35 protein-coding genes and 3 pseudogenes (2 of these 38 cut by a window edge) are annotated in these 57,671 nt (G+C 65.8%); 12 read left to right on the top strand and 26 right to left on the bottom strand.

Translation table 11 applies throughout. The features are described 5' to 3' along the window. Together hutH and ABIE53_RS08480 are read right to left on the bottom strand one after the other, a co-directional pair. On the bottom strand, positions 1–921 hold the 5' portion of the coding sequence (gene hutH / locus ABIE53_RS08485) for a histidine ammonia-lyase (RefSeq protein WP_006051132.1). It extends 603 nt beyond the left edge of the window; the window shows 921 of its 1,524 coding nt (coding positions 1–921); the start codon lies at positions 919–921; its stop codon lies off the left edge, out of view. A gap of 301 nt (positions 922–1,222) precedes the next feature. Next, positions 1,223–2,170, bottom strand: coding sequence for a LysR family transcriptional regulator (locus ABIE53_RS08480; RefSeq protein ID WP_107708452.1), 948 nt, complete (start codon positions 2,168–2,170; stop codon positions 1,223–1,225). Positions 2,171–2,240: 70 nt separating this feature from the next. On the opposite strand from ABIE53_RS08480, the gene ABIE53_RS08475 reads away from it, so the two are divergent. Together ABIE53_RS08475 and ABIE53_RS08470 are read left to right on the top strand one after the other, a co-directional pair. Continuing rightward, the gene (locus ABIE53_RS08475; protein ID WP_376914989.1) at positions 2,241–3,206 is read left to right on the top strand and encodes an NAD-dependent epimerase/dehydratase family protein; all 966 of its coding nucleotides are present in this window, start codon (positions 2,241–2,243) and stop codon (positions 3,204–3,206) included. Between the two features lie 166 nt (positions 3,207–3,372). Then, positions 3,373–3,555: a hypothetical protein gene (locus tag ABIE53_RS08470; protein WP_006051135.1), complete on the top strand. Its 183-nt coding sequence runs from the start codon at positions 3,373–3,375 to the stop codon at positions 3,553–3,555. Between the two features lie 72 nt (positions 3,556–3,627). On the opposite strand, the gene ABIE53_RS08465 is transcribed toward ABIE53_RS08470, so the two are convergent. Further along, a complete protein-coding gene (locus ABIE53_RS08465) occupies positions 3,628–5,010 on the bottom strand; it encodes an NCS2 family permease (RefSeq protein ID WP_006051136.1) in 1,383 nt (460 codons plus the stop codon). A 564-nt stretch (positions 5,011–5,574) separates the two neighbouring features. Here ABIE53_RS08465 and ABIE53_RS08460 point away from each other — a divergent pair. Beyond that, a complete protein-coding gene (locus tag ABIE53_RS08460) occupies positions 5,575–6,585 on the top strand; it encodes a PRC-barrel domain-containing protein (protein WP_107708456.1) in 1,011 nt (336 codons plus the stop codon). Next, a complete protein-coding gene (locus tag ABIE53_RS08455; protein ID WP_029969112.1) occupies positions 6,582–7,838 on the top strand; it encodes an MFS transporter in 1,257 nt (418 codons plus the stop codon). The genes ABIE53_RS08460 and ABIE53_RS08455 overlap by 4 nt, the downstream gene beginning before the upstream one ends. A 90-nt stretch (positions 7,839–7,928) precedes the next feature. Here ABIE53_RS08455 and ABIE53_RS08450 read toward each other — a convergent pair whose 3' ends face one another. Together ABIE53_RS08450 and ABIE53_RS08445 are read right to left on the bottom strand one after the other, a co-directional pair. Beyond that, complete coding sequence (locus ABIE53_RS08450; protein WP_107708458.1) at positions 7,929–9,275, bottom strand: MFS transporter; 1,347 nt, start codon at positions 9,273–9,275, stop codon at positions 7,929–7,931. 91 nt (positions 9,276–9,366) lie between these two features. Continuing rightward, positions 9,367–10,539, bottom strand: coding sequence for a M20 aminoacylase family protein (locus ABIE53_RS08445; RefSeq protein WP_107708460.1), 1,173 nt, complete (start codon positions 10,537–10,539; stop codon positions 9,367–9,369). Between the two features lie 116 nt (positions 10,540–10,655). Between ABIE53_RS08445 and ABIE53_RS08440 the strand changes: the two genes are divergently transcribed. Continuing rightward, complete coding sequence (locus ABIE53_RS08440; protein ID WP_006051141.1) at positions 10,656–11,606, top strand: LysR family transcriptional regulator; 951 nt, start codon at positions 10,656–10,658, stop codon at positions 11,604–11,606. A 14-nt stretch (positions 11,607–11,620) separates the two neighbouring features. Here ABIE53_RS08440 and ABIE53_RS08435 read toward each other — a convergent pair whose 3' ends face one another. After that, the gene (locus ABIE53_RS08435; protein ID WP_107708462.1) at positions 11,621–12,514 is read right to left on the bottom strand and encodes a LysR family transcriptional regulator ArgP; all 894 of its coding nucleotides are present in this window, start codon (positions 12,512–12,514) and stop codon (positions 11,621–11,623) included. A 97-nt stretch (positions 12,515–12,611) separates the two neighbouring features. Here ABIE53_RS08435 and ABIE53_RS08430 point away from each other — a divergent pair, with 97 nt between their 5' ends. Continuing rightward, positions 12,612–13,232, top strand: coding sequence for a LysE/ArgO family amino acid transporter (locus ABIE53_RS08430; protein WP_107708464.1), 621 nt, complete (start codon positions 12,612–12,614; stop codon positions 13,230–13,232). Positions 13,233–13,309: 77 nt separating this feature from the next. Here ABIE53_RS08430 and ABIE53_RS08425 read toward each other — a convergent pair whose 3' ends face one another. Genes ABIE53_RS08425 through ABIE53_RS08410 form a run of 4 tightly spaced genes read right to left on the bottom strand, consistent with a single transcriptional unit; the run spans position 13,310 to position 20,821 of the window. Then, positions 13,310–14,245: an alpha-amylase family protein gene (locus tag ABIE53_RS08425; RefSeq protein WP_107708466.1), complete on the bottom strand. Its 936-nt coding sequence runs from the start codon at positions 14,243–14,245 to the stop codon at positions 13,310–13,312. Positions 14,246–14,280: 35 nt separating this feature from the next. Next, the gene (locus ABIE53_RS08420; RefSeq protein ID WP_114156061.1) at positions 14,281–16,941 is read right to left on the bottom strand and encodes an NfrA family protein; all 2,661 of its coding nucleotides are present in this window, start codon (positions 16,939–16,941) and stop codon (positions 14,281–14,283) included. Continuing rightward, the gene (locus tag ABIE53_RS08415) at positions 16,938–19,103 is read right to left on the bottom strand and encodes a glycosyl transferase family protein (RefSeq protein WP_107708470.1); all 2,166 of its coding nucleotides are present in this window, start codon (positions 19,101–19,103) and stop codon (positions 16,938–16,940) included. The genes ABIE53_RS08420 and ABIE53_RS08415 overlap by 4 nt, the downstream gene beginning before the upstream one ends. After that, positions 19,100–20,821 carry a cellulose biosynthesis cyclic di-GMP-binding regulatory protein BcsB gene (locus tag ABIE53_RS08410; RefSeq protein WP_376914983.1) on the bottom strand — a complete coding sequence of 574 codons (1,722 nt, stop codon included), beginning with the start codon at positions 20,819–20,821 and terminating at the stop codon, positions 19,100–19,102. Before ABIE53_RS08410 ends, ABIE53_RS08415 begins: the two co-directional genes overlap by 4 nt. Before the next feature lie 13 nt (positions 20,822–20,834). On the opposite strand from ABIE53_RS08410, the gene ABIE53_RS08405 reads away from it, so the two are divergent. Further along, entirely contained in the window at positions 20,835–21,404 is a 570-nt protein-coding gene (locus tag ABIE53_RS08405) for a hypothetical protein (protein WP_376914981.1), read from the top strand. Positions 21,405–21,620: 216 nt separating this feature from the next. Here ABIE53_RS08405 and wecB read toward each other — a convergent pair. Further along, positions 21,621–22,848, bottom strand: a pseudogene (wecB, locus tag ABIE53_RS08400) (non-hydrolyzing UDP-N-acetylglucosamine 2-epimerase). A 734-nt stretch (positions 22,849–23,582) separates the two neighbouring features. Here wecB and ABIE53_RS08395 point away from each other — a divergent pair. Beyond that, positions 23,583–23,744 (top strand): DUF1328 domain-containing protein, encoded by a 162-nt coding sequence (locus ABIE53_RS08395; RefSeq protein ID WP_006051149.1) that lies wholly within the window; start codon positions 23,583–23,585, stop codon positions 23,742–23,744. A gap of 178 nt (positions 23,745–23,922) precedes the next feature. Here the strand turns inward: ABIE53_RS08395 and ABIE53_RS08390 are convergent, their stop codons facing one another. Beyond that, positions 23,923–24,837: a LysR substrate-binding domain-containing protein gene (locus ABIE53_RS08390; protein ID WP_107708476.1), complete on the bottom strand. Its 915-nt coding sequence runs from the start codon at positions 24,835–24,837 to the stop codon at positions 23,923–23,925. A 98-nt stretch (positions 24,838–24,935) separates the two neighbouring features. Between ABIE53_RS08390 and ABIE53_RS08385 the strand changes: the two genes are divergently transcribed. Further along, positions 24,936–25,826 carry an EamA family transporter gene (locus tag ABIE53_RS08385; protein ID WP_053857858.1) on the top strand — a complete coding sequence of 297 codons (891 nt, stop codon included), beginning with the start codon at positions 24,936–24,938 and terminating at the stop codon, positions 25,824–25,826. Positions 25,827–25,876: 50 nt separating this feature from the next. On the opposite strand, the gene rfbC is transcribed toward ABIE53_RS08385, so the two are convergent. The 4 genes from rfbC to ABIE53_RS08365 form a co-directional block, all read right to left on the bottom strand. Continuing rightward, on the bottom strand, positions 25,877–26,428 hold the full coding sequence (gene rfbC / locus ABIE53_RS08380) for a dTDP-4-dehydrorhamnose 3,5-epimerase (RefSeq protein ID WP_006051152.1): 552 nt from the start codon (positions 26,426–26,428) through the stop codon (positions 25,877–25,879). 106 nt (positions 26,429–26,534) lie between these two features. Continuing rightward, complete coding sequence (locus tag ABIE53_RS08375; protein ID WP_006051153.1) at positions 26,535–27,530, bottom strand: GlxA family transcriptional regulator; 996 nt, start codon at positions 27,528–27,530, stop codon at positions 26,535–26,537. 730 nt (positions 27,531–28,260) lie between these two features. After that, complete coding sequence (uvrA, locus tag ABIE53_RS08370) at positions 28,261–34,206, bottom strand: excinuclease ABC subunit UvrA (RefSeq protein ID WP_376914977.1); 5,946 nt, start codon at positions 34,204–34,206, stop codon at positions 28,261–28,263. A 191-nt stretch (positions 34,207–34,397) separates the two neighbouring features. Beyond that, positions 34,398–35,294, bottom strand: coding sequence for a LysR family transcriptional regulator (locus tag ABIE53_RS08365; RefSeq protein WP_006051155.1), 897 nt, complete (start codon positions 35,292–35,294; stop codon positions 34,398–34,400). A gap of 129 nt (positions 35,295–35,423) precedes the next feature. Here ABIE53_RS08365 and ABIE53_RS08360 point away from each other — a divergent pair. Further along, positions 35,424–36,168: pseudogene (locus tag ABIE53_RS08360) on the top strand (SDR family oxidoreductase). A gap of 126 nt (positions 36,169–36,294) precedes the next feature. On the opposite strand, the gene ABIE53_RS08355 reads toward ABIE53_RS08360, so the two are convergent. Together ABIE53_RS08355 and ABIE53_RS08350 are read right to left on the bottom strand one after the other, a co-directional pair. Further along, positions 36,295–37,320, bottom strand: coding sequence for an aldo/keto reductase (locus tag ABIE53_RS08355; RefSeq protein WP_006051157.1), 1,026 nt, complete (start codon positions 37,318–37,320; stop codon positions 36,295–36,297). Positions 37,321–37,415: 95 nt separating this feature from the next. Continuing rightward, positions 37,416–37,985 carry a DUF4142 domain-containing protein gene (locus ABIE53_RS08350; RefSeq protein ID WP_107708478.1) on the bottom strand — a complete coding sequence of 190 codons (570 nt, stop codon included), beginning with the start codon at positions 37,983–37,985 and terminating at the stop codon, positions 37,416–37,418. 369 nt (positions 37,986–38,354) lie between these two features. Between ABIE53_RS08350 and ABIE53_RS08345 the strand changes: the two genes are divergently transcribed. Next, positions 38,355–39,329, top strand: a complete 975-nt coding sequence (locus tag ABIE53_RS08345; RefSeq protein ID WP_006051159.1) for a chemotaxis protein — start codon at positions 38,355–38,357, stop codon at positions 39,327–39,329. A gap of 61 nt (positions 39,330–39,390) precedes the next feature. Here ABIE53_RS08345 and ABIE53_RS08340 read toward each other — a convergent pair whose 3' ends face one another. From ABIE53_RS08340 to ABIE53_RS08330, 3 genes are all read right to left on the bottom strand, one after another. After that, positions 39,391–40,485 carry an asparaginase gene (locus tag ABIE53_RS08340; protein ID WP_107708531.1) on the bottom strand — a complete coding sequence of 365 codons (1,095 nt, stop codon included), beginning with the start codon at positions 40,483–40,485 and terminating at the stop codon, positions 39,391–39,393. Between the two features lie 99 nt (positions 40,486–40,584). Next, positions 40,585–41,229 carry a pyridoxamine 5'-phosphate oxidase family protein gene (locus tag ABIE53_RS08335; RefSeq protein WP_006051161.1) on the bottom strand — a complete coding sequence of 215 codons (645 nt, stop codon included), beginning with the start codon at positions 41,227–41,229 and terminating at the stop codon, positions 40,585–40,587. A gap of 138 nt (positions 41,230–41,367) precedes the next feature. Beyond that, positions 41,368–42,639, bottom strand: coding sequence for an MFS transporter (locus ABIE53_RS08330; protein ID WP_107708479.1), 1,272 nt, complete (start codon positions 42,637–42,639; stop codon positions 41,368–41,370). A 242-nt stretch (positions 42,640–42,881) separates the two neighbouring features. On the opposite strand from ABIE53_RS08330, the gene ABIE53_RS08325 reads away from it, so the two are divergent. Then, the gene (locus ABIE53_RS08325; RefSeq protein ID WP_374710188.1) at positions 42,882–45,059 is read left to right on the top strand and encodes a TonB-dependent siderophore receptor; all 2,178 of its coding nucleotides are present in this window, start codon (positions 42,882–42,884) and stop codon (positions 45,057–45,059) included. Positions 45,060–45,125: 66 nt separating this feature from the next. Here the strand turns inward: ABIE53_RS08325 and fhuB are convergent, their stop codons facing one another. From fhuB to ABIE53_RS31980, 5 genes and pseudogenes are all read right to left on the bottom strand, one after another. Beyond that, entirely contained in the window at positions 45,126–47,117 is a 1,992-nt protein-coding gene (gene fhuB, locus ABIE53_RS08320) for a Fe(3+)-hydroxamate ABC transporter permease FhuB (RefSeq protein ID WP_107708481.1), read from the bottom strand. Then, a complete protein-coding gene (locus tag ABIE53_RS08315) occupies positions 47,114–48,082 on the bottom strand; it encodes an ABC transporter substrate-binding protein (RefSeq protein WP_107708482.1) in 969 nt (322 codons plus the stop codon). Before ABIE53_RS08315 ends, fhuB begins: the two co-directional genes overlap by 4 nt. Positions 48,083–48,128: 46 nt before the next feature. Next, a complete protein-coding gene (locus tag ABIE53_RS08310) occupies positions 48,129–50,321 on the bottom strand; it encodes a TonB-dependent siderophore receptor (RefSeq protein ID WP_107708484.1) in 2,193 nt (730 codons plus the stop codon). A 206-nt stretch (positions 50,322–50,527) separates the two neighbouring features. Continuing rightward, entirely contained in the window at positions 50,528–56,314 is a 5,787-nt protein-coding gene (locus tag ABIE53_RS08305) for a non-ribosomal peptide synthetase (RefSeq protein ID WP_376914971.1), read from the bottom strand. Between the two features lie 550 nt (positions 56,315–56,864). After that, positions 56,865–57,671 (bottom strand): annotated as a pseudogene (locus ABIE53_RS31980) (amino acid adenylation domain-containing protein) (it continues 16,086 nt past the right edge of the window).

Below are 57,671 nucleotides of genomic sequence, written 5' to 3'. Positions count from 1 at the left end.
GGCGTTCGCTTCGAGCAGCAGCACGTCGGCGGCATGACGCATCTGATCGAGACAGGCGCCCATGACTTGCGGCTGGCAGCGCAGGCTATACGGGTCCTGCACCTTGTCGCAATCGGCGTGCGATACGTTGATGCCCGAGCCTTGCAGCAGCGAGCGATACGCCGCGGCGGCGTCGATCTGTCCTTGATGGCCGCGCAGGTCGTGAATGCGCGCGTCGAACGGCTTCACCGAGCCGGCTGCTGCATCCACCGACAACGCGCCCGCCACGAGCGCGGTGCGGTACAGGTCTTCGATCGCGAACATGTTGTAGAGCGCGAGCGCCGTGGATGCCTGCGTGCCGTTCAGCAGCGCGAGACCTTCCTTCGCTTGCAGCGTGAGCGGCTTGAGGCCGACGAGCGCGAGGCCTTCGGTGGCCGGCAGGCGTTCGCCCTTCGCGAACACTTCGCCGACGCCCAGCAGCACCGCCGACATATGCGCGAGCGGCGCGAGGTCGCCCGATGCGCCGACCGAACCCTTGACCGGAATCACCGGCAGCACGTCGGCGTTGTACAGCGTGATCAGCGCTTCCATGACTTCGCGGCGAATGCCCGAATGACCGCGGCCGAGGCTCGACAGCTTCAGCGCGATCAACAGACGCACGACGGGACGCGACATCGGCTCACCCACGCCGACCGCGTGCGACAACACGAGATTGCGTTGCAGCAGTTCGAGCTGATCGTGCGGAATGTGCGTGCTCGCGAGACGCCCGAAACCCGTGTTGATGCCGTAGGCCGGCTCGCCTTTCGCGGCGATGTCCGCGACGGCTTTCGCGCAGGCGTCGATGGCGGCGTGGCTGGCGGGATCGAGCTTCAGCGGCACATGGGCACGCGCGATCTGGCGCAGTTGCGGGAGGGTCAGGTGGCCGGGCTTCAGAGTCATCATGGTTGTTGTCCTGTCTATACAATTTCAGAAAGTCTAGCGGCCGCGGCTTGTATATACAACTTGTTTTTAAGATTCGAGGCCCAGGGCTTTCCACTAAGGCAATGCTGGTAGTTGATGTAGGCGTGCAGGCCCGCCGTACCGCGGGCGAAGCGACTAAGAGCGCAGCGCGCTCAATCGCGCATAGCTTGTATATACACCTTCATAATTTACGCCGCCACATGGACAAAACACCCACGTAAAAAAGCCCGCGCGCTCGTCAGAGCCGCAGGCTTTGTTTAGGGCGGTGGCGTCGAACGCGCCGCTACAGGCGCACGCGCGCCGCGATGAAATCCAGAAAACACTGCACGCGCCCGGCAAGCGACGCGCTCTGGTAATAGACGGCGCTGACCGGCTGACGCTCGTCGAGCAGCACATGGCCGAGGATCGGCACGAGCCGTCCATCGCGGATGTCGGCGGCGGTCATGAAATCGGCGAGACAGGCGATGCCCCAGCCGGAGAGCGCGAGTTGGCGCAGCGTCTCGCCGCTCGACGCCGTTATCGACGGCTGGATTTTCAGCGGCTCGGGCTTGCCGCCGGCACGATCAGTACGACTCGTGCTTTTGCTCGTGCCTTTGCCCGCCCGCTTGCCGCGCTCGCGCAACGGCCAGCGGTTCAGATGCTCGGGCGCGGTAAATCCGATCAGCCGATGTTCGCGCAACGCGTCGACCGTTTTCGGCTCGCCGTGCTCGGCGAGATACGCGGGACTCGCGACCACACGCAGCTTGCTGCTGCCGAGCGCGCGCGCATGCAGCGTCGAATCCTGCAACGCGCCGATGCGGATCGCGATGTCCACCTTCTGCTCGAGCAAATCGACGATGCGCTCGCTACTGGTCAACTCCAGCCGGATCTCCGGGTACAGCGCGGAAAACGCCGTCATATGCGGCGCGATGCAGTGGAGCATGAAGGGCGACGCGGCATCGACACGCAGACGCCCCGACGGCCGCCGACGCTTGCGCGCGACCGATTCCTCGGCTTCTTCCATCGCGTCGAGAATCGCGCGGGCGCGCTGCAGAAAGCCTTCGCCCTCCTCTGTCAATTGCAGACGGCGCGTGGTGCGCCGCACGAGCGCGGTGTCGAGCTTCTTTTCGAGGCGCGTGAGCGCGCGGCTCACGCCGGAAACCGTCTGCCCGAGTTTCTCGGCGGCCGCCGTGATCGAGCCGCTGTCGATCACGCTGACGAACACCAGCAACTCGTCCGTGGAAGTTTTCATTATTGATTTCAAGTCAAGATTGATTTGAGACTAAGACGCTTTTTGCGAGAATCAAGACGGCGGATACTGCATGCCTGTCATCGTGTTTCCACTCAGGCACTCAGGAGAACGTCTTGAAGATTTTCATATTACAGGCGCAAGCGGTTTTATCGGCGGTTCGATTGCGGCGCATCTGGTGCGCGCCGGTCATCAGGTGCGCGGTCTGATCCGCAAGCCCGAACATCGCGACGAGTTGAAGCGGCTCGGCATCGAACCGGTTATCGGCACGCTCGACGACCGCGCGTTGCTGATCGCCGAAGCGCAAGCCGCCGACGCCGTCATCAATGCCGCCAGCAGCGATCACGAAGGCGCGGTGAGCGCGCTGATCGAAGGACTCGCCGGCTCCGGCAAACCGTTTCTGCATACGAGCGGCTCGAGCATCGTCGGCGATGCGTCCGGCGGCGAAGCGGCGCAGGCGCGCATCTATCACGAAGACGCGCTGCCCGAGCCGACCGCGGACAAAGCGGCACGCGTCGCGATCGACCGTCAGGTGCTCGAAGCGGCACAGCGCAATATCCGCTCGGCGGTGCTTTGCAATACGCTGATCTACGGACACGGCGCGGTGGCGGGCAGCGCGAGCGTGCAGTTGCCGCGCCTCGTGCGGCAGGCGCAAAAGAGCGGCGTGGTGCGCCATGTCGGCAGCGGCGGCAACACGTGGTCGAACGTGCATATCGACGACGTCGCGGAACTCTATCGGCTCGCGTTGGAGAAAAGCCCTGCCGGCATGTTCTATTTCGTCGAAAGCGGTGAAGCGTCGTTCCGCGAGATGAGCGCCGCGATTGCCCGCGCGATGAACCTCGGCGAGCCGCAAGACTGGCCGCTCGACGAAGCGCAAAAAGAATGGGGCTACGAAATGGCGTCGTACGGGCTCGGTTCAAACAGCCGCGTGCGCGGCGAGCGCGCGCGCGAACTGCTGGGTTGGCAGCCGAAGCGCACGTCGGTGATCGAGTGGATCGAGCGCGACATGATGGCCGGGCTCGCGGCTCAAGCGGCTTAAGCGGCTTAAGCGGTGTATTAAGCGATGTAAGTTGTGTAAGCGCCGGCGTTGCTAATCCGTAAGCTCAACTCGATAGAATCGCGCTCAGCTAAACCACGCAGTTTTGCGCGTGAAGCTGAGCCCCGCGGTTCGACATTCGAGCCGCCCATGAGCCCGGATTGGATCGATGACTTTGGCGCTGAATTTCGACTGGCTGACGAATCTGCTGGCGATTCTGTTCGTCGTCGCGTGCCTTTACGATGCACGCTACGACGAGTACGGCACGTTGACCTTGTCGGCGGCCCTGATGAGTCTCGCCGTGATGGCGATCGAACTGTTTCTCAAGCCTGCATTCGACATGGCGTTGTGAGCGCGGCGCGCGGCATTCGTTAGCACGGGCCGCACGCGCGCGCTGCATCAACTATCACATCATGCGATCAGATCAGATCGCCCAGCCGCCCAGATAAAACCCCACCAGCACGAGCGCAATCGCCACTGTTCCCACGTTCAGCTTGCGATATTCGCCGCTCACCACGCGACCGATCACGAGCGTCGCGAAGCCGAGCATGATGCCGGTCACGATGTTCGCCGTGAGCACGATAAAGACCGCGCACATGAGACCCGACATCGCGTCGACCATATCGTCCATATGCAGCTTGCTCACGTTCGAGAGCATCAGGAGTCCGACATACATGAGCGCGGGCGCCGTCGCGTACGAAGGCACGAGGCCCGCGAGCGGCGAGAAGAACATCACGCCGAGAAACAGCAGGCCGACCACCGCCGCCGCCATGCCGGTCTTCGCGCCGGCCGCCACGCCGACCGTCGATTCGATGTACGCCGCAGCCGGCGCGCCGCCGAGCAGGCCCGAGAAAATCGAACTGACCGAATCCGCCGTCAGCGCGCGGCCGCCGTTGATGATGCGGCCGTTTTCATCGAGTTGACCCGCTTGTCCGGCGACCGCGCGGATCGTGCCGGTCGCGTCGAACACCGCGGTCATCACGAGCGCGAGGACGCTCGGCAGCACCGCCATCGAGAGCGCGCCCTTGATGTCCATTGCGCCGATCAGCGACTCGTGTCCCGGCGCGCTCAGCGACGGCACCGCGAACACGCCATGAAACGACACGGCCGGATCGACGAGCAGCGCGATCGCCGAAATGGCGACGATGACGATCAGGATCGAGCCCGGCACGCGACGGCGCACCAGCCCGAAAATCGCCGCGAGTCCCGCGACCGACATCAGCGCCGGCAACGCAGTGATGTTGCCGAGCGCGACCGGCAAACCGGCGCCCGGATTCTTGACGACGAGACCGACTTCGTTGGCGGCGATCAGCAGCAGAAAAAGACCGATGCCGATGCCCGTGCCGTGCGCGATGCCCGTCGGCAGATTGCGAAGAATCCACGAACGCACGCCGGTCACGGAAATGCCCGTGAACACGACGCCCATCAGAAACACCGCGCCGAGCGCGACCGTCGGATGCAAACCTTTGCCGAGCACGAGGCCGAACGCCGTGAACGCGGTCAGCGAAATGGCGCAGCCGATCGCGATCGGCAGACGCGCCCACACGCCCATCAGCAGCGAGCCGAACGCGGTCGTGAGGCACACGGCGACGAACACCGCGCTCGTGTCGAAGCCCGCCTTGCCGAACATGCCCGGCACCACGAACACGGAATAGACCATCGCGAGAAAAGTCGTAATTCCCGCGACGATTTCCTGGCGCTGCGAACTGCCGCGCGCGGAAATCTGGAAGTAGCGGTCGAGAAAGCCCTTGGTGTCGAATGACTCGGCGCCGGCTTCGGAAAGCGGCTGGGCGTGGGGTTCCATCATGATGAGTGCCTCCTTTATCAGCATGCTGAAACGGCCGTCGAAGTGGCCGTCATCAGGTTCGTCTCGTTGCGTTGGTTTAATTGATGTGTGCGTGCGATGAAGCGCGTTGTCCGCGTTTGTCTGCGTCGGCCCGCTTTGTGTTTTTTTGTGTCTCGTTTTGTGTCTCGAAATGTAGGCCAATGCAGATATATCTCCCATCGCATGGATGGCATGCCCGGCATGTCGCGATGCTTATATCGTTTAAGCGACGGCGAAGGTCGTCGTGGATCCGCGTGTTTACACCTACCGCCTGGCTGTCTGTCTTCGCAGCTGAGATAGGACAGATGAAAGCCTTTTGAGAGCTTTGGACTCTGCAATGTCCGCAAAGCAGGAACGCGTGGGCGAACATTCAGCCTTGCATTCAGCCGCGTACCTTTGCAGCGCGCTGCGGCACGAAGCGTGCTTGCCGCGGCGCGCTCGCCACGCCCCGAAAACGGGCCCCGCCGACGTCGCGGGTTAAACTCTTGGCCGTACTGTCCAACCGCGGCCCCTCGAAAGCCGCACCGGTCCATGGAGTTTTCCCCGATGAGTGGCGGCTTTTCGCTTCCCGCATGGCGTCAAACCCTTCTCGCCGCGTTCGCGCTGCTGGCGCTGCTTGCGCTGTCCGGTTGCAGCAGCCTGCTGTGGGGCACGCAGCAGGCGCCGATCGTCGAAGCCACGGTGATGCCGGTCGAAGCCGCGAGCGCGCCGGTGGCCGCATCGGCGCCGGAGCCCGTCGAAACCGAAGCCGCCGAGCCCGAGCAGCCGAAGAAGCCGAAGAAGCCGGTCGTCAAGCCGCACAAGGTCGAGCCGCCGCCGCCCGTCGTTGCGCCGCCTCCCCCGCCGCCGCCTCCTCCGCCGCTGATCCTCGTGCGCACGATCGAGCGCAACGACGCGCATACGCTGCTCGACAGCCAGGTGCAGAAGCCGGACGGCAAGGTCGTCGGACGGGCGGTCGACATGATCGCGGACGCGAGCGGCAAGCCGCGTGAAGTCGTCGTGAATCTGCAAGGCTTCTTGGGTGTCGGCGACCGCAAGGTCAATTTCGCGTGGAACGCGTTCCGCTTCACGCCGGCCGCGAAGACCGCGCCGATCACGCTGAATCCGTCGGCGGTGCCGGTGAATCCGGCGAAGTCGAATGCGGCGATGCAGTTGCCGCTGATCGACGCGACCGTCGAGCGTTCGAACGGCGCCAAGGTGGGCCGCGTGATCGACGTGCTGATCGACGCCAGCGCGCAGCCGCAGGCGGTCGTGCTCGACGTCAACGGCATGGTCAGCACCGAGCGGCGCACGATTGCCGCGAACTGGTCGGCGCTGCGCTTCGTCACGAAAGACAAGGAGCTGCATCCGCTAATCGATTTGAGCGATGCGCAGATCAACGCGGCGCCACCCTACGCGAGCGATAAGCCGATCCGCGCGGTGTCGCCCGCGCCGCCCGCCGCTGCTGCTGCGCCTGCGTCCACAGCGACCGCGCCTGCGGCTGCTGCGGCGCCCACTTCCGCTCCTGCTTCCGCGGCAACCTCCGCGGCCGGTTCAAACGCACGGGCGGTCCGATGACAGGCCGCACTATGGTTACCGCGCGAAGTCTGCGCGCACTCGACTGGCTGAACTTCTTCGTTGCAAACGTGCAGACGGGCTTCGGTCCGTTCATCGCGTCGTATCTCGCGTCGCATAAGTGGACCCAGGGCGAGATCGGCATGGCGCTTTCCGTGGGCACGATCAGCGCGATGGTGAGCCAGGTGCCGGGCGGCGCCGCCGTCGACGCGTTGCGCAACAAGAAAGGCGCGGCCGCCTGGGCGATCTTCGCGATCATCGTGAGCGCGGTGCTGCTCGCCACGAGTCCGACGGTGCTGCCGGTGATCGCCGCCGAAGTCTTCCACGGATTCGCGAGCTGCATGCTGACGCCGGCGCTCGCCGCGATTTCGTTCGCGCTCGTCGGGCGCGCGAATCTCGGCGACCGGCTCGGACGCAACGCGCGCTGGGCGTCGATCGGCAGCGCGGTCGCGGCCGGCCTGATGGGCGTGTTCGGCGAGTACTACTCGCCGCGCGCGGTGTTCTGGCTGACCGCGGGGCTCGCCGTGCCCGCGCTGGTCGCGCTCTCGATGATCCAGCGCACCGACACAATCCAGTTGCCGAAAGCCGCGCCGACGCCGGAGCAGATTGAGCGCCGCGAAAGTCTGCGCGAGCTGCTGCGCGACAGGCGCATGCTGCTGTTCGCGGCCTGCATCGTGCTGTTTCACTTGTCCAACGCGGCGATGCTCAATCTCGCCGCCGGCGAAGTCACTGCGGGCATGGGCGACAACGTGCAGCTCGTGATCGCGGCGTGCATCATCGTGCCGCAAGCGATCGTCGCGATGATGTCGCCGTGGGTCGGCCGTTCGGCGGAACGCTGGGGACGCCGGCCAATCCTGCTGCTGGGCTTTTCCGCGTTGCCGATCCGCGCGCTGCTGTTCGCTGGAATCAGCAGCCCGTATCTGCTCGTACCGGTGCAACTGCTCGACGGTCTGAGCGCTGCGGTGTTCGGCGTGATGCTGCCTCTGATTGCCGCCGACGTCGCCGGCGGCAAGGGGCGCTACAACCTGTGCATTGGCCTCTTCGGGCTGGCGGCGGGCATCGGCGCGACGTTGAGCACGACGGCGGCCGGTTTCATCGCCGATCATTTCGGCAATGCGGTCGCGTTCTTCGGACTCGCGGCCGCGGGCGCGCTGGCCGTGCTGCTGGTGTGGGCGGCGATGCCCGAGACGCGCGATGCCGCCGCGGAGGAAGATGGCGAAGCGGTAGCGGGCGGCGGCGGCTCGGCGGTCAGATAAAGCGAAGCCGCGAACGAACGCGGCTGAACGCGGCTGAAGAAAACCACCCGGTCTGCGGCGCGCGATGCGCCGCAGACATCACGCTCAACATCAATCTATCGCCCGCCCCGCCGTTTCGCGCATGAACGGCAGCGGCACCAACGACACCAGTCCGCAGCCAATCAGATACCACGCGGGCGCAAGGTTGCTGCCGGAAAGCTGAATCAGCCACGTCGCGAAAAACTGCGCGAATCCGCCGAAAATCGACACGCCGAGACAATAGACAATCGACATCCCCGTCGCGCGGATTTCGCGTGGAAACAGCTCCGGCAGCATCACGATATTGGGCACCGCCGTGAACGCGACCAGCACGGCCAGCGCGGCGACCACGGCGAGCAGCACCGGCACTGTCGGCGACGCGTTGATCGCGATGAACGCCGGATAGACGGCTGCAATCAGCAACACGCGCGAGACCAACAGAACGGGTTTGCGTCCGACGCGGTCCGACAACGCGCCCGCGAACGGCGAGCACACCACCGTCACCGCCGCGGCGGTCCATGCCGCCCACAGCGCCGACGACATCGGCAAATGCAGAATGCGGATCGCGTAGGTGGACAGATAGAAGAGCACGATGTAATTCGCCGCGGTCCCGCCGATGGTCGTGACGACGCCCGCGGCGATCGAGCGCGAATGGTCGCGAAACAGCTTGCGCACCGGCTGCGTGGCCGCGTCAGCGTTCACGGGCGCGTTGCCGTCTTCGACGCCGGGCAGCGTCTCGTTCAGATGACGCCGGATATAGATGCCGATCGGCCCCATCGCCATGCCGATCACGAACGGCACGCGCCAGCCCCAGCTTTCGAGCGCCGCGGTCGACAGGGCGGCGGCGAGCGCAACGCCCAGCAGCGAACCGCAGACCGTGTTCATGCCCTGGCTCACGAACTGCCAGCTTCCGTAGAAGCCGCGCGTTTTATCGCTGCCGTACTCCATCAGCAGCGACGTCGAGGCGCCGACCTCACCGCCCAACGCAAAGCCCTGAACCAGACGCGCGACGATCACCAGCACCGGCGCGGCCACGCCGATCGCCGCATAGGTCGGCGCGAACGCGATGATCGCCGAGCCGAGCGTCATCAGCCACAGCGTGAGGCTCATCGCCGCCTTGCGGCCGGCGCGGTCCGCGTAAGCGCCCAGCACCACGCCGCCCACCGGACGCATGATGAAGCCCACGCCGAACGTGCCCACCGCGAGCATCAACTGCGCGAGCTGTCCTTCGACCGGAAAATACAGCTTGCCGATGATCGTCGCGAAGAAGCTGTAAATCGTGAAGTCGAAAAACTCGAGCCCGTTGCCGAGCGTGATCGCGGCAATCGCCTTCGCGCGGCTCGCGCGCTGCGTGTCGTGGGCAGGTTCGTCGCTGGACGCGTCGTGCGCGGCGGGGTGCTGTGCGGCTGAATAGTCCATCCGTGTCTCCATGATTTCTTTACGTCGATGCCGATGCGCGGCAAGCTGGCCTCAGCGCCTCAGCGCCTCAGCGCCTCAGCGCCTCAGCGCGTCAGGCGAGGAACGTCTGCGCAAGCCGAACCCAATAAGCCGCGCCTGTCGCGAGGCATGCGTCGTTGAAGTCGTAGCCCGGGTTATGGACCATGCAACCGCCCTCGCCGTCGCCATTGCCGATGATCAGATAGCTGCCCGCACAGCGCTCGAGCAGGAACGCGAAGTCCTCGCTGCCGGTGAGCGGCTGCATGCCGTCGATCAACCCTTCTTCGCCCAGCCAGTCGAGCGCGACCTGGCGCGCGAGATGCGTCATTTCCGTATCGTTGACGAGCACCGGATAGCGGCGCTGATAGTCGACCCGCGCCCGCGCGCCGTAGACGGCCGCCTGTCCGCAGGCCACCGCCGTGATCCGCTCCTGCAGATGGTCGCGGACCTCGGGCCTGAGCGCGCGCACCGACAGGCGCATCTCCGCGGTTTCGGGAATCACGTTCGGCGCGTCGCCGGCGTGAATCGCGCCGACGGTGATGATCGCCATATCGAGCGGCGCGATGTTGCGCGACACGATGGACTGCAACGCCAGCACGATCTGCGCGCAGACGACGACCGGATCGACCGCCTTGTGCGGCATCGCGCCGTGCCCGCCGCGCCCGGTCACGGTAATGATCACCGTATCCGATGAAGCCATGAATGAACCCGGCAGGAATCCGAACTTTCCGGTCGGAAAACCCGGCATGTTGTGCATCGCGAAGACGCCGTCGCAGGGAAATTTCTCAAAGAGACCGTCTTCGAGCATTTTGCGTGCGCCGGCGAGGCCCTCTTCGGCCGGCTGAAAAATCAGATTCAACGTACCGTCGAAGCACTTCTCGCGCGCCAGATGCTTCGCGGCGGCGAGCAGCATGGCCGTGTGGCCGTCGTGACCGCATGCGTGCATCTTGCCCGGCACCTTGCTCGCGTACGGCAGACCCGTCGTTTCGTGGATAGGCAGCGCGTCCATGTCGGCGCGCAGACCCAGCCGGCGCGTCCCGTTGCCGACTTTCAACTGGCCGACAACGCCGGTCTGTCCCAGTCCGCGATGCACGGTGTAGCCCCACTCCTGCAAGCGTTCGGCGACGAGATCGCCGGTCGCGAATTCCTCGTACGCAAGCTCCGGCTGCGCGTGGATGCGATGCCGCAGCGCGATCATCTCGTCTTCGAGTTCGGCAATGCCCGCTGGAATGGCCATGGTGTTCACGGTGCGTCTCCTTTATCAATGCGTGAACCCAGCATAGCGACGCGCTTTTTTGACAGGCAGGCGTAGAATCGTTGCGGCGGCAACTTCCGGTTGCCGCCTCACTCGACGTCTCTTAGATGAAACTCCATCAGCTCAGCACCTTGGCGGCAATCGCGGATACCGGAAGTATCCGGGCGGCCGCGCGTTCACTCGGACTGTCGCCGGCCGCGGTGACCAAGGCGATGCGCGAACTGGAAGCGGATCTGCACGCGCCGCTCGTCGTGCGCAGCGCGAGCGGCGTCGCCTTCACCGAGTTCGGCCGCGCGCTCGTCGTACACGCGCGCGTCGTGCTCGGGCAATTGCAGCGGGCGGAGGCGGAAATCGAAGCGATGCGCGGCGCGGCGGCCGGCAAGCTGTCGATCGGCGTCACGCCGTGGGTCGCGTTGACGTTCCTGCCGCCCGCCGTGCAGCGCTTCCGCCAACGCATGCCTGAAGTGCAACTTGAGTTCTTCGAAGGCTTGCTCGCGGTCGTGCAACCACGGCTGCGCGACGGCAGCCTCGATTTCTCGATCGGCCGTCCGCCGCCCGCGTCGCCGGTATCGGAATTTCACAACACGCCGCTGTTCTCGACGCATTCGGCGGTGGTCGCGCGGCGCGATCATCCGAAAGCCGGTTGCCGCAGCCTGCTCGAACTCGAGGACGCCGAATGGGTGCTGAACTGGGACCCGGCGAGCCGCGAGTCGATCTCCGATAACCTGTTCCGCAAGCGCGGCATGCGCGTGCCGCACACGATCCATCTCGCGCATTCGCTCGCGGTCGTGCTGGGGCTGCTCGCGCATACCGACATGCTGAGCATCTTTCCGTGGCCGCTCGTCGAAGTGACGCTCGCGAAAGAAAATCTGTGGGCGCTGCCGCTGCGCGAAACGGTCGATGAAACGATGGTCAGCATCACCGCGCGCCGCGGTGCGCCGGAAAGTCCGGCGGCGACCTGTTTCCTGGGCTGCCTGCGTGAAGTCATCGACGAGGGCGCGCGCTCGCAAGATCCCGAGCAGCGCCGTCTCTTTCACTCGATCGAGTTGCTGCTGTAACGCGGCCTGCGCAACTAATCGAGAAACTCGGCGGCGCGCTTGCGCAACACTGCGCTGAAATCGTCGAGCCAGCCAATCGACAGACGCCAGCTCTGCCAATAAAGATCGACGTCGATATGCTTGCCGGGCGCCATCTCCACAAGTTCGCCGCTCGCGAGATGCGCGGCGATCATGCGCTCGGGACACATGCCCCAGCCGAGCCCGGTCACGCAGGCACGCAAAAATCCCGCGACGTGCGGAATCCAGTGCAACGGCGGGTCCACTTCCGCCCGCGTGATACGGCGCATGAAGCGCTTTTGCAACTGGTCCTTCGGATTGAAATCGACGCACGGCGCGCGGCGCAGACTGTCGCGCGTGACGCCGTCCGCGAAATGACGCGCGAAAAGCGCGGGCGAGCAGACCGCGAGATAACGCATGCGCCCAAGACGCGTGGAACGGCAGCCTTGCACCGGCTCGGCTTGCGTGGTCACCGCGCCCTGCACGCTGCCGTCGCGGATGCGCTGCGCGGTGTGATCCTGATCGTCGATCACGAGGTCGAGCAGCATTTGACGCTCGGCGCAAAACGGCGCGACGGCATCGATGAACCAGGTGCCGACGCTGTCGTCGTTGACCGCGACGCGCAGTGTCGGCCATGCTTCGACGAGACCGCCCGGCAACGCGGGCACGCGGCCGGTCAGTTCGGCTTCGAGCAATTGCACGCGCTCGGTATGACGGCACAGCAACGCGCCGGAGGTCGTCGCGACACACGGCTGGCCGCGCTTGACGAGCACGCTGCCCACGCGCTCCTCGAGCAGCTTGACGCGCTGCGAGACCGCCGAGGGCGTGACGTTCAACGCGCTCGCCGCGCGGTCGAACGAACCGTGCCGCACCACGGCGGCGAGCGCATCGAGCAGCGCATAGTCGAGCATTAGCATTCCTTAATCGGCGTTAGTTAAATTAGCTTCTCTTATCGGATCGGAATCCGCAGACTAGCCACATTCGCTTCTCCCGTCTACTGGATCGACTATGAACTGGCTGTCTTTTTCTCATGGCGCGGCGTTATGCGCGTCGCTGATCGTGACCATCGGCGCACAGAACGCCTTCGTGCTGCGGCAAGGCATCATGCGCTCGCATGTCGGCAAGATCGTCGCGCTGTGCGCGCTGTCGGACTGCATTCTGATTAGCGCGGGCGTCGGTGGCGCGTCGGTGCTCGTCGAGCGCTATCCAGTCTTCGTGCACGTCATGCTGTATGTCGGGCTCGCCTATCTCGTGTGGTTCGGCATTAACGCGCTGCGCCGCGCGGTGCGGCCCGGGCATGCGGTCATGGACGCCGGCACCGGCGACGGCGCGCCGCCCGCGCAACGCGCACTGCCGATCGTGCTGATGACGCTCGCCTTTACGTGGCTCAATCCGCACGTGTATCTCGACACGTTCCTGCTGATCGGCACCGCGGGCGCGCGCGAACCGGACGGCGCACGCGTGGCGTTCGCGGTCGGCGCGATGGCGGTGAGCTGCGTGTGGTTCATCGGACTGGGCTGGGGCGCGCGTGCGCTCGCGCCGCTGTTTCGCCGCGCCACTGCGTGGCGCGTGCTGGACGGCGCGATCGGCAGCATGATTTTGTTGCTGGCGGTTACGCAGTTCCGTTGAATCAGGTGCGTTGAATCAGTTGCGTGAAGCCATCGCGTCGAAGCGGTCACAGCCTGGCGCAACGCGCACCAGCGCCGTTAACTCCGCGGACGCTCGACAGCCAGCAACTCTTGCACAAGCTGAGCGGACACATAATGCGGACCGTCGAACAGATAGACCCGATGGCCGCGATACGCAAACAGTTGCGGCGCGAGTTCCGCCGCGCTCGCCGGGCGGAACTCGCCGCCCGTGCCCGGACGAAACGCCTCGGCGATGATCCTCACGCGGCGCTCGCCTAGCCGCGTCGCCAGCGCGTCCGCATAAGCGCGCGCGGCGGCCGGGCCGCGCGTATAGACGCCGCAACCGTCCTGGAAAAACACGCCGACGTCGTGCGGCAGCCAGCCGTCGAGCCACGCGGCAAGCGCTTCGCCGCCGCGGTTCGAATTGTCGTAGACGCTGATCCACAAAGGCCGGGGCAACCGGTCGAGCAAAGGCCCGAGCGCCCTCGCGCCTTCCCACGTCGGATCGACTTCGACCGGAAAGTAATAGCCCGCGACGCGAACCGGCGGCCGCGCCGCGAGCAGCCTGCGCGATTGCTCGATCAACTGCGCCGCTTGCGCGCGCGCGGACGTCTCGTCAAAGCGGCCCGCAAGACCGACGATCACATTGCGCGCCCAGGGCTCGTCGGCGATGCGCGTCCAGTCGGGCAAACGGCGGGCGGCTTTCAGGCCGTCCGACGCATCCACGCCTGACAGATAAGCGGTGCCGTCCACCGCCGTCCACTGCACGAGCAACTCGCTTACGCCAAGACGCTGCCAGTCTCCACGCGGATCGAGATGGTCCGAGTCCGGCTGCCACACCACCCCTTGCGCGAGGCTGTCCGCACCGCCGGGACGGTTCGTTGCACAGCCGCCGAACACCGCCGTCAACGCACCCGCGGCGAGCAGCGTGCGACGGCGCGGCGAGCGCGGACCCGCGGCCCGCGCACTGCCCTCGCGTGAATCGGATGCGTGTTTGTCGTCAGCCTTCGACATGCAACTCCATGACACTGGAACGGAACTGTGCTGGTTCAATACGCGAACACAGCCCCAAAGAACACGCCGCGAGCGCGATCGTCGCCGGAAATTTTCAGCCGGTACTGCACCGATAGATCGACATACGAGCGCGGCGCGTCGTACTGACTGTCGCGGAACCAGTAGCGCGTCGAGATGCCGACCCCGGCGCCGAGCGGAATGCTGTGATCGACGCTCGAATCGTAGTCGGCCCCCACCACCAGATACGGGAACACGGTCCACTTCGGACTATAGCGGTCCATCCGGAACGTGCGGCCCACTTGCACGTTGGTGGTTGCATACACGGAGCCGGCGTTCAGATACGCGCCCGTTTCCGCGTAAATGCGCGTGGTCCACCACGCAGGCACGTCCACGCGACGCTCGGTGCCGAAGCCGCCCGAATATGCGAGCCGCGCGAGCCAGTCCGGATTCACGCGCGAGCCGATCGGAATGATGCGCTCGAACGCGACGATCGCGTCGATCTGCGTGAACGGTTTGGCGCGCGCGCCGACCGTCGCCTGCAACGTATCGACGCCGCTCGCGCCGCCGTTCTTCACGCCGAAGCTTTCATAGCCGCGCGCATAGACTTCGAACATCCGCTCGCCGAGACTGCCGAACGGCCGCCAGTACGCTTCGACACCGCCTTGCCAGTTGTTCGACGTACCCGGCGTCGGCGACGATGCATAGCCGGGCTGCATGCCCGCGCCGCGATAATTGAGCGACGCGTTAAAGCCCCAGTTGCGCGTGACGTCCGCGTGTGCGCTGCGTATGTCGTTCAGTTGCGCGGGCGTCGAAGTGGACGTCAGCGTGGGCGTCGGCGTCGCGACGCTTTCCGTGTCCGGCGACGGCGCCGCACTCGCGTCGACGGCCCGCTCGAAGTACCGCGCGGCCTCGCGATTTTGATGCGCGTGCATCGCCGCGTAGCCGGCATCCGCGGCCGCGCCTGGCGGCAATGCGCCGGCCTTGTCGGCCATCGTAAAGCGCTCGTACGCAACGCGCCCATTGCCCGCGCGTTGCGCGACGTAGGCAGCCGTCATGTCGGGCAGCGCGTCGAGCATGCCCGCGTTCACCATGTAACGGGCTTGGTCGTTTGCCTCGCGCGCATCGCCCTTGTCGCCCGTGGCGGCCAGCGCGTTGATCAATCGCACGCGATGCTGCGGATCGTCCGGCGCGGCTTGCACTGCGTCGCGGGCATCGCGCAGCGCGGCGGCTTTATCGTTCGCCGCCGATGCTTTCTGCGCTGCGCGCGCCGCGGCAAAGCCCGGATCGGCAGCATAGACATAGCAACTGGAGCCGTACTCATCGAGCAGACATTCGATGATCGGCCGCCGCAGCGGATCGAGCGAACTCGCGACCGGATGGCTCAACGAAGCTCGCGCCCGCGCGCGACGCAGCGCGATCGCGGCATCGGTATCGTCGCTTTTCGTCAGCAACGGCGCGAGCAGATCGAGCGCGCGTTGCGGCTCGGCGGCGGCGATCCATACATCGGCGATGATCGTGCGCGCCACGCGCCGGTCTCGCTCGCTTGCGTGGTTGGCCTTCAACGCAAGGGCGAAGTCTGTGTCGGCATCCGACGCGCGGCCTTGCGCGGCGAGTGCGTAGCCGCGCAACGTGAGCGGCATGAGCGACGCGGCATCGGCCGGAAAATCGGCAATTGCAGCGCTTGCGGCGGCCTCGACAGCCGGCAGATCGTTCGCGGCAAAGAGCGCGTCGATCAACTGCATCCGGTAGCCGAGGCGATCCGGCGCATACGACACCGCGTCGCGTGCGAGCAACGCGGCGCGTGCGTCATCGTGCTGCCGGCGCGCTTCATACGAGGCGGCCGCGGACTTCGGCGCGAGCCTGCTGCCGATAAAGCCACGACGCAAGCGCAACTCGTCGTTATCGCCGAAACGCTTCATCGCATCGAGGTCGGCGGCCCACGCATTCGCATCGTCGCCGGCCGCGCTGGACGCGTCGATCAGCAGCAAGTGCAGACGCAGCAGATCGGGACGCAGCGCGAGCGCGTCGTTGGCATACCTGACCGTGGCCGCGAAGTCCTTCGACGCATACGCCTTGTACGCATGCTGAGCGGCGTTCAGCGCCGCGCCGCTCAACGCATTCGGATCGCCCGCCTGCTGACGGCTGCCGTGTGCGACCGCGCGGGTCGACACACTCAAAGCGTCGATCTGCTTGCGCCGCGAGGTCAATGCGGGGTCGGCGCCGAGTTGCGCGATCGCGTCGCCGAGCGAGCGGCTCGCTTCGCCATAACGACGCTGCGCGGCGAGCGAATTGGCCAACAGCACGCGCAGCGAAACGAGATCGGGCCGCTGGCGAATGGCCTCGCGAGTTCGCGCGACGGCGCCCGCATAATCGCCGCGAGCGTAAGCGGCATAGGCTTCCTGCGCGACACGATAGGCGGCGCCGCTTAGCGGCAGCGCGTTCGGTGCGTTCTGCGCGCTTTGCGCGTTCGGTGCCGAAGCGGCTCCGCTCTGCGCATACGCATTCGACGCCGCGCCTGATGCACCGACAAGCACCACCGCAGCAATCGCGTGCAACACGAATGGCGTGGCGCATGCGCTGAGCCGACGCTCGCGCACATCGCGCGTTGCCGCAAAAAGTCCCCGAAAACGCAGCGAAACAGCAGCCGCGTCCACGCACAGCGCGTCTGCGCGCCGCATAAAAATCGAGTCGATCATTGTGTTGCCGCCAACGCGGCCTGCAGGCGGCGCTGTTCCTGGATGACGTTATCGAGTGCGGCAAGCGAGATCACCTCGCGCGCCACCATATAGTCGCCGATACGGCCGTGGCGGTCCGGACGATAGTGCTGCATCGCGGCTTCGAAAGCCTCGCGGCGCACGTGTCCATGTTCGATCAGCAGATCGCCGATCAGCGGCACGCTGCGCGCGGGCGGCGCGCCCGCGCCCGCGTCCACGTCTGCCAAAGCGGCCACATCGACGCCGCGCAGCAGGCGCAAACCCGCCGCAACCTCGCCCTCGCGAACGATTTCCTGAACCATCGGCCCATCGATCAGCGCGCCCAACTCGGCGAGCACATCGTCGGCGAGCGGACTCGCGCTCAGCAGCTTCGTGCGTCCCTGTGCCGCGTCGATCTGCGGCAGCACGCGATGCCGCACGATCGTCTCGAGCGGCAGACACGCGGCATCGTCGTGAAGCTGGACGGGGTTCAGTCGACCGCGCGGCAGATCCGTCTGAAACGCGATCGCCTCGGCAAGCGTCTCCTCGTCGAGCCAGCCCTTCGCCATCAGCACGCGGCCAAGCGGCGCCTCGCGCGCATGACTCTCGCCGAGCGCCTGCTCGAGCCGGTCGGGATCGATCGCCTGCCACGACAGCAGCAGCTCGCCAAGACGTTGACGGCGATTGTTAAAACCATCCGCCGACGGAAAATCGTGCATGGTCTTGTCCCATGCGAGCCGCTTGCCCGTCACGAGATGCACGATGAACATCTTCCACGCCCGCGCAACGGCCATGAAATTGATGAAGTTGCCGACCACCATGCGCGGCACCGCCAGCACGCCGTGCTCCCAGCCATACAGACGCGTGACGAAGTAGATGCGCTGCACGACGCGCAACACGAGCGCCACCGCGTTGGCCCACAGCAACGCGCGCAGCCACGGCGAGTCGGCGAACGGCGAGGCGATCAGGCCGGGCATCAGGCCGAGCAGATCGGCGCCCGCGAACAGCAGGAACTGGATCACGAGCCCATACGCGATCATGCCGACGAACGCGGTGACGATTCCCTTGCGGTCGCGAAACAGCAGATAGCGATTCGCGAGCGACCCGCTCCAGCCCGTCTGCTTCCACCCTTGCAAGCCGATGCCGAGCGTCCAGCGCGCGCGTTGCCGATAAGCGGTGCGAAACGTATCGGGGAAAAACTCGCGCACACATAAAGGCATCGTTACAGTGATGTCGCGTTCGCGGCCAAAGCCGAACCATGCCTTGCGGCGTGCCGCGAACTGCACGGGAAAGCGCGCGAAGATGGATTGCATGCCCATCTTCGCGAGACGCGCGCCGACGTCGTAGTCTTCGGTGAGACTCTCGGTGTTGAAGGGCTGGTTGTCGGTCTCGGCAATCAGCGACAGCAGCGCGCGCCGCGAAAAGCAGGTGCCCACGCCGGCCGACGGCACCGAGCCCACCAGGCTCTCGCGCACCACAAGGTCTTTGGCGTGCCACTCGGCGAATTCATCCATATAAGTGCCGGCCACGAGCTCGAACCAGTTGCGTTCGAGCGATGCGACCGGCAACTGGATCATGTCCTTGCGCGGCAACAGGTAATTGAAAAAGCGCAGCTCGACCGGATGCAGCACGTCTTCGCTATCGTGCAACACGACGCCCGCGAATTCGATGTCCGCTTCCTGCTCGTAAGCGAAGATCGCCTGAATCACCCAGTTCAGGCAATCGGCCTTGCACGTCGGCCCGTCATGCGGCACTTCCACGCGGCGCAACTGCTTGTAGCGGCGGCGCATGCGCTCGACTTCGGCGATGGTCTGCGGATCGTTCTGATACGTGCCCACGAACACGACATAGTTGCGGTAGTCCATCACGCGCACGAGATCTTCGATCATCGCCGCGACCACGTCGTACTCGTGCCACGCGGGCACCATGATCGCGAGCGGCTGCTCTTCGCGCTGGTAGAGTTGCGCGGCGGTCAGCGGCTTATAGGTGCGCTCCACCGTCACGCGGCGGTAGATCATGCGGCTCCAGTACCAGAGATCGATGAAGAGATCGTCGATGCTCGAGAGCACGATCAGGAACGCCACCAGCGCCGCGAAGTATTCCAGGCCGTGGTAGTAGTGAGCGACCGCGTAGCCCGCATACCATTTGATTAGCGCGATGCTCACGGCTTGTTCCGCGAGTTGTCGCGGCTTCTGCGGCGCGCGCCGTTGGCGATCAGCACGAGCAAGATCAGCAATCCGATCAGCGCGGCGGGCAAGCCCCAGCGCACCCAGCCTCGCATGAACCACGGACCTTCGATGTCGCTCGCGTCGACCACCTGCCCCGGATGACGCGCATCGAACTGGCGCAGCGTGCCGCTGCCGTCGACGATCGCCACGTCGCCGCGCGACAGTTGCAGCGAAGCCGGCAGCACGGCCGGCGCGTCGCCGACGCTCCGGTAGGACACGCCCTGCACGCTGCCCGAACTCACCACCTCGATCACGCCGACGCGGTTCAGACCCGACAGATCCGCGAGCATCTTGCCCGACGAATCGGTGAACGACAGGCGGTCTTTGGCCAGACGCGCGAGGCTCTTTTCATCGGCGAGCGCGACATCCGCAGCGAGAAACGCGCCTTGCGGCTTGACCGCCTCGCCGTCGCGGGCCACGCTGAAAGTTGCACGCGTCGGCGCAATGCCGTTCGCGTTGGCAAGACGCGCGACGCGCGGCAGTGCGCCGGTGGCGTCGCCGAGATAAGCGGCCGGCACGATCACTTCGGCCTGCGATGCAAAGCGCGCCACCATGCCGGTGAAGTCGTCGCTGAGCGTGGCGTCGGCGAGGCGCAAGTGGCTGCTCGCGAGAACCGCGATCGGATGGCCCGGATCGCGTGCACGGCAACCGCCCTCCGGCGGGCGCTGAAATTCGACCCGCAACTGGTTGCGCGGCGCGAGCGCGAAACGCGGCACGTGCGCGGTGATGCGCTGCGGCTTGCCGTTGGCGTTGAGCAGTTGCGAGCCGATCAGCACGTCATTGAAATAGACCGAAGCGGTCTGCGCGGAATTGTCGACGGTCGGCGCCGCGCTCACGTCGAGCACGACGGCGTCCGGCAGCTTGCCGTCACGCGAGGCCGCGCCGAGATCGAAGCTCGCGTCCCAGCTTGCGCGCCCCTGCACGTCGAGCGTGCGGGGCTCGCCGCCGAGCAGCGACAGCGCAATCTGCTCGCCGCGCGCATCCGGCGCGTTGTCGATCTGATGAACCACGAGGCGGCTCGCCACGTCGATGGAACGCCACGTATGCGCGAGCACCGCGACGCCGTCGTTGTCGCCCACCACGATCGCCGCCTGGCCGCCCACGTGCGCGACGCGCACTTCGCCGGCGGCAAGCGGCTTCGCGACCGGATCGATGGCGCGTGCGCGCCACGCGTCGAATGCATCGGCCGCGGCCGGCGATGCGCCCGCCACCTGTTCGCGCAACGCGTCGAGTGAAGTCTTCAAGCTCGCACGCAGCGTGTCGTCGGCGACGATCACATCGGGCGCGAACGCAGCGCCAGGCGCGACGGCGATCAACGCGCCGGCTTCGGCAGCATTCGCGAGCTTATGCGAGCCGCCCGCGGCGAGCGCGGCGAAAGCGGGAATCGCGCGCAACGGCGCAGGCACGTCGATGCCAGTCAGATCCACCGTATCGCCGGCAGCGGGCCACGCGCGCGTGAGGGGCGCGCGGCCTTCGCGCTGCAGCAGCGCCTCGACGCGCCAGCCCGCGTCGAACGCGGGGGCGGCGACGCTGCGCGCGCCGAGCATCACGACCGGCTTGTGCGGCAACGCGCTCCATGCGCCGCGCAGATCGACGATTGCGTCGGGATCGTAGCGATAGGTCAGGCGCGAGGGTCGGCGCGACGCGCCATACATTGCCGATCGCGGTTTGATCCGTGCAGACGTTGTCGTTGATCACCGACGACCAGTCGAGACCGACGCGCACGAAGCCGCTCGGCCGCGCGGCGCCGTCCACGCCGAGCGTCGCCGAGCCGTCGCCCTGTTCCTGCGTGGGACTGCGCGACAGCACGGGCGAGCCGTCGAGCGAAACCAGCATCGTGACGCGGCCGCCGTTGCCGTGCAGATAGCCGCCGTCGATCTGCAGGCTTGCGTCCGTGAGCGGCACGCCGGCCGGCACCGGCAGATACAGTTCCTGGCGGGCGTCCGGCGCGCGCAGCACGAGCGGATCGCGCATGCCGAGTTCGGCCAGCGATATGCTGCGGCTCGCGAGACGGCCGTGGCCGAGTTGCGCGAAGCTGCCGGCGATCTCGGCGGGCTGCTGTGCATGAGCACTGCACGCGAACAGCAGCAGCCCGGCGAACGCGCTCAGCCGGAGGCTTGGGACGCGGGTTTGGCGGCCATCGCGGGCCTGGATTCGCAGCTTGGTAGTGAGCATCATGTTGTCTTGACTCGGATCGGCCAGCGGCCGGCAAAGCCGGGATTGCCCGGCGTGGGTTGAATCAGCAAGGAGTGACGAGTGAGGCCGCGATCTGCCGAGGGCTGCGCGATTTGCCGGAGTTCGATGGCGCCGCGGAGCATGCCCCGTTGCGCCAGTCGTGCTATCTGCAATATCGGCATCGCGGCGTGTTCGCTGGACCGCGCCCTGAAGCCGCGCCGTGCGTAGGCGTGCCCCGCTCCGGTAAAAACCGCTGCCTGCTCGCGCGCGGCTTTGGCTCTATTTCGCGAACTCTGTCTCGGCGATGCGAGGCGCCGCATTCGCCGATGAGTTAACCAACGAACTCGCCGGTGAAATGGCCAACGCTTCGGGCGCGAATTCGTCGAACGGACGTCCGGTCAGCGCGGCCACGATGCGCCGCGACGCCTGTCCGTCGCCATACGGATTCATGCGATGTGCGAAACGTTCGCGCTCGGACGGATCGTCGACCAGCGCGCTGACGGCCCGCACGATCGCCGCGCGCTCGGTGCCGACGAGGCGCACGGTGCCGGCCGCGACCGCTTCCGGACGCTCGGTTACGTCGCGCATCACGAGCACCGGCTTGCCGAGCGCCGGCGCTTCTTCCTGCACGCCGCCCGAATCGGTGAGGATCAGCGACGCCCGCTGCATCAGGCGCACGAAGCCGAGGTAGTCGAGCGGATCGATCAGATGAACGTTGCGCCGCGCGCCGAGCGATTCCTGCACGGGGCCGCGCACATTCGGATTCAGGTGAACGGGATAAACGATCTGCACGCTGCCGCCGTCGGCCAGATCGCCGAGCGCCGCGCAGATGTTCGCGAAGCCCGCGCCGAAACTCTCGCGCCGGTGGCCCGTCACGAGCAGCATGGGCCGCGCGCCGTCGATCGACGGCAGGCGCGCGTCGAGCGAAGCGCGCAACGCCGGATCGCTGTCGATGCGCGCCGCGGTCAGATTCAGCGCGTCGATGACAGTGTTGCCGGTGACGACGACGCGCCCCTGCAGCGTTTCCTCCGCGAGCCGTTGCTTCGAACTCGGGGTCGGCGCGAACATCAGATCGCTCATCACGTCGACGATGCGGCGGTTCATTTCCTCCGGCCACGGCTGCGTCAGATCGCGCGTGCGCAGACCGGCTTCGACGTGACCGATGGGAATGCGGCGGTGAAACGCGGCGAGCGCGGCAGCGGATGCGGTGGTCGTATCGCCGTGCACGAGCACGCGATCGGGCTGCACGGTGGCGAGGACCTCGTCGAGCGACGCAATCAGACGCGACGCGAGGCCGTTCAAGGTCTGGTTGGCCGTCATGACCGCGAGATTGTGATCCGGCTCGATTGCAAAGAGCTCGAGCACCTGGTCGAGCATCTGCTGATGCTGGCCGGTCACGCACACCACGGAGTCGATTCCGGCATCGGCCTCCATCTGTTTGACAAGCGGCGCCATTTTTTATGGCTTCCGGCCGCGTGCCGAAAATCGACAAAACTCTAATTGACATAGCCACCCCGGCCTTTATTTGATTTTATGCGTCACCCCGCGCCCGCCGCGAAATCGGGAAAATGCAACCTGCCGCAGCGTGCGTTTCTTTTTTTTGATTCGTTTATCCAGGAGCCGATTTTCCGCGCAGGCTCCTGCGGATTTTGCCGGCCTCCGTTTTCGCCCCAAACTTTTTTAATGATGGCGGCGAAGCACTAGCGGAATCTGTCTAGCGACGCATTCTGGCTTGGCACTCAAGCGCTTGGCAAGGAGGTTCGCGGGATTTTTTTCAGTTGTTTGCAAACGAACGGCTCATTAAATCCGTAAAAGCATTGCATGTTTAGACTTTTAGCCGCCAAATGTTAAAGCTTAATTAACGTTTTCAGATTTGCGCAGCGCCCTTTTATCCGGCAAAGCATATTTTTCGCGATGAAATGGTTTAATCCAGCGACGTTATTCATGCGCGCAAACGTTGCCGTCAAAGCAAAAGCGCATAGGTGAGTTTTTTCGGTCGGCGACGCATTACAAATTAGTCAGCGTCTCTTTACCTTGCAATTGGATTTCATGCGGCCCGGGCAGCCGGAGCGCGCGTTGTTGCACGGAAGCGACAACTCGAGGCCGCTTGCGCGAGCTTTACCCGTGGGCACACGTATTGCTCGACTTCGCTCGCCGGCAGATCGCTCGCGGCAGGTGCGCCATACCGTCTGCGAGCCGCCGTTTTACGTCAATCCAGCATTTCTATCGGTGGGAGGCCTCATGCTTCGATACGCTGCAATCTTCTTCGTCATCGCAATCATCGCCGCGGTATTCGGCTTTGGCGGCATCGCCGCCGGCGCGACGGAGATCGCCAAGGTGCTGTTCTTCATCTTCGTGGTGATTTTCCTCGTCACCTTGCTGATGGGCGTGATGCGGCGCTGATCACCGCATCGCTATGTAAGCGGAGGAATACCCGGCCCGGCGCGCGTACCGGCAACCTGTTGCAATAGCTGCCACGGTCTATTGCAATAGTTGCCGCCCGGCCGGGTCTCCCGCATCGCAGCACATCTGTTTTTTGCTCGTCGCGGTGCTGTCCGTCAAAGACAACGTCAAACGCTCGTCATTCCGCCGATTGCACATGCGGTTCGCTTTCGCGCGTGAATGTCCGCGAGCCAAGATGCAGTTCCTCGCATAGAAAGCGCTGCAATGTCTGCACCGCCGCCGCATGCGCGCCCCCGACGTCGCGCATGAACAGGCCGAAATCCGCAACGGGCGCATCGGGCAAGCCATCGGCGTGTCCGATTATCCTCATGGACTCCGAACGAATATTGCCTTCGAGCAATACCGATACACCCAACCCCGCTTCGACCGCCGACTGCACTGCCGGCAAGCTCGTGCTCGTGCAGACGATCCGGCAGCCGATGCCCGCCCGGCGCAGCGCCGTCAAAACGTTCTGTTGCCACAGACAGGTTTCGCCGAACGCGACCAGCGGCAACGGGGCGCTGGCCTCGCGCAGATAGCCGCGCGCGCCGACCCAGAACAGCGGCTGCGTCCACGTGAAGAGCGGCGTGCCGGTCACGAGCGCGGGATCGGCGACGACGACGTCGAGGCCGCCATCCGCGAGACGCTTTGACAACGCGGCGCTGCTGTCCACGACGATTTCCAGCGCGACGCGCGGATAGGCAATCGAGAAGCGCCGCAACGCACGCGGCAAACGCCCCACGGCGATGTCCTCGAGCATGCCGAGCCGCACCGTGCCCGACACCTGCCCCGCGCTCAGCGCGCGCCGCGCATCGGCGCTCGCGCCGAGAATCGCGTGCGCATAAGGCAGCAGCAGATGACCGGCTTCGGTAAGCTGCACGCCGCGCGGCGAGCGGTCGAGCAGGCGCTGGCCGAGATCCTCTTCGAGACGGCGCAACTGCATGCTGACGGCAGCCTGCGTGCGCGCGAGGCGGCTTGCCGCCGCGCCCACCGCGCCGGTCTCGGCCACGGTCACGAAGGTGCGAAGCAGACTGCTGTCGAGGTCACGGGTCATCACGATTCCTGAAGCCTGCATAAGAAATATCAACTTATCTTAGTAGCGTGCGAGCCGATAAGATAGGTGGACCTTTCCCATCGACGCGAAGAGGACCCATGCAGGACACGACGATCAAGTGCGCAGCCGACCCGACGCCCAACATGACGAAGCCCACGCGTGCCGCAGCCGGCGCCGCGTTGCTGTGCGTGCTGTCCATGTCGAGCGTGCAATTCGGCGCCGCACTGTCCGAACCGACGATGGCCGTCTACGGTTCGCTTAGCACGACATGGCTGCGTCTCGCCTGGGCCGCGCTCGTGCTCGCGGTGCTGGTGCGCCCGCGCTTTCGCAGCTACTCGCGCGCGCACTGGTTTGCCGCGGGCGCGCTCGGCGCCGCGATGGCCGGCATGACGTTGTGCTTTTTCGCGGCGCTTCAGCGCATTCCGCTTGGACTTGCGGTGGCGATAGATTTCCTCGGCCCGCTGGCGGTCGCGACGTTCGCGGTGCGCCGCGCTCGCGCGCTGCTGTGGCCGGCGCTCGCCATCGCGGGCGTCGTGCTGCTCTCGCGCGATGGCGCCGGCTGGGTCGGCGAACCGCTCGGCGTCCTGCTTGCATGCGCCGCGGCCTGCGGCTGGGGCAGCTACATCGTGTTGATGAAAAAGACCGGCAAGCTGTTTGCCGGACTAGAGGGCTTGTCCGTTTCGCTGATCGCGGCGGCGCTCGTCGCCACGCCCTTCGGCCTCGCCGAAAGCGGCATGCACGTCGCAGTTGGCCAACTCGTGGCGACGGCGGGCCTCGCGATACTCGTTCCGCTCTTGCCGTATGCGCTGGAAATGGTGGCGCTGCGTCATATGCCGGCGGGATCGTTCGGGATCCTGATGAGTGTCGAGCCGGCGATCGGCGCGGTGGCCGGCTTCATCGTATTGCATCAGCCGATGGGCGTTTTGCAGATTACCGGGATGGTGCTCGTGGTCGCCGCGAGCGTCGGGGCGGTGACGGCTGGGCGTTAGATGTAGATGAACTTAGGGCTGCGGTTGCGGGGTGGCAACCCCCGCTGCCCCTACACCATGTTCTCCGCTTCATACAAACGCCGCCCGCCGGCATCCTTCGCGCCGACGATCGGCTCGAAGCCGATCGGCCATTCAATGCCGATATCCGGATCGCTCCACAAGATGCAGCGCTCGAGTTCGGGAAACCAGTATTCGGTCGCCTTCCACAGACACTCGGCAACCTCGGAAAGCACGACGAAGCCGTGCGCAAAACCAGGCGGCACCCACACCTGCCGATGATTTTCCGCGCTCAGATAAGCGCCGCACCATTTGCCGAAGTTGGGCGACTTGAGCCGCACGTCGACGACCACGTCGAAGATCTCGCCGACCACGACCTGCATCAGCCGGCCTTGCGGACGCTGCACCTGATAGTGCAATCCGCGCAGCACGCCGTGCACCGCACGCAGATGCCGGTCCTGCACGAACTCGAAGCCGCGCGCGACGTCGTCCATGAACTCGTCCGCGCTGAAGCTCTCGTAACAGAAACCGGATTCGTCGCCAAACACCTCGGGTTCGATAAGTTTCACTTCCGGTAGTGCCGTTGCCAACACCTGGTTGCCCATTGCCACTGTGCCCGTAAGAAGCTGCTCGACAAACACCCGGATGCCGCCGCGCTCGCGCGTGGCGGTTGTAAAACGCGCGTGCCTCAAAGGCGCGCTGATTGGATTGTCAGAGCTCGGACGCGGCGAGCCGGCTGCGGGCGCGATATTCGGTGGGCGACAACGCCATGCGCTTGCGGAAGATCTTGGCGAGGCGGTCGCCGTTGCCGGTGCCGCTGCGACGCGCGATCTTGTCGACCGGCAGTTCGGTTTCGGTCAGGAAGTTGCATGCAATGCGCAGCCGCACCTGTAGCAGATAGTCGGACGGTGTGACGTGCATTTCATGCTTGAAGCGGCGCAGGAAATTGCGCTCGCTCATGGCGGCGACCTGCGCGGCGTCGGCGACCGAGACCGGGCGGTCGCAGTTCGCTTCCATCCAGCGCGCCGCCGCGCGAATCTTCTCGGCGACGCTCAGCGTTCCGCCCTCGGACGGCAGCGGCACCCAGGTCGCGGCCATGCCGGGCATCACGCGTTCGGCGACGCTGCGCGCGAGTTCGGCGCCCAGATCGCGCTTGATGAACATCAGCGCGCTGCGCGCGCAGTCGTTTCGATCGTTCGCCGCGCTCAGGATGGCGTCCGCGGCGCCGTGGCCATAGCGGTTGATCTGCAGCGCTTCCGGGTCGCCGGGGTTCGCCGCCTCGAGCACGAGCCGCCCTTCCCCGATGGTTTCGATCGCCCGCGTGCGCGCCTGCACCGTGCGCAGCCAGCCAAGCAGCCGCTGGTCGCGGGCCGCCTGATGCGCGCCGTGTCCGCCGGCGATGAAGAGAACGTCGAAGCCGGTTCCAAAACGCGTGTCGATACGGTCGGTCCAGATGCGCGCCGCCGACGAACTCGGCACGCTGCCGCCGTCGAGCGACAGGAACTGCACTTCATATGGCGGCTCTTCGCCGGGCCGCGTGCCGGCCAGTTCGTTGGCGGTCTGGAACATTTCGACGACCGTGCCGGGGCCCAGCAGCCAGAACCCGTCGAACAGCAGCACGCCGATGCGGCGCGCGGCAGTGCGAACGTTGACGGTCGGCGTGTGTAACCAGGTAACCCTCGCGGAATCGACGTGAATGTGGGACATGGTCTTCCTCAAAATGTCTACATGGTTGGACGAGACGCGCGTTGCTCCGACGATATCAGTGAATTGATAATCGCAATTCGACATCGGCAAACGCCGCTTCAGAGATTATCAGCGATGTTAGCCGAATGAACCGCATTAGTAAATTTGAAAACTATCGAAATGATCATCGAATAAAAGTACGACGAAAAATATTCTCATTTGATGCAAGTAATAAGTGACAATGCATTCACATGCAGCGGAAAAACATACCGTCCGCGCGAGCGGCGGGCCCGCGCAGCCGCACACGCCGTGCGTCTCCACGCCACGCTGTGGTAACGTGTCGATTCACCGCGCATCGGCCGCTTCAGGCCGCATTCGGGCGATGACGAAAAATGTTTCAAAGCTGAACACAAGGGCCGCCGACGTTGGCCCTTTTAATTGCATCGGTAATTCGCGAGTCTCGAATCAGCGCCATTTCTATTGGCAATTAGGCGCGCGGCATTCCACTCGTGGAATTAACGCGTTAATATGCGGCGCTTCGACGCATCAAAAAATGTTTCACTTTTGAAACATCAATTTTGATTCGTCGGATTAATAACGCGCAAAATCCTTCATTTCGCTTTCTGGATTCGTCGGAGTTAATGGCCGGTCGGCGGAGCGGTTCGCGACGCAATTAGGGACACGACAGGCGGCAACGGTCCCGCATCTCTCCATCGAGACGTGAGACCGTTGTGTAGCAGGAAACGGCGCGCTAGCCGTTCGTGCCTTCGCCCGGTTCGCGCACAGCACCGACGCCTGCGCCGCTGCCGGCGCCCGCGTTGGCCACGCGCTCGAGCACCGGCCTCAGCGCGGCTCCGGTGTGACTTTCGCGGACCTGCACGATTCCCTCGGGGTCCGTGGCCGCGACGATCGCGCCGCCGCCCACGCCGCCTTCCGGACCCAGGTCGATGATCCAGTCCGCCTCGGCGATCACATCCAGATCGTGCTCGATGACGACCACGCTATGCCCGCCGTCCGCGAGACGATGCAGCACGCGAATCAGCTTGGCGACGTCGGCCATATGCAGGCCGACAGTCGGCTCGTCCAGCACGTACAACGTATGCGGCGGCTTCTGACCGCGCCGCGTCACGTCGTCGCGCACCTTGCTCAACTCGGTGACGAGCTTGATCCGCTGCGCCTCGCCGCCCGATAACGTCGGCGACGGCTGACCGAGCGTGAGGTAACCGAGCCCCACGTCTTTCATCAACTGCAACGGGTGCGCGATGTTCGAGATCGGCGCGAAGAACTCGACGGCTTCGTCGATTTCCATGGTCAGGACGTCGCCGATATTCTTGCCGCGCCACGTCACCGCCAGCGTTTCCGGATTGAAGCGCTGCCCGTGGCACACGTCGCACGGCACCTTGACGTCCGGCAGGAAACTCATGCCGATGGTGCGCACGCCCTGGCCTTCGCAAGCGGGGCAACGGCCTTCGCCCGTATTGAACGAGAAGCGCGACGCGGTGTAGCCGCGCGCCCGCGCTTCGAGCGTGCCGGCGAACAGCTTGCGGATTGCGTCCCACACGCCGATATACGTGGCGGGACACGAGCGCGGCGTCTTACCGATCGGCGTCTGATCGACCTCCAGCACACGGTCGATGCTCTCCCAACCCGTGATCGAATCGCAGCCATGCCATGCATGCGTGACGTTCAGCGGCGCACGCGGCGCGCTGCGCGCGAGTACGCTCGAACGGCGCGCGGCCTGCTGATTCGCGGCCTGCTTGTCCTGCGCCGCGGCGCGCGCCCGCCGCGTAGCCGGCGACGACAACACCGAACGCCCAACCGCGTCGAGCAGGTTGGCCATCAGCACGTCGCGCGCGAGCGTGGACTTGCCCGAACCGCTGACGCCCGTCACCGCGACGAGCCGCGACAGCGGGATATGCACCGTCACGTTGCGCAGATTGTGCAGCTTGCCGCCATGCACGGTCAGCCAGTTCTCCGGCACCGCCGCCGCGCGCTTGCCCGGCGCGACGACTTTGCGGCGCGGCTGCAACGGATGCACGATGGGCGAGGCCAGGAACTGCCCGGTCAGCGATTCGGGCTGCGCCGACAGATCGGCCACACTGCCCTGCGCGATCAGCGTGCCGCCGCGCTTGCCGGCGCCGGGACCAATATCGATGATGTGATCGGCCCGCCGGATCGTATCTTCGTCGTGCTCGACGACCACGAGCGTATTGCCCTTGTCGCCGAGCTTGCGCAGCGCGTTCAGCAGTATCTGGTTGTCGCGCGGATGCAGGCCGATGGTCGGCTCGTCCAGCACATAGCAGACGCCCTGCAGATTGCTGCCCAACTGCGCGGCAAGCCGGATGCGCTGCGCCTCGCCGCCCGAAAGGCTCGGCGCCGCGCGGTCGAGGCTCAGATAACCGAGCCCGACTTCTTCGAGAAACTGCAAGCGGCTGCCGATTTCGCTGACCACGTCGCGCGCAATCTCCGCATCGCGCCCGGTCATGCGCAGACCGTCGATCCACGCACGCGTGTCCGACACGGTCCACTGCGCGACGTCGGTGATCGCATGCGCGTCGAACGTGACCGCGCGCGCGGTGAGATTAAGCCGCGTGCCCGCGCAATCCGGACACGGTTCGTCGACGAGCCCCTCCGGTTCCTGCTCTTCCGACGGCAAGCTCTGTTCACGGCCGCGATTGTCGTCGACGACGATCGTGTCGTCATACGCGGCGCGTTGCTCGCGCGTGAGCGCGAGGCCCGTGCCGACGCAGGTCGTGCACCAGCCGTGCTTGCTGTTATACGAGAACATGCGCGGGTCGAGCTCCGGATAGCTCGTGCCGCACACCGGACACGCGCGCTTGGTGGACAGCACTTTCACGGCGCCGAGTTTCGCGGTGGGCAGCCCGCCGTTCATCGCGTGGTCCAAGCCGTCGAGCGGCGCAAGCAGATGCATCACGCCCTTGCCGATTTCGAGCGTCTGGTCGAGCGCATGACGCAATTGCGCTTCGTCGTCCGCCGACACGATCAGGTCGGCGACCGGCAACTCAATGGTGTGTTCGCGGAAGCGGTCGAGCTTCGGCCACGGGTCGACCGGCACGAATTCGCCGTCCACCCGCAGATGCGTATTGCCGCGCGCCTTGGCCCACTTCGCGAGATCGGTGTACACGCCCTTGCGGTTCACCACCAGCGGCGCGAGGAAGCCGACGTGTTGCCCCTTATGGTCGCGCAGCAACTGCGCCGCGATCGACTCGACGCTCTGCGACGTAACCGGTGTGCCGTCGTGAATGCAATGCTGCAAGCCAAGCTTCACATAGAGCAGACGCAGGAAGTGCCAAACTTCGGACGTGGTCGCGACGGTACTCTTGCGACCGCCGCGCGACAGGCGCTGCTCGATCGCGACGGTCGGCGGAATGCCGTACACGGCATCGACCTCGGGGCGCCCTGCCGGCTGCACGATGGAGCGTGCATACGCATTCAGCGATTCGAGATAACGGCGCTGGCCTTCGTGAAAAAGAATGTCGAACGCGAGCGTCGACTTGCCCGAACCGGACACGCCGGTGATCACATTGAACTTGCCGTGCGGAATGTCGACGTCCAGCGCTTTCAGGTTGTGCTCGCGCGCGTTGACGATGCGCACCACGTCTTCGCCTTCGATCGCACGCCGCGCGCGCGCCGCGCTCAGCGCCTTCTGCAACGGGATGCCCTGCGAGGCCGCGTCTGTAGGTTCCGTCGCCGCGTTCATCGCGCGGTCGTACTGCAGCAGCGCCACACCGGTATGCGATTCGGCACAGCGCTTGACGTCCTCGGGCGTGCCCGCGCACAGCACGCGGCCGCCGCCGTCGCCGCCTTCGGGACCGAGGTCGATGATCCAGTCGGCCGCGCGGATCACGTCGAGGTTATGCTCGATCACGATCAGCGAATGGCCGCTTGCCAGCAGCTTGCCGAACGCCTGCATCAGCTTGGCGATGTCGTCGAAATGCAGGCCCGTGGTCGGTTCGTCGAACATGAAAAGCCGTTTGGCGACGGCCTGCTTCGCGCTGCGCGCACTGCGCGCCTGGGCCGATTCGGCGAGAAAGCCGGCGAGCTTGAGCCGCTGCGCTTCGCCGCCCGACAACGTAGGCACCGGCTGACCGAGCTTCACATATTCGAGGCCGACGTCGACAATGGGCTGCAGCACGCGCAACACTTCCGCGTCGTTCGCGAAGTACGCGGCGGCTTCGCTGACGGTCAACTCCAGCACGTCGGCAATGCTCAATGCGCGCGCCGGTTCGCCGCGCTCGATCTTCACCTCGAGCAGCTCCGCGCGGTAACGGCGCCCGTCACAGTCCGGACAGCGCAGGTACACGTCGCTCAAAAACTGCATTTCGATGTGCTCGAAACCCGAACCGCCGCAAGTCGGGCAACGTCCGTCGCCGGAATTGAAGCTGAACATGCCCGGCCCGTAGGCGCGTTGTTGCGCGAGCGGCGCCTTCGCAAACAGCTTGCGGATTTCGTCGAACGCGCCGACGTAGCTGGCCGGATTCGAGCGCGCGGTCTTGCCGATCGGCGACTGGTCGACGAACACCACGTCGGTAACCTGATCCGCGCCGGTCAGGTTGCGGAATGCGCCCGGCGATTCGGTGCCGAGGCCGAAATGCCGCGCCATGGCCGGGTACAGCACGTCTTGCAACAGCGTCGACTTGCCCGAGCCCGACACGCCCGACACGCAGACGAGCCGCTGCAACGGAATTTCCACCGTAACGTCGCGCAGATTGTGCTCGGTCGCGCCTTCCAGCACGATGCTCGGCGTGCTCGCGTCCACAGGGCGCTGCGACCAGTGCGCCGCGTCCGCGACGTGCCGGCGCCCGCCGAGATACTCGCCGGTCAGCGTGCCCGACGAACGGATCAACTCGGGCGCGCCGTCGAAAATGATCGAGCCGCCACGCTCGCCCGGCCCCGGCCCCATGTCGATCAGCCGGTCCGCCGCAAGCATCACCGACGGGTCGTGTTCCACCACCACGAGCGTATTGCCCGCGTCCCGCAGACGATGCATGGCCTCCACGATCCGGTTCAGATCGCGCGGATGCAGACCGATACTCGGTTCGTCCAGCACGAACAGCGTTTTCGTGAGCGACGTGCCGAGCGCCGTGGTCAGATTGATCCGCTGCACTTCGCCGCCCGACAACGTGCGGCTTTGCCGGTCGAGCGTCAGATAACCGAGCCCGACGTCGCACAGATATTTGAGGCGCGTACGTACTTCGGCGAGCAGCAGCTTGAGCGCGTCGTCGAGCAGCGCGCTCGGCAAGCTGATTTCGTCGAAGAAGCGGCGGATGCGCTCGATCGGCATCAGCATCAGGTCGTGCACGGTGAGGCCCGGCAGCGCCTCGAGTTGCGCGCGATTCCATTCGACGCCGCGCGGCATGAAGCGCTGCGCGGGCGCCAGCACCTGGTCCGCATTAGCCTTGCTGCCGAGACGCCACAGCAGCGACTCCGTTTTCAGACGCGCGCCGCCGCAGGTTTCGCACGGCGTGTAGCTGCGGTACTTCGACAGCAGCACGCGAATGTGCATCTTGTACGCTTTCGATTCGAGATATTCGAAGAAGCGTTTGACGCCGTACCACTGGCTTTGCCACTTGCCGTTCCAGTCCGGCGAACCGTTGATGACCCAGTCGCGCTCCGCGTCCGTCAGTTCGCCCCACGGCGTGCCGCGGCGGATGTCGGCCTTCGCCGCGTAGCGCATCAGATCGTCCTGACACTCCTTCCACGCGGGCGTTTGCATCGGCTTGATCGCGCCGTCGCGCAGCGTTTTGCGCGCGTCCGGGATCACGAGGGGGCCGAGGTCGACGCCGATCACGCGGCCAAAGCCGCGGCAGACGTCGCACGCGCCGTAGGCCGAGTTGAACGAAAACAGCGCCGGCTGCGGATCGGCATAGCGCAGGTCGCTTTCCGGGCTATGCAGCCCCGTTGAGAAGCGCCAGAGTTCCGGCTCGGCCGGCTGCGCCTCGGGCGCGAGCGGCGCGTCTGAAGCCGGCGGCAACACGTAGATATTGACGCGCCCGCCGCCGCGCTTGAGCGACGCCTCGATCGCCTCGACCACCCGTTGCTTGTCGGCCTGCGCCACGCGGAAGCGGTCGGCGACCACATCGAGCAGCTTGCGCTTGCCGGTGGGCGAATCGACCTCGCGCTGTGCCTGCACGCGCGTATAGCCGCTTGCCGACAGCCATTGCTCGACCTCCTGCTCGGAAGCCGACTCCGGCAACTCGACCGGAAACGTGACGACGAGCCGCGGATCGCTGCCGGCCGTGCGTTCGAGCAATTCCGCGTAAATGGTCTCCGGCGTGTCGTGACGCACCTGGCGCGCCGTCTTGCGGTCGAACAGCTCGGCCGCGCGCGCGTACAACAGCTTCAGGTGGTCGTTCAGCTCCGTCATGGTGCCGACGGTGGAGCGCGAACTGCGCACGGGGTTGGTCTGGTCGATCGCGATGGCGGGCGGCACGCCGTCCACCCGGTCGACCTGCGGCCGGTCCATGCGGTCGAGGAACTGCCGCGCATAAGCGCTAAACGTTTCGACGTAGCGCCGCTGCCCTTCCGCGTAAAGCGTGTCGAACACGAGGCTCGACTTGCCGGAACCGGACGGCCCGGTGACGACCGTCATTTCGCCGGTTTTGACGTCGAGATCGACGTTCTTCAGGTTGTGCTGGCGCGCGCCGCGAATCTTGATAATGCCGTTGGATGACAATTTTTCGACCGTCTGAATGAGTGGACCACCTCTCACGGACGCCTCGCGACCGCGCAAGTTCGGTGCAAACGGAGCGGCGGCGTTCGCGCCGCGGCTCGCGTGCAGTTGGACACTATACTGTATATCTATACAGTTTTCCACGAGCCGCGCATGCGCGTTTGCGTAGGCGCACGGGTCCCGAACTACGCCGCTTACGCGGTGGCCGCCGTCTCGAAGATGTCGCGCAGCCACTGCGCGAACACGCGCACCCGCGACGACAGTTGCCGGTTCTGCGGATACAGCACCGACACCGGCAGCGACGGCGGCGGGAAGCCGGCGAGGATGATCTTCAGGCGCCCCGCCGCGAGTTCGTCGCGCACGCGGTAGCGCGGCACCTGCACGATGCCGAGCCCGGCGAGCGCCGAGCCCGTGTAGAGTTCGACGCCCGTCACCGACACCGCGCCCGGCAGCAGCATCGGCGTATTGCGTCCTTCGATGCTGAATTCCAGCGGCACCGGCTTGCCGGTCGCGCTCGACACATAGTTGACGGCGCGGTGCGCCGCGAGCGCCGACGGGTCCGCGGGCTCGCCGTATTTTTCCAGATAGGCCGGGCTCGCTACCGTGACTTGCGGCAGTTGCGCGACGCGCCGTCCGACCATCGACGAATCCTGCAGGTTGCCCGCGCGCAGCACGCAGTCGACGCCCTCGCGCACCAGATCGACCAGCCGGTCGTCTTCGCCGATCGTCAGTTCGATGTCCGGGTAGCGCGTCAGAAACGCCGGCAAGGACGGCACGACGAAGTGGCGCGCGAGCGTGCCTTGCAGGTTCACGCGCAGCAGGCCCTTCGGCGCGAGGTTCGAGAACGAGCCTTCGGCGTCCTCCAGATCGGCGATCAGCCGCACGCAGCGGCCGTAGTACGCCTGGCCGTCCGGCGTCAGACGAACCGTGCGCGTGGTCCGCTCGAGCAGCCGCGCGCCGAGCCGCTCCTCCATCCGCTTGACGAGATTGGTGACGGTGGCGCGCGGTATCTGCAGGTCGTCGGACGCGCGCGTGAAGCTCTGGCGCTCGGCCACCCGCACGAAAACGCGCATTTCCTCGAAACGGTCCATGTTTGGCGTGCCCTTTGGTTCGTTTTGTTAAAGCAAGTGGAATGATGATGGTGAGGCCGGCCCGATTATCTCAGAACAGAAAGTGTTCATCATTCACTCACCGATCCACTACCGACAAGGAAACGCATCATGAACACGACAACAAACGCCCAGATCGCCATCGTGACCGGCGCCTCGCGCGGCATCGGCGCGGCCATCGCACGCCGTCTGTCGAACGACGGTTTCGCCGTCGTCGTCAATTACGCGGCAAGCTCGAACGAAGCCGAAGCGCTCGTCGCCGAACTGAAGGCGGCGGGCGGCCGGGCGATCGCGGTCAAGGCGGACGTGTCGAAAGCCGGCGACGTGCGCCGCATGTTCGAGACAGCCGAGCAGCAACTGGGAAAGGTCGACGTGCTGGTCAACAACGCGGGCGTGATCCAGCCGACGCCGCTTGCCGACACCAGTGACGAGTTGTACGACCGCACGTTCGACATCAACGTGCGCGGCACTTTCAACACGCTGCGCGAAAGCGGCGGGCCGCATGAACGGCGGCGGGCGCATCGTCAACTTTTCGAGCACGACCGTCGCGCTGAACATGCCGGGTTACGCGATTTACAGCGCGACGAAGGCGGCGGTCGAAACGTTCACGCACGTCTTCGCGAAGGAACTGCGCGGGCGCAACATCACCGTGAACGCGGTCGCGCCGGGGCCGGTCGCGACGTCGCTCTTTTTCGACGGCAAGACCCAGGAGCAGATCCAGCACTTCGCGAAGATGCCGCCGCTCGAGCGCCTCGGGCAACCGGAGGATATTGCTTCGGTGGTGGCGTTCCTCGCGAGTTCGCAGGCCGGCTGGGTCAACGGCCAGGTATTGCGCGCGAACGGCGGGCTGGCTTGAGGGTTGGGCATTGAGGGTTGGGCATTGAGGGTTGCGCATTGAGGGTTGAGGCGCGCGTTGGTTTCGGGCGCTGCGGAAGCGGCACCGGCAACCAACGCACCTAAAAATGCGCCCCGACTCGCCCGCTTAAACCGCTTTCGGATTGCGCTCGGCGAATCCTTCCTGATGCCAGTACGGATAAGCGGGCCGCACCGCGCTCGCCGCATCGAGCCGCGCGACCTGCTCGGGCGTCAGATTCCAGCCGACCGCGCCCAGGTTCTGCCGCAACTGCTCTTCATTGCGAGCGCCGATCAGCACCGTCGACACCGTCGGGCGCTGCAACAGCCAGTTCAACGCAATCTGCGGGACGGTCTTGCCGGTTTCGACGGCGATCTCGTCGATTGCGTCGAGCACGCGGAACAGGTAGTCCTCCGGCACCGGCGGGCCCATGTCGGCGGTCTTGTGCAAGCGGCTCTGCTGCGGCAGCGGCTGGCCGCGCTTGATCTTGCCCGTCAGACGTCCCCAGCCGAGCGGGCTCCACACCACCGCGCCCACGCCCTGATCGATGCCGAGCGGCATCAGCTCCCACTCGTAATCGCGGCCGACGAGCGAGTAATACGTCTGGTTCGCGACGTAGCGCGGATAGCCGTAGCGGTCGGCGGTATCGAGCGACTTCATCAGATGCCAGCCGGAAAAATTCGACACGCCCGTGTAGCGGATCTTGCCCGCGCGCACCAGGTCGTCGAGCGTGGACAGCACTTCGGCGACCGGCGTACGGGCGTCGAAACCGTGCAACTGAAAGAGGTCGATGTAGTCGGTTTGCAGGCGCTTGAGCGCCGCGTCGACCGCCTGAATCAGGTGAAAGCGCGACGAGCCCACGTTGTTCGGGCCGTCGTCGAAACGAAAGGTCGCCTTGGTCGAGAGGATCGCCTTGTCGCGCTTGCCCTTGAGCGCTTCGCCGAGCACCGACTCGGATGCGCCGCGCGAATAGATGTCCGCGGTGTCGAACATCGTCACGCCCGCATCGAAACAGATGTCGATCAGACGGCGCGCTTCGGCGACGTCGGTCGCGCCCCACGCCTCAAAAAATTCGCCCTTGCCGCCGAACGTCCCCGTGCCGAAACTCAGCACCGGCACCTTGAAACCGGACGCACCCAGATGTCTGTATTCCATTGATGAATCTCCGTGGCATAGCCGTCGTTTGAACGGAGGTTCAGTTTACGCCGGTCGGCGCGGACGCGTCGCCGGCGTCGCCCGCCTCCGCAAACTCAGTGCGCTGCTGCCGGCAGGTGCTTGCGTTGCGCCAGTTCCTGCGCCATCGCGTAATGCTCCTGCAGAACAGGCAACGCCTTCTTCGCCGCATCCTTCAACAGCGGATCGCGGCCCGAGGCGATTTCCGCCTGGAACGCCGACAGCGCCTTCTGCTCGCCGGCCAGCGCGACCTGCTCGATATAGGTCTTGTCGAACTCGGCGCCGCGCAGGTTGTTGATGCTCGCCAGCACTGCCGTGTCGGGGTCGTTCTTCGGCACGTCGACGCCGCGCGGGCTGGCCGCGCGCAGCGCGTCGGTGATTTTGGCGTTGTCGGCCGAGACGCGCTCGGCGAACGCCTTCACGTCGCGGTCGGTCGAGCGCGACGTCGCGATGCGCGCGGCATCGCGTTGCGTGGCGACGGCCTGCGTGCCCTCGGCGATGAACGTCTGGTCGGCGGCATGCAGACGGCCCGCGTCCGGCGCGGCGGCGGGCGCCGTCTGGGCGCTGGCCGTCGTGGCGGAAGCGGCGAGCATCAGCAGACTGGCCATGCAGGCGCTCGTGATGGTGGCGAGAGGCAAGCGGGTCATACGTTCTCCTTGGATTGGAAGCGAAACGGCAACGATGCGGCGCGCGAGGACATGTGAGCGCGAGAGGCCGCGGCCGGCTCGTCTGCTGCCGTGAAGCGCCGCAAAGCGCCGCATTCGATCGTCGGAAAAAATTCTAGAAGCCGCGCCCGATGCCATGTGATACGACGCTGTCGCTTGTGTAACGTTAGGTAACCTTCACACGAATGCCGTCCGCTCGTGAGCGAAAACCGCGCGCACCCAGGGATTGCCAGCAAAAGCCGGCGAGCCGCTGAATTTTTCGGCAGCCGCGCCGATAACAGAAAGTAAGAAGCGCGTCGGCATCAACCAACGCAAGCGCGCGCCCACGCACCGCAATCCCGGAGAGATTCGATGGCAGTAGATAACCGCGCGCACGACGAACGCACCAACCTGACCAGTTCCAACAAATTCGAGTTGCTGCTGTACCGTCTCGGCTCGGTGCCCGGCAGCGACGCGCACGAGCTTTACGGCATCAACGTGTTCAAGGTGCGCGAAATTTCGACGATGCCGCCGGTCACGCCGATCGCCGGTTCGTCGCCGTTCGTGATGGGTGCGGTCGATATTCGCGGGCAGATCATTCCCGTGATCGACCTGCCGCGGCTGATGGGCTGCGAGCCCACGCGCGGCCTGAACATCCTGCTCGTCACCGAATTCGCGCGCTCGACGCAGGCGTTCGCGGTCGAGGAAGTCGACGACATCGTGCGCCTCGAATGGAATCAGGTGCTGTCCGCGGAAGGCGCGGCCGGCGGCAATCTCGTCACGAGCATTGCGCGGATCGACGGCAATACGGGCGACTCGCGGCTCGCGCAGGTGATCGACGTCGAGCAGGTGCTGCGCGACGTGTTCCCGTCGCAGCATCCGAGCGTGGACCCGACGTCGGTGGGCGATGCGCTGGGCATTCGCCCAGGCGCGAAGATTCTTGCCGCCGACGACTCCGGCTTTGCCCGCAAGCTGATCGAGCAGGCGTTGACCGCGATCGGCGCCGAGTTCGTGATGACCAAGACCGGCGAAGAGGCGTGGCAGACCTTGCAGCAGGTCGCGGAAGAAGCCGAGGCCAATGGCGTGCGCGTGAAGGACAGCATCGCGCTGGTGCTGACCGACCTCGAAATGCCCGAGATGGACGGCTTCATGCTGACGCGCCAGATCAAGGCGGATGAGCGGATGCGCGACGTTCCGGTGATCATCCATTCGTCGCTGACGGGCGCGGCCAACGAGGCGCATGTGAAGAACGCTGGCGCAAACGGCTATGTCGCCAAGTTCCAGGCGGGCGAGCTCGCGCATGCGATACGTACTGCGCTGATGTCCGCGGCTGAGGCTGCTGCGTGACGATGTGAAGCGGCCGCGCGGCCGCGCCGCGCCGAGCCAGCACTAACGACGCACACCCGCTTTACCGAGCCGCGGCGAGCGCAACCGAAAACACGACGCGGCTCGTCGCGACGCCCATCGTGTTGAACGTTCTGGGCGCATGAAAAGCGTCGAGCTTCGCGCGCTGTCCGGCCGTGCCGATATCGAGCAGCGCGAGCACTTCGGCGACCACCGCGTATAGCACGCTGACGTTGCCATCCTCGACTTTCACCGCGATGCCGAGTGCGCCTTGCGCGCCCTCCTTGCCTGTGTGCGCCGCCGTCTGCTTCGACGCGCGCACGCCGATCGCATAACTGCCGTCCGCACCGAGTTTCCCGACCAGCGCGCCTTCGAACGCGTTCATCAGCAGCGTGCAAAAGCGGCCCTCTCCTGCCACCAGTTCCGGATAAGCCGTCATCGCACGATAGATGCGCGCGAGCGCCGCCGTGCGCGAAGTAGGCTCAGCGTTGGAAGCACCGGAGGACACTTCATCCTCGGCAGCGGCCAGCTTGACGAAGAGTCGCGCAAGACGGTCCAGCGCAAAGGCCGGCGTGGGCAGATTGCATCCGTCGATCGCCCATTGCACGCCCTCGTCCGGCAGATCGCAGACGTCCGCGACCGTGTGCTTCACGCGCACTTGCAACGGATGATCCGGCTCTTCGTAACCGCTCAGCGCGGCGCCGATCGAACGCGCGCCGGCGAGCATGCCCGCGTGCTTGCCCGAACAGTTGCTGCACACCGCGCCCGGCTTGAAATCGCGTTTGATCCAGTCCGCGTACACGGCATCGGAGAGCGGCGGATGACCGCCGCAGCGAAGATCCGCCTCGCTTGCCTGCGCCTTCGCGAGCATGCCGCGCGCACGTTCGATGTGACGCGGCTCGCTGCTGTGCGACGCGCACATCAGCGCGAGGTCCGCATCGTCGAAACCGAAGCGCTCCAGCGCGCCGGTTTCCAGCACCGCGAGCGCTTGCGCCGGCTTGGCGGCGGAACGCGCCAAGGTGACGCGCGACGGATCGCCGAACGAATACAGCAGGCGGCCGGCGGCATCGACAACCGCGACATGCGCGCGGTGCGTGTTTTCAACAGAATTGCCGCGATAAACGGTCGCCGCGATCGGCTCCGTGGTGTGCAGACTCATGCGCATTCTCCTCGTGATCGCGCGAATCGTTGCGCTTGCAAGCAAGCGTCATATGTCACGCGCTAAGCGCCACGATTCTACGGAACGAGTGCGCGCGCATCAATCGCCGCGAACCGCTGCCTCGCGTTTAAGCTCGGCCACTTGCGCCTCGAGTTGCTGGATGCGCTCGTCGCGTTCCTGCAATGCGGCGGCTACATCCGCCGCTTCGAAACGCTGCGGAATATGCTTCGGACAATTGACGTCCCACGCGCGCACCGTCATCACGATCACGCGTTCGCCGCGCGCCTTGTAACCCTCGGGCATCAGCTTCGCGAGCAACGCGGGATCGTCGTCGACCACGCGCGCCTCGCCCCAGATCTTGATGCGCCGGCGATGCGCATAGTCCATCAGAAACAGATGCGCCTTCGGATTTTCCGCGAGATTGCCGGCCGTGATGTACTGCCGGTTGCCTGCAAAATCCGCGAACGCAATGGTGTGATCGTCGAGCACGCGCAGAAAACCGGCGGGACCGCCGCGATGCTGGATATACGGCTGCCCTTCCGAACTGACGGTCGCGAGAAACACGCTCGTCTGCTGCTCGATGAAACCCGCGACGTCGGGCGTGAGACGCGTCTGCCAGCCGTGTTCTTCTTCCATCCGCGCATACGCATCGCGCGAACCGTTGCGGCTTTGCAATGCCTTGACCGTGGGCGTGAACGCGATGTCGCTCGGATAAGCGTGCTGGTGCGAGTCAGGGTGTGTCATGAAACGGCTCCTTGGCGGGCATTCCCGCAAGTGACGCGCTCAACCTTACGCGCATGAGCCGTGGCGCGGTAGCCGGCCTGAACGAGAAGCCGCTTCTCATCGAACGAGAATAGCGCGCCGTGCAAAGCCGCGCGCCGCTCAGGCGCTCGGCGCCAGTTCCTCTTCGCGTTCGAGCGAACGCGTGTTCCTCAGTTCGGGGAAGAGCTTCATCCACAGCAAGGCGACCGTGATCGTCGCGATGCCGCCGACCAGCACCGCCGTTCGCGCGCCCCACCAGCCGGCCGTGACACCCGATTCGAATTCACCCAATTGATTCGATGTGCCAATGAAAAGCGAATTGACGGCGCTCACGCGTCCGAGCATTTCATCCGGCGTGCGAAGCTGCACGAGCGACAGACGCACGACGACGCTGATGGTGTCCGACGCGCCGAGCGCCATCAGCGCGAGCAGCGACACGATGAACTGATGCGACATGCCGAACACGAGCGTCGCCACGCCGAACGCGATCACGCCGCCGAACATCGCCGCGCCCGGCCGGTTGCGCAGCGGAAAATGCGCGAGCCAGATGGTGCCCGCGAGCGCGCCGATCGCGGTGCCCGAGCGCAACAGGCCGAGCCCGAGCGGCCCGGTATGCAGCACATCGCGCGCGAACACCGGCAACAGCGCGGTCGCGCCGCCGAACAGCACCGCGAACAGATCGAGCGACAACGCGCCGAGTATCACCGGTTGCTTGCGAATGAAGGCGATGCCCGAGAACACCGATTCGAGCGTGACGGGCGCGCGGCTCGCCGGCTTCGCGCGCAGCGGAATGCCCCACACGGCTGTGGCCGCGGCGGCGAACGACAGCGTGCACGCGAGATAAGCGGCGCCCGGACCGATGCCGTAAAGCAGACCGCCGAGCGCGGGACCGGCGATCTGCGCGGTCTGGTTCGCCGAGGTCGCCCACGCCGTCGCCTTGGGCAATTGTCCGCGCGGCACGACGCCGGGCAACAACGACGCGACCGCCGGCGATTCGAACGCGCGCGCCGCGCCCACGCAGGCAGCGAGCACGTAAATCACGGGTGCGCTGATCCATCCGCCGAAGGTGCCCCACGCGAACAGCAATGCCGCGACGCTTTCGAGGCTTTGACAGATGGCCGCGATGCGCCGGCGATCGTAGCGGTCCGCGAAGTGACCGACGACGAGCGTCAGCAGGAACATCGGCAGGAACTGCGCGAGTCCGACGAGGCCGAGCGCGAACGCGCTGTGCGTGAGCGCGTAGATGTGCCACCCCATCGCGACCGCGAGCATCTGGAACGACAGCGACGAGAGAATGCGCGTGCACCAGAAGCGTTGAAACGCCGGTTGCTTCGGCAGGCTGACGGAGGAGGAATCGGCGGTGTCGCTGGAGTCGGCGGGAACGGGAGGCATCGAGGTCGTGAGTGTTGGCGTGGCTGGCGTGGCTGGCGTGAGCGGCGGCTAGTTTAGAGCAACGCAGCCGGTCTTGCTGGCGCGGTGGGCATCCGCGAGTCCGCGTCATTATGTTTTCATTTGATAATCATTCTCATTTACATTATCCTCTCGCATCCTTAATAACAACCGACGCCGCTGAGCTGCCCGGCCGCTCTGGTGCGGGATACGCGTCGTCCAGGAATCTGTCGTTCAAACCATCCATGCGCTTCGTCAAAACCTCCGTGCCGCCAGGCCGCTTTCGCCGCCGCGGCCTCCGCATTCCCCTTTCGATGTTGATGTACATGGCGACCGCGCCCGCCGCACTCGCCGCCGCCGCTTCGCCGGATGCCGCGAGCGCCCCGCCCGCCGCCTCGACCGCCGCCCCCACCGAACTGCCGGCGGTCGCCGTGCAGGCCGCCGCGCTCGCCGACCCGACCGCCGGTTATCGTCCGCGCACGAGTGAAACCGCGAGCGGCATCGCGACGAAAATCAGCGACATTCCGCAGTCCGTCGCGGTGGTCAGCTCGAGCGTGATGCAGGACCAGCAGGCGCGCACGCTCGACGACGTGCTCGGCAACGTGAGCGGCATCACGCAAACGAACACGCTCGGCGGAACGCGCGATGCGTTCATCAAGCGCGGCTTCGGCTCGAACGACGACGGCTCGATTCTCGTCGACGGCATGCGCTCGCCGACGCTTCACAACTATCTCGCGACGATCGACCGCGTCGAAGTGCTCAAGGGCCCCGCTTCGCTGCTTTACGGCATTCAGGAGCCAGGCGGCGTGATCAACCTGATCACGCGCAAACCGGAAGACACTTTTCACGGCTCGGTCTCCGCGAACTACACGAGCCATCGCGGCAGCGGCACGAGCTTCGACCTCACCGGCCCGATCGGCGAAGCGGGCCAGGTCGCGGGCGGCACGCTCGCGTTTCGCCTGACCGGCGAGTACAACACCGCGCGCTACTGGCGCAGCTTCGGACGCCAGCGCGACGCGCTGATCGCGCCGTCGCTGTCGTGGCACGACGCGAATACGTCGATCGACGTGAGCTACCAGTACGTCGACTACACGACGCCGTTCGACCGCGGCACGGTGCTCGTCAACGGTCATCCCGACGATGCCTTGCGTTACACGCGCTATGAAGAAGCGTGGGCACAAAACTCAGGCGAGCAGGAAACGCTGCGCGCGAAAATCGAACACCGCTTTTCCGACGAATGGCGCGTGCGCGCAACCTACGGATGGAGCCGCGACCGCTACGACCAGTACATCACGCGCGCGACGGCGTTCAACAGCAGGACCGGCATCATGAGCCGCTCGTCGGATGCGAACCTGCAGCGCAACGATTCCGACGAAATCGCGACCGTCGGCGTGCTCGGCAATCTGAAGCTCGGCGGCATGCGTCACGAGTTGTACGTCGGCGGTGAGTACGAGCGTCAGCGCAGCTTCCGCGGCGACACGATACGCGGCAAGGCGGTGTCGGGCTTCGATCTGTTCGCCCCCGTCTATGGACAACTGTCGCCGGGCGGCACGCCGAGCGCGACGCAGAGCGACAGCTTGTCGAAGGTGCATACCTATTCCGTCGTGACGCAAGACACGGTTCATCTGACCGACAGGCTGATCGCGGTCGGCGGCCTGCGTTGGGAGAACTGGCAGCAACTGTCGGGCGTGGGCCGTCCGTTCGTGATCGCCGATCACTCGCATGGGCAGGTGTGGTTGCCGCAATTCGGCCTCGTTTACCGGCTCACGCCGGCGCTGTCCGCGTACGCGAACTTCAGCAAATCGTTCGTGCCGAACGTCGCCACGCAAGTGAGCGAGCCGCTCGCGCCGGAGCGTGGGCGCGTCTATGAAACGGGCCTCAAGTTCGACGCACATGGCATCACGGGCACGCTCGCCGTCTATCAGATCGACAAGAACAATGTGGCGGTCACGGTCGGCGATACGACGGAAACGGTGGGCAGCGCGAGGTCGCGCGGCATCGAGCTCGATGTGGCCGGACGGGTCACGCAGCACGTGAGCGTGATCGGCAGCTATGCATACACGAACGCAACCGACCGCGACAACGGCACGCGCCTCGTGAATGCGGCGCGCCATACCGGCAGTGTCTTCGCCGTCTACGACACGATGCTGCCGTATCTGCCGGGGCAATGGCGTTTTGGCGGCGGCGCGCGGCTAGTGAGCAAGCGTCCGGGCGACACGGCCAACAGCTTCACGTTGCCAGGTTATGTCGTGGCAGACCTGTTCGCCGCTTATGACACGAAGATCGGCAAGATCCCGACGCATGTGCAACTGAATGTGAAGAACGTGTTCGACAAAACGTACTATCCGTCGAGCAACAGCAATCTGATTATCGCGGTCGGCGAAGCGCGGCTCGTGATGTTGAATACGACGTTTTCGTTCTGACGCAGCGGGGTTCGTCGAGAGTCATGAGGCGCGCGATGCGCGCCTCGGCTCAACTTGTTCGACGCATCAACGACGCAGCAACCACATTAGATAAGGCCCGCCCAGAAGCGTCGCGATCACGCCCGCCGGCAGTTGCTGCGGAAAAATCATGTTGCGGCCGAGCCAGTCCGACAGCACCATCAGCAAGCCGCCGATCAGCGCCGCGACGACCATCTGCGAACGCGCGCGCGGAAAGCCGAGCAGCCGCGCGAGATGCGGCGCCATCAGGCCGACGAACGACATCGGGCCGATCACGACCGTCGCGCCCGCCGTGAGGATCGCGGCCAGCGCGAGCAGCATGAGCCGCGCGCGTTGCGCGCCGACGCCGAGCGCATTCGCCACGTTCGCGCCGAGCGGCAGGATCTCGAGCCAACGCGCGCCCAGATACGCGACGACCACCGCGACGACCGTACACGCGCCGACGGCGATTGCCGTCGCCGGCGCGATCAGGTAGGTCGAGCCATATTGCAGCGGACGCAGGAGGTTCGCGTACGCGCCACCGCTCGCCGTCGCGAGCATGACCAGCGCCTGCGAAAACGCGCTGAGGGCGATGCCCGCAAGCAGCACATGCTCCGGCGCAAAACCGCTGCGGCGGCCGAGCGCGACGATCGTCACGAGGCAGATCAGCGCGCCCGCCGACGAACCCGCGAGCAGCACGGGCGTCGACGGCGCGCTCGCCACGACTGCGGCGGCCAGCATGCCGAGCATCGCGCCGCCGCTCACGCCAAGCAGATCGGGGCTTGCCATCGGATTGCCGGTGACGCGTTGCAGGATCGTCCCCGCGAGCGCCACCATCACCCCCGCGCCCAGCGATGCGGCGAGGCGCGGCACGCGCCAGAACCACACGTCGCTCCATTGCTGCGCGCCGGTCCATTGCCAGCCGTGCAGCGTCGTCGAAAAGAGCAGCGACACGACGACCGCGGCGACGAGCAGGACGCCGAGCAGCAGTGCGGGCATCGTTAACGCGCGCCGCGGCGGCGCGTTCTCCGCAGACGCGGGACGCGGCGCCTCGATATGCACGCGGCGCAGCATCCACAGCAGCAGCGGCCCGCCGCAGAGCGCGACCGCCGCGCCCGTCGGCAGCAGTTCGCCGAGTACGCTCGGCAAACTCTGCACGGCCTGATCGGCGATCGCGAGCAACAGTGCGCCGACGAACGGCGCCCATAGCAACTGATCGCGCACGCGGCGTGCGCCCATCAGGCGCGCGAGCACCGGCCCGCCCAATCCGATGAAGCCGATCACGCCGACCGCGCTCGCCACGAACGCGCTCAACGTGACGGCGACGCCGAGCGCGAGCGGACGCGTCCATTTCAGCGACATGCCGAGCTGGCTCGCGCTGCCGTCGTCGAGCGAAAAGAGCGTTAAGGGACGCACCAGCAGCGCCGTGGCGACGCCGCAGGCGAGCACGCGCGGCAGCAGCCACACGACGCTCGCCCAGCCGTTTTGCACGAGCGAGCCGCCGCCCCAGATGAACACCGACGTCAACGAACGCTCGAACACAATCGTCAGGATCACTGACAATGCGCCGCAGTACAGATTCACGATCATGCCCGCGAGCACGATGGAGACTGCCGCGAAGCCCTTGCGCCACGTCATCGCCATGGTGGCGAACATCGCGAGCGCGGCGCCTGCCAGCGCCACCGCGAAGCGCATGTCGACGGCGAGCGCGGGCGCGGCCACCGCGGCGATCGTCAACGCGAGATACGCGCCCGCCGACACGCCGAGCGTGAGCGGCTCGGCAAGCGGATTGCGCAGCACCTGCTGAAAGACCACGCCCGCCAGCGACAACGCCGCGCCGGCGATCAGCGCGATCGCGAAGCGCGGCAGCCAGCCATAGCGCACGACAAGCTGCGGCAACGTGGCATCGGCGCGAGGCAACAGCGCGCCGGGCCATTGCGCGACAGGCAGCCGCGCGGACAGTGTGTGATAAACGAGCCACGCGGCCAGCATCAGCAGCAGCGCGGGCAGCCGCCACGCGCGCGGCGCGGCCGCGGTGACAGTCGCCGTCGAGCGGTTCATTGGGTGACTCCTTGCAGCGCGCCGGCGAGGCTGTCGGCGAAACGCATCGACGCGACGAGGCCGCCGAGCGCCGGCAACGGGCCGATGTGCCGGACGCGGTTTTGCCGCACGAACGGCAGTGCGCCCCATAACGGGCTGCGCGCGAGTTGCGCCGCGACGCCGGGCGGCACGCCGATGGTGACGACTTGCGCATCGGCATGTCGTGCGAGCGCGCCGAGGTCCGCTTCGGTCATGCCTTGCGGATCGGCGAAGTCCTGCCACGCGTTATCGATTCCGAGCGCGTGGAGCACGCCGCCGAACAGGCTGTTTCTGCCGAATACGGCGATGTGACGGTCGTCGATCGGACGCAGTAGATAGACGGGACGCCGCATCGCGCGAAAGCCCGCGAGACGCGCGGACGCATCGGCGACGCGGGCATCGGCTTGCGCGAACAGCGCATCGGCCGCGGCGTTGCGGCCGAGCGCGTCGGCGAGCTTGCGGGTCGCGGCGTGAACAGCGGGATAGACGTCGATGCCGGGGCCGAACAGTTGCACCGTCAGCGTCGGCGCGATGCGTTCGAGCAACCCGCGCAGCGGCGCGTGCCACGGCGTGATGACGATAAGCTCGGGCTTTAGCGCGGCGAGCACTTCGAAGTTCGGCTGATACAGCAAGCCGGTATCGACGACCGACGGCGGCAACGCCGGCACGCCGTCGAGCTTCGCATACCACGCGGGACGCGACACGCCGACGGGCACAACGCCGAGCGACAACACGACTTCCGTCAGCGGCCAGTCGAGCACGACGACGCGAGCGGCGGGCGCCGCTGCTGAGCCTGCGGCCGAGCCTGAAATCGAAGCGGCCGCAGAAACGGCACCCGCTGCATCCGCCGCGCGCGCCGACCGTGCGCCCGCCGCCATAAGCGCGGCCGCGCCCAACCCCGCAAGCGCGAGGCGCCGCTTGCCGTTAAAGCGCACGCTTGCCGTCATGGCGACGTGTGCCGCATGCGATCCGCCGGGCCCTTCGTCATGCCGATCACCATTGGTAACGAGCCGTGCCCAGCACCGTGCGCGTCGCGCCCCAGTAGCACACCGAGGCGGTCGTGCAGTACGAGATGTACTCGCGATCGAACACGTTGTTCAGATTGAGCGACAGGCGCCAGTTCTGAATGTCGTAGTGCGCGCCGAGGTCGACGAGCACACGCCCCGGCACGGTGAAGGTGTTCGCTGCATCGCCCGCCGAACTGCTCATATAACGCACGCCGGAGCCGACGCCGAAGTTGCGCAGCGGTCCGCGGTGGAACGTGTAATCGGCCCACAGCGAAGCGGTATTGCGCGGCGCGATGGTCGGACGCTTGCCGAAACTGGTGGGCGTCGTGGTGCTCGTCACCTGCTGGTTCAGATAGGTGTACGACGCAATCACTTTCAGATCGGCGGTGACGTTCGCGTGGGCTTCGAACTCGACGCCGCGTGAGCGCGTCTGGCCGGTCTGTATCGCGTTGCCCGGATGATCGGGATCGACCACCGACACATTGTCCTGCGTCAGCGTAAACGCCGCGAGCGAGAAGAAGCCGTCAAACCATTTCGGCTGATAACGCACGCCCGCTTCGATCTGCCGGCCCTTCGTCGGCGAGAACGGAGCGCCCGAATAGGTCGCGCCGAGCACCGGTTGGAACGACCGCGAATAGCTGACATACGGCGCGATGCCGCTTTCGAATTGATACGCGAGGCCCGCGCGCCACGTGAACGCATGATCGTTCGTGTGGTAAATGCTGCCCTTTCCCGTCGTGAGCAAGGTGGTCTGCTGATTGCCGCCCGTCCAGTCCTGGCGCACGCCGAACGTGAGCACCCAGTTACGCCAGCGCGCTTCGTCCTGCGCATACACGCCGACCGTGCTCAACGAATAATCGAGGCGCGTGTTGGCCTGCTGCGTCGGCAGCGACGAGAAGTTCGGGTTGTACAGATCCACCGTACCGAGGACGGAGTTGCCTTCGGTATCGCCGAGCATCGAGCGCTGATAGTCGAGACCGAACAGCAACGTGTGCTGAACGGCGCCCGTCGCTACCTTCGCCTGCGCGTGCGTGTCGACCTGGAATTGCGTGTAGTGCTCGTTGTCGACGTTGCCCCACATTGACACCGTGCGCTGATTCGCGCCGAGCGCACTCGTCACCGAGGTCTGGTAATAATGCTGGTCGATATGCAGATAGCGCAGATTCTGCGACACGCTGATCTTGTCGTTGATCGCGTGATCGAACTGATAACCGAACCAGTACTGCGTGCGATGCATGCCGTCGCGGTCGGGATCGCCGAAATATTTGTCCGGCCCGAGTTGACCGTTCGGGTTACTAAACAACGTCGCGCCGGCGGGCACCGGGTTGAACAGACCGCCGTTCGGGTCGCGCTGGAAGCTGCCCTGCAGCGTGAACGTCGTGTCGCGGTTCGGCCGGATCGTGACCGACGGCGCGATTGCAAGGCGCTGGTCCTTGATGTCGCTGACCTGCGTCTCCGCAGTGCGCGCGACGCCCGTGAGCCGATACAGCACGGTGCCGTTCTTGTCGACGGGACCGCTCAGGTCGAAGCCCAACTGATAGTTGTTGTGGTTGCCGATCTGCATCATCACTTCGTGATAGGGCTGCTCCATCGGCAGCTTGCTCACGTAATTGACGAGACCGCCCGGACTGCCCTGCCCGTACAACACCGACGCCGGGCCATGCAGCACTTCCAGGCGCTCCATGAAGTACGGGTCGATGCGCGGCGTGGCGAAGCGCGGCGACTGGTACAGATGCAGGCCGTCCAGATACGAGTCGAGCGGAAAACCGCGGCCGTAAAGCTGATCGAAACGGATGTCGGTGCCGTCCTGCGAATAGACGCCCGGCGTGTAGCGCAGCGCCTGATCGACGGTCTGCGCGCCCTGGTCGTCCATCTGCTGGCGCGTGACGACGGACACGCTCTGCGGATTCGTGAGCAGCGACGAATCCGTCTTGGTGCCGGTCATCGAACGTTTGGCGACATAGCCGACGCCCGGCCCTAGCGGATCTTCAGCAGAACTGCGCACCTGAACGGCAGGCAATTCCTTCGCGGCGTCCGTGCCCGATGCAGCGGCCGGCGATTCCTGCGCGTGCGCGCCGAGGCTGGCCAGACCCAGCATCAACGCGACGTAAATCGGACGCGGGTGCGGCAAGCCGCGCTCCCGCAAAGCAACGCATTTCCCGGCTTTCTCAACCTTCATTCTTCTTGATCCCCTTTCTTCTATCCCCGAATCAAGCCAGACGCGCGGACGCCGGCCTGGTGCCCGGTGATTCTCTCAAGACGGGATAGTAATGTAAACAATAATCGTTCGCATTCAATGCGAATAAAACTGTGGGGAACGGGAGACACAGCCGTTGGCGCGATGCGGGCGAAACGCGCGCCCGTCGCGCCAGCGGCTGGCAAATGCTAGCGGTGGAAATCGGCGACGGGATCGGGCTGAGTGCGTGCCGTCGCCTCGCTTTGCGACGCCGATGGTGCGAACCACTGCGCAAGCTGCGCGGCAAGAATCGGATGGTGGACGATGCTCGAATGACTCGCATCGACGTCGAACTCGTGCAGCCGGCCCCGCGTGTGGTCCGCCCACGCCATCCTGCGACGCGGATCGGCGATGCGCAGCGCGCGCCACACATGCAGATCGCAGGCGATGCGCGGCAGCACATGCCGCGACATCAGATCGGCGTGCAACGCATCGGCGGCGAGCGCGTCCCCGAGCAGCGACGGACCGGCGTTGTCGAGCAGCGTGAGCGCGGCGGCCGGCGCACTGTCTTCGCCTTCGTCTTCGTTGACGGTGGTGGGAGAGCCGGCGCCCTCCTCCCGATGCGTCGCCGTATCGACGATACCGACGAATGACACGCGCATGCCGCGCCGCTCGAAATGATCCGCGATGGCGATCGCGAGCCGGCCGCCGAACGACCAGCCGAGCAGCGCGTAGTCGCCGTGCGGCTGGAGCGCTTCGATGCTGTCGGCGTAGTGCGCAGCGAGCGCTTCGAACGTGTCGCCTTGCCACGGCTCGCCGCGCACAGCCGGGGCCTGAATGGCGATCAGGCTCACGCGGCCGTTCAGCGCCTGCGCGAGCGTGCGGTATTCGCCGACCATGCCGTAGCCGGGGTGCAGACAGAACAGCGTTGCCGGCGCGCCGAGTGCGTTGAGCGGCACGGCGGGCGATCGTGCGGCCTGGGCGCGAGCGTTTGCGTCTTGAGGCCGGCGTCGCGCGAACCAGGCGGCGAGCGCATCGGCGGGAGGCGCGGGCAGGCTGGCTTCGTATACGGCGCGCGCGGTCCAGCTTGCGGCGATGGTGTCGCGCTGCGCCAGCGTTTCGACGGAATCGGGAACGGGTGGGCGCGGTTTGGGGGCTTGTGGTTGTTGTGGCTGTTGCGGTTGCTGTTGCGATGTGGCGGTGCGCAGATGTTCGACCAGCGCGACGAGCGACGACTCGAACGACGCCAGCAATTTTTCGGCGAGCGCGTCCGACACGAACTGCGGCGCGTAGCCCCAGTTGAGCGCGAGCGAATCGCCGGCAATCCAGCCGTTGATGTCGAGCGCACGGTCGGGCAGCCGCGCGCGGGGTGCGATGGCGTCGCCCGGCGTTTCGGCCGCGAAGCCGAAGCGGCTTGCATCGTCGAAAGTCTGATCGAAGCGGCCCAGATAGTTGAAGCCGATCTCCGGCGTGGGCAGCGCGCGCAGCGCCGACCGACTCGCGGCGTCCGCGCAACAGGAGAGCAGGCCCCAGCCGAGCCCGCGCAACGGCACGGCCGCGAGACGCTCGCGCACCTGCAGCAGCGCATCGGCCGCGTCGATGCCGCGCGGCAACGCGAGCGGATACTGGCTCGTGAACCAGCCGACGGTGCGGCTCAGCTCGGCACCGTCGATGACGTCCTCGCGGCCGTGGCCTTCCAGCTCGACGAGCACTTCATCACGCGACACCGCATCGCCGATGGCGCGCGCGAGCGCCGCAAGCAGCACTTCGTCGACACGCATCCGGTACACGCGCGGCGCCTCGCGCAGGAGCGCCGCGGTGAGTTCGGGCGAGAGCTTTTTCAGCAGCGTCTTTTGCGGCTGCGGATGCGGCTCGATGGCCGGAAACAGCGGGCCGGCGCGCAATGCGGGCGCGTCGAGCGCGGTCTGCCACCATGCGAGTTCAGCGACACGCTCGGATGATTCGGCGTACTGATGAAGTTGGCGGACCCATGCGCGCCAGGGCATCGACGGGGCCGGGAGGTGGATGGGTTCGTTGCGTTCTGCTTGTTCGTAGGCGGTTTGCAGTTCTTCGAGAAGCACGCGCCACGAGACGCCGTCCACTGACAGGTGATGGATCGCGATCAGCAGACGGGTTTCGTCTTGAGTTTCGAAGTGGCCGACGCGCCAGATTGGGCCGCGCTCGATGTCGAGGCTCGACTGGATGTTGGTGCAGGCGGTTGCAAGGTCTGCGAGCGACGAGAGTTTTTCGTGGCGGACGATGGCGGTGGCGGGCTGCGATACGTGTGTGGTCTGCGGTTCCTCTGACGACAGCGATACTTGTGAGCCTTGCGACGCTTGTGACGGTTGCGAATCGTCCGTCGCTTCTGTCACTGTGTCCGCAGACTTTCCGCTCGCCACGGTCTGCTTCCACTCCCCGGCCTCTTTTACGAAGCGCAGACGCAGCGCGTCGTGGCGTGCCTCCAGGGCCGCGACCGCGCGCTCGAGCGCCTCAGGCACGAGCCGCCCCTTCACCTTCAGCAGCACCGCCTGGTTCCAGTGCGATTCCCCTTGCGGATATCGCTCGAAGAACAGCCGCTGGATCGGCGTCAGTGCGAGCGGCGCGCCGTCGTCGACCTCATGCGCGATGTGCGAATCGAGCCGTTGCGCGCGCTGCGCGAGACCGCTCACCGTCGGATGCTCGAAGATCTGCCGCGGTGTCAGCCGCCAGCCCGCCTCGCGCGCCCGCGCGATGATCTGCAGGCTCTGGATCGAGTCGCCGCCGGCTTCGAAAAAGTTGTCGGTGACGCCCAGATCGTCGCGTCCGAGCACGGCGCTCCAGATCGACAGCAGCACCGATTCGATCTCGTTCGATGGCGCCACGCACTCGCGCGCGCCCGTCTGCGGCGCGGGCAAAGCGGCGCGGTCGAGCTTGCCGTTAGGCATCCACGGCAGCCGCGCGAGTATCGTCACCGATGACGGGACCATGTAGGCCGGAAGCTTGTGCTCGAGTTCGCGGAGAAGGCGTGCGGTGTCGAGGGTGGGTGATGTCGTCGTGGTAGTCGTTGCTGCGCCTGTCTTTGCAGCGGTACTTGCTGCATCCGTCGTCGCCACGTCAGCCTCTACCGCGCCACCCTCGCCCGCCACATACGCCGCCAACCGCTGCGTCTGCCCTTCTCCGACGACAATCACCGCCGCCTCGCGCACGCCCTCGCACTGACGCAGCACCGCCTCGATCTCGCCCGGTTCGATGCGCTGCCCGCGCAGCTTCACCTGCTGATCGAGCCGTCCGAGAAACTCCACGGTGCCGTCCGCGCGCATGCGGCACAGGTCGCCGCTGCGGTACATGCGTGCGCCCGGCGCGCCGTGCGGATCGGGCACAAAGCGCTCCGCGGTGAGACCCGCGCGGCCAAGATAACCGCGCGCCACCGTCGGCCCGCCGATGCACAGTTCTCCGAGCCCGCCGACCGGCGCTTCATCACCGAATGCGTCGAACACGCGCGCCGTGCGGCCCGGATACGGATGGCCAATCGGCACCGTCACCTCGTGAACATCGTCGGCCACAGTGTGGCGATACAACGCGGCGACTGTCGTCTCCGTCGGTCCGTAAAGATTATCGAGCCGGATATCCGCGAGCGGTCCGTCGCGCCAGCGCGCGAGCGCGTCGCCAGGCAGCGCCTCGCCGCCGACCGTCACCTGGCGCAGCGCAAGCTGCGCGCGCGGCGGCGCATGACGATGCCACTGCTGCCACAGCGCCGTCGGAATCCGCGCGAATGTCACTTGCCGTTTCACCAGCCGTTCGCTCAGGCTTTGCAGATCCCACGGCTGCATCCCGCGCATTTCGACCGTCGCGCCGCGCAGGAGTGCAGGCAGCGTTTCGTGCAACGCGACGTCGAAATTGATCGTCGATGAGTGGAGCACTGTGTCGTCGTCGCTGATGCCGTAGGTTGTGAGGAAGTCCCGCAGGTGCGTCCATAACGCGCCGTGGCTCACGCCGACACCCTTGGGTCTGCCGGTCGAGCCCGAGGTGTACAGCACGTAAGCGAGCTGGTCGGGGTGCAGCGCAACGTCAATGTGCGGCTTCGACTCTTGCTCAGTGGCTGTGCTTATCATCGTTTCTGCGTCAAAGTGTTGCGGTGTCTCAGTGCCCATCAGTGACTCGCGCGCTGCGCCCGTCCGTGGCGCCGCAGAAGCAACGTTCGACTGCGACTGTGACTGCGCCTTCGCCTTCGCGTGCGCTTCCGCAGCAGCCGCAGCTACCGCCATTGCCCCTACCTCCACTACTTCACACCCCGCAAGCACCTCACCAACCCGCGCCGCACTCGCCGCATCCGCCACCACCTGCACGATCCCGGCATCGCCGATCATCTGCGCGAGGCGCGCGGCCGGGTAATCCGGGTCGAGCGGCACGAACGCACCACCGGAGCGAATAATCCCAAGCAACGCCGCGATCAGCGCCGGTCCTCGCGCGACACACAATCCCACGCGCCGCTCAGCACCGACACCTCGAGCGATGAGCCGCGAAGCAATTGCCGCCGACCACGCATCAAGTTCAGCATACGTGAGCGACTCATCTTCACAGCGCAGCGCAATCGCCTGCGGCGTACGCTTTGCCTGCGCCGCAAGCGCCATCCCAAGCGACTCGAACGCATAGGACTTCAGCGGCTTCCCTTCATGCTGCAAAGGCAACGTCAACGATCCAACCCTTCGCCGCACATCATCAACCATCTGCTCAAGCACCGCTTCGTATTGCGATGCAATCCGCTCCACTGTGCCAACGTCGAACACATCGGCCGCATAGTTGAACATCAGGCGCAAGTTGCGCCCATCGTCGACGACGTTCAGCACCAGATCGAAACGCGCCGTATCCGTGCCGCCCGCCTCCGGCTCAACGACGAGACCGGGCATCGCAACCGATGCGTCGCTCGTCGCCTGCTCGAGATTGAACATGACCTGGAACAGCGGCGAGCGTCCGAGCTCGCGATCGATCCGCAACGCGTCGAGAATGCGGCCGAACGGTATCGAGTGATGCGCATGCGCCTCGAGCACGCGCTCATGCAGTCGCGACAGCAACGTCGCACACGGCATGGTGCCGTCGACGTCCACATCGATCACAAGCGTGTTGACGAAAAAACCGATTAGCCCTTCGCTCTCGCTGCGCTGCCGTCCCGCCGACGGCACGCCGATCCGCAAGCCCGGCTGACCGCCGTAGCGGTACAGCAGCGCGGCATAAGCGCCGAGCAACACGGTGAAAAGCGTCGTGCGCTGTGCGCGCGCGAGTTCGCGCAGACGCTCGGCAAGAGCCGGGCCGACATCGCGCCGCACGCGTCCGCCTTCGACGCCGCGCACCGCTGCCCGCGGCCGGTCCAACGGCAATTCGAGCGCGGGACGCTCGGCTCCAAGGCGCTGTTTCCAGTACGCAAGATCGTCGGCAAACGCGCCGTCTTCCCATTCGTTCTGCCACGCCGCGACATCGCCGAAATGAATGTCGAGCGGCGGCAGTGCGCAAGTCAACGCGTCATGCTGACCATCGAGCGCCGCGCGATACAGCGCCGCCAGTTCGCGAACGAAGAGCGCCTGCGACCAGCCGTCGGACACGATGTGATGCACGACGATCGACAGCGCGTGACATTGCGCATCGATCCCGATGAGGTCGACGCGCAGCAGCGGCCCTTGCTCGAGATCGAACGGTTCGCGCGCGGCGGCACGCAGCATGTCGCGCAATTGCGCGGGATCGTCGAGCGTATGTTCGCGCCACAGGTAGCACGCGTCCGCGGCGATGCGCTGGGCCGCGACGCCGCGCGTCTCGACGAAGCGTGCACGCAACGCGCCGTGGCGAGCGACGAGCGCATCGAACGCACGGCGCAATGCACGCACATCGAGATGCCCCGTCAAACGCAGCGCGCGCGACAGGTTATACGCGGGGTTCAGCGGATCGAGCTTCCAGAGGAACCACAGACGTTCCTGCGCGGGAGCGAGCGGATAAGTTGCCGCGCGCGAAAAACGAAGAAGACGCATCGGCGCTCGACGCTTCTGCGTCTGCTGATTTAGTTGCGTCATCAACTTCGCGCGACAACGGCACGATCGGCACACGCGCGGGATCGATACCCTGCTCGCGCGCCTTCTCGCGAAACCGCCGCCGACGTTCCGGCGATAGCGCCGCGTACTTGCGCGCAATCGCCAGCGCCTGGCTCGGCGCTTCGCTCACGGTAGCGCTAGCGGCAGCGGAGGAACCAGTAGAAGCAACCGTCGCAGCCGGTTCGTTGCGAATCGTAGTCAGCATAGTGGCAATCTGAATAGGTCAACGCGGCTTCGCGGCCGCGTGTGATGTTTGTCTTTGAGCAATGAGCGGCTTGAGTCGTTGAGTTCGAGCAGCGCAGTCTCGTCGTGCATGCGCTTGCTTGCGCGAGCTGATGACGTGACGCCGATATATCGACGGCACGGCTTCGCCCACGCGCGATTCGCGTCGAACGCTGAACAAGCGATACATTCGACGCGGACCATGCAACCGTGCGCGCGCCGACCTGGCGAACAGCGCCATTGCGCAACCGCCATTCCCTCGCGGATTTCAATCGAGTCCATCGAACAACCCATCGAGCGCCTGCAGTTCATCGTTCGACGAAGCCCTGCCAGAAGCCTCCCCCTCGACGCGATCGTCAAGCAGCGTGGCCAAGAGCGCCGGCGTCGGCTGCTCAAACAGCGCGGCCAGCGCAACCTTGCGACCAAGCTGCTCCGACAACCGCGCAACGACGCGCACAGCCGCGAGCGAGTGTCCACCAAGCGCGAAGAAATCATCGTCCGCGCCGATCCGCTCGAGCCCGAGCACGTCGCCAAAAAGCCGCGCGATAAGCATTTCCATTTCGCCCGACGGCTCGACCCACGACGACTCGGTTGCAGGCGTCGTCTCGAAGCGCGCGAGCGCGTTGCGATCCAGCTTGCCGTTCGCAGTGCGCGGCAACGCGTCGATCGCATAGAGCGCCGCCGGAATCATGTAGCCGGGCAGCCGCGCGGCAAGCATCTGCCGCCAGCCGGCCGGCACCGCGCGCGCTTCACGATCAGGCTCATTAACAACTGCACCGACGACATACGCGACGAGCCGCGCCTCGGCATCGCCCGCACCCGGCACGAGCGCGACGGCCGCGTCGAGCACGCCGTCGCACTCGCGCAGCGCCGCCTCGATCTCGCCGAGTTCGATCCGATAGCCGCGCAGCTTCACCTGCTGATCGATCCGGCCGAGAGTTTCAAATTCGCCGTCGGTCCGCTCGCGGCACAGGTCGCCAGTGCGGTACATGCGCGCGCCCGGCGCGCCGTAGGGATCGGGCACGAAGCGCTCGGCGGTGAGACCCGCGCGGCCCAGATAACCGCGCGCAAGATT

This window comes from Paraburkholderia sp. OAS925, from assembly GCF_040543975.1.
GTDB lineage: Bacteria > Pseudomonadota > Gammaproteobacteria > Burkholderiales > Burkholderiaceae > Paraburkholderia > Paraburkholderia graminis.
The sequence above is the reverse complement of the archived record's forward strand: the minus strand, read 5'-3'. Positions and strand labels throughout refer to the sequence as shown.

Excerpts from the sequence above, each read along its gene's own strand:
- ABIE53_RS08480 (WP_107708452.1), bottom strand. The coding sequence starts at position 2,170 with ATGAAAACTTCCACGGACGAGTTGCTGGTGTTCGTCAGCGTGATCGAC.
- ABIE53_RS08475 (WP_376914989.1), top strand. The coding sequence starts at position 2,241 with ATGCCTGTCATCGTGTTTCCACTCAGGCACTCAGGAGAACGTCTTGAA.
- ABIE53_RS08470 (WP_006051135.1), top strand. The coding sequence starts at position 3,373 with ATGACTTTGGCGCTGAATTTCGACTGGCTGACGAATCTGCTGGCGATT.
- ABIE53_RS08465 (WP_006051136.1), bottom strand. The coding sequence starts at position 5,010 with ATGATGGAACCCCACGCCCAGCCGCTTTCCGAAGCCGGCGCCGAGTCA.
- ABIE53_RS08460 (WP_107708456.1), top strand. The coding sequence starts at position 5,575 with ATGAGTGGCGGCTTTTCGCTTCCCGCATGGCGTCAAACCCTTCTCGCC.
- ABIE53_RS08455 (WP_029969112.1), top strand. The coding sequence starts at position 6,582 with ATGACAGGCCGCACTATGGTTACCGCGCGAAGTCTGCGCGCACTCGAC.
- ABIE53_RS08450 (WP_107708458.1), bottom strand. The coding sequence starts at position 9,275 with ATGGACTATTCAGCCGCACAGCACCCCGCCGCGCACGACGCGTCCAGC.
- ABIE53_RS08440 (WP_006051141.1), top strand. The coding sequence starts at position 10,656 with ATGAAACTCCATCAGCTCAGCACCTTGGCGGCAATCGCGGATACCGGA.
- ABIE53_RS08435 (WP_107708462.1), bottom strand. The coding sequence starts at position 12,514 with ATGCTCGACTATGCGCTGCTCGATGCGCTCGCCGCCGTGGTGCGGCAC.
- ABIE53_RS08430 (WP_107708464.1), top strand. The coding sequence starts at position 12,612 with ATGAACTGGCTGTCTTTTTCTCATGGCGCGGCGTTATGCGCGTCGCTG.
- ABIE53_RS08425 (WP_107708466.1), bottom strand. The coding sequence starts at position 14,245 with ATGTCGAAGGCTGACGACAAACACGCATCCGATTCACGCGAGGGCAGT.
- ABIE53_RS08420 (WP_114156061.1), bottom strand. The coding sequence starts at position 16,941 with ATGATCGACTCGATTTTTATGCGGCGCGCAGACGCGCTGTGCGTGGAC.
- ABIE53_RS08410 (WP_376914983.1), bottom strand. The coding sequence starts at position 20,821 with ATGTATGGCGCGTCGCGCCGACCCTCGCGCCTGACCTATCGCTACGAT.
- ABIE53_RS08395 (WP_006051149.1), top strand. The coding sequence starts at position 23,583 with ATGCTTCGATACGCTGCAATCTTCTTCGTCATCGCAATCATCGCCGCG.
- ABIE53_RS08390 (WP_107708476.1), bottom strand. The coding sequence starts at position 24,837 with ATGACCCGTGACCTCGACAGCAGTCTGCTTCGCACCTTCGTGACCGTG.
- ABIE53_RS08385 (WP_053857858.1), top strand. The coding sequence starts at position 24,936 with ATGCAGGACACGACGATCAAGTGCGCAGCCGACCCGACGCCCAACATG.
- rfbC (WP_006051152.1), bottom strand. The coding sequence starts at position 26,428 with ATGGGCAACCAGGTGTTGGCAACGGCACTACCGGAAGTGAAACTTATC.
- ABIE53_RS08375 (WP_006051153.1), bottom strand. The coding sequence starts at position 27,530 with ATGTCCCACATTCACGTCGATTCCGCGAGGGTTACCTGGTTACACACG.
- ABIE53_RS08365 (WP_006051155.1), bottom strand. The coding sequence starts at position 35,294 with ATGGACCGTTTCGAGGAAATGCGCGTTTTCGTGCGGGTGGCCGAGCGC.
- ABIE53_RS08355 (WP_006051157.1), bottom strand. The coding sequence starts at position 37,320 with ATGGAATACAGACATCTGGGTGCGTCCGGTTTCAAGGTGCCGGTGCTG.
- ABIE53_RS08350 (WP_107708478.1), bottom strand. The coding sequence starts at position 37,985 with ATGACCCGCTTGCCTCTCGCCACCATCACGAGCGCCTGCATGGCCAGT.
- ABIE53_RS08345 (WP_006051159.1), top strand. The coding sequence starts at position 38,355 with ATGGCAGTAGATAACCGCGCGCACGACGAACGCACCAACCTGACCAGT.
- ABIE53_RS08340 (WP_107708531.1), bottom strand. The coding sequence starts at position 40,485 with ATGAGTCTGCACACCACGGAGCCGATCGCGGCGACCGTTTATCGCGGC.
- ABIE53_RS08335 (WP_006051161.1), bottom strand. The coding sequence starts at position 41,229 with ATGACACACCCTGACTCGCACCAGCACGCTTATCCGAGCGACATCGCG.
- ABIE53_RS08330 (WP_107708479.1), bottom strand. The coding sequence starts at position 42,639 with ATGCCTCCCGTTCCCGCCGACTCCAGCGACACCGCCGATTCCTCCTCC.
- ABIE53_RS08325 (WP_374710188.1), top strand. The coding sequence starts at position 42,882 with ATGCGCTTCGTCAAAACCTCCGTGCCGCCAGGCCGCTTTCGCCGCCGC.
- fhuB (WP_107708481.1), bottom strand. The coding sequence starts at position 47,117 with ATGAACCGCTCGACGGCGACTGTCACCGCGGCCGCGCCGCGCGCGTGG.
- ABIE53_RS08315 (WP_107708482.1), bottom strand. The coding sequence starts at position 48,082 with ATGACGGCAAGCGTGCGCTTTAACGGCAAGCGGCGCCTCGCGCTTGCG.
- ABIE53_RS08310 (WP_107708484.1), bottom strand. The coding sequence starts at position 50,321 with ATGAAGGTTGAGAAAGCCGGGAAATGCGTTGCTTTGCGGGAGCGCGGC.
- ABIE53_RS08305 (WP_376914971.1), bottom strand. The coding sequence starts at position 56,314 with ATGCGTCTTCTTCGTTTTTCGCGCGCGGCAACTTATCCGCTCGCTCCC.